We start from the raw sequence: 56450 nt of genomic DNA, 5'->3' as shown, positions 1-56450 counted from the left end.
GACATCCATGACGACCTCGCGTGCGCCGTGGATCCTGCGCGCGGTGGCCGCGCCGTATTGCACGAGTTCCTCGATCGACGAGAGGCGCGGCATGTACTCGCCCGACTGCGGCGCGGACGCCTCGACGCGTGTTCCCGCGCGTTTCTTGCGCGAAACCATGCCGAGTTCCTGGATGCGCGTCAGTGCAACGCGCACGGTGCCCCGGCTGACGCCGTACTTGTCTGCGAGTTCGAGCTCGCCGGGCAGGCTCGAACCGACCGGGTAGACGCCGCTGGTGATGTCCTGAATGAGCGCCTTGGTCAGCTCTGCGTGGCGTGGCTCCATAAATCGGAAAAGTCCTGTGAAAGGAGACGTTGAAGGGGCGGAACGCAAATCCTAACGATACCCGCCCCCGAAGCCAAGCGCCGCGGACGGCATGTGCGAACGGGGTACACTCGTGTTTTCCCCCAACTTCGACTCGACACCGAAGCCATCCATGAAGAAACTCTCGTTCCTTATCGCGGCTCTGGCCGTTGCCGGCGCGGCGCACGCTCAGCAATCCGCGCCCGAGACGCTGCCTTCCGGCATGACGATCCAGCATCTGACCAAGGGCACGGGCGCATCGCCGAAGGCCACGGATACCGTGAAGGTCCACTACCGCGGCACGCTTACCGACGGCACCGAATTCGACAGCTCGTACAAGCGCGGCCAGCCGATTTCGTTCCCGCTCAACCGCGTCATCCCGTGCTGGACCGAAGGCGTGCAGAAGATGCAGGTGGGCGGCAAGGCCAAGCTGACCTGCCCGGCCTCGACCGCTTACGGCGCACGCGGCGTGCCGGGCGCGATTCCGCCCAATGCGACGCTGAACTTCGAAGTGGAACTGCTGGGCATCGGCAGCTGAGACCGACAAGGTCTCCACGATCGAACGCCCTCTTCACGCGGGCGTTCTTTTTTGCAGGGCGACATTTGATTCGAAAGCGGCGGCTTCTATACTGGAATTGTGTTGCGGCGCAGCAATTTGTGCCGTACCAGGCAGTGGAGTGCAGTCATGCCCAAGAATCCGTGCGAACTTTGCATGCGGCTCATTGGCCGCCCCGGCCATGTTCCGCCCCATGCGCACCTTGTGAAATCGGCCACGCTGCCGACGGCATCGCAGGGAAGCGCCCACCTCTACCAATGCGAACGTTGCCGGCAGGCCATCGTACTGGTTGCCGACGAAGACGACGGTGCCGATCACTGGAAGCGCGTCTCGACGTAATCATTGACCGATGCCATGGACAATTTTCGCGCCGTGGCACGGGTAGAATTGACGCTCCATTCGCGAACCCAGAATTCGCGCCTGCCCTGCAGAACAACTGAATCGCTGCAGTGGTGGGATTTTGACAAGAGAGTGCAAGTTGAACAATTCGGCCAGCGATCGGACCGCGCAGCGTCCCCCAACGCCTGCGGTCGCCGACGCCCACGCCCGCGCCTCCGGTGTCGCCATCGCCGGGGCCATCGATGCCAATCGCGGTATCGCCCTCCTGACCTTCGCGTTCGTGCTGAGCCAGTTCTATCGCAGTTGTCTGGCGGTTATCGCGCCCGAACTGCAGCACGATTTTTCGCTGTCGCCGGCGGGATTCGGCGCGCTGTCGTCTTGCTTCTTCCTGGCGTTCGCCGCCGCGCAGATTCCTGTGGGGCTGGCATTCGACCGTTATGGCGTAGGCCGTCCCACCGCGCTGCTGCTGGGCGTCGGGGCCGTCTCGTCCATCATGTTCGTGGTGGCGCCGAGCGGCGGCGCGGCCATGGTCGCGCAGGCTGGGCTCGGCCTCGCGTGCGCGCCGGTGTTCATGGGCCTGATGCACTTCGCTTCCGAGCATCTCGACGAGAAGCGTTATATGCGCGAGGTCAGCCGCTCGAATGCCATGGGCATGATCGGCGCGCTGTGTGCCACGGCGCCGCTGGGCTGGATGTCCCAATGGATCGGCTGGCGTTACGCGATGGCGATCTCCGCGGTGTGCATGGTGCTGGCATGCTATGGCGTCTGGCGCCACGTGCGCGATACGGGCCACGCGGACGCCCGGCACGCGCCGATGGGCGGCATGCTGATCGACAGCGCGCGCCTGCTCGGCATGCGCGCGCTGTGGCTGCTGATTCCGCTATGCGTCGCGATGGCGGCCGGCACCGCGTTTCGCAATGCGTGGAGCGGGCCGTATCTGGCCAATGTGTACGGACTCGCCGCCGGCACGCGTGGTATCGCGCTGACGTTGCTGAGCCTGACCGGATTTGCCACCGCATTCCTGTTGCCTGTGCTCGTCCGGCGCACGACGCTCAAGCGGACGATTCTCGGCTGGGCGTGCTTCTCGACCTGCGGCGCGGTGGCGCTGGCGATCTGGCCCGGCCATGGTGTGGTGCAGAGCGTCGCGTGCATGGGTCTGCTGACGACGATCGGCATGCTCCATCCGCTCGTGATGGCGCAGGGCCGCAGCCTGCTGCCGCCGGCCAAGCGTGGGCGCGGGCTGGGCGTGCTCAACTCGTTCGTGTTTCTCGGTTCCGCGCTGACGTCGTGGGGCTTCGGCGTGATCGCCAATATCGGCCATGACCGCCTGTGGCCGAATGCGCTGACCTATGGCGTGATCTTCGGTACCGCCGCAGCCATTGTCGTGATCGCGCTCGTCCCGTACGTGTTCAGCGCGATGGGGCATTCCGTGGTGCCCGCGCGGGACGCGCAGGCAGTCGCCGACAGCTAGCCTCGGTCGCCTCGCATGTCGGCCCCGCACGCGTGCCCCCATCGGCGTGCTATGTTGGAAAGACTTGCTCGTTGCCGGAGTCCACGATGGCACGTCTCTTTCCTGCGTTGTTTCCCGCTTTGCTGTCACTGATGGCGCCCATGCCTGGCGCGGCGCAACCGTCGGTGACACCGGGCGAGTTACAGCGCCCGAACGTGGTCGTCATCGTGCGCCATGCGAGCGCGCCCGGGCTCAGCGATCCGCCGGGCTTCCGCCTCGGCGACTGCGCCACGCAGCGCAATCTCGACGCCGCCGGCCGGCAGCAGGCCATGGACCTCGGCGCTGCGTGGAAGACCGCCGGTTTCCGGCCCACGCGCGTGATGAGCAGCGCGTGGTGCCGGTGTCAGGAAACCGCCCGCCTGATGAACTTCGGTCCTGTGCGCGTCGAGCCGTTGCTCAACTCGTTCTTCGAGGCCGACGACGCGACCCGCACCGCGCAGACCGAAAGGCTTTCACGCCTGATCGATGGCCTCGACCCGAAAGGCGGCCCTTATCTGATGGTCACGCATCAGGTCGTGATCGGCGCGCTGACCGGCCATGGGGCTCGCACCGCGGGCGGCGTGGCCATCGAATTGCCCGCGCAGGGCGGACAGCGCCGCGTGCGGGTGCTGGATTAGGCATTCAAGAAAATCCTCTCCCCTGCCGATAGTTCGCCCAATGGCACTCATCAGGCAGACGAAATGAAAAACCTCGGTATTGGCGCCCGCCTTGGCATAGGCTTTGGCGTCGTGTTGTTTCTGTCCCTACTCATGACCGTTTATGGCATGTCGCGTCTGCAGGACGTGGCGAGCCACACGCACGCCATGATGCAGGAGCCGCTGGCCAAGGAACGTATCGTCAGCGACTGGTACCGGCTGATGTACGCGAGCGTGCGCCGCACGACGGCGACCGCCAAGAGTGCCGACCCGACGCTGGGTGCCTTCTTCGCGAAGGAGACCAAGTGGTCTGCCGACACGATCGCCGCGATGCGCGACAAGATCGAGCCGATGCTGGTCTCCGATGCCGAAAAGGCCGCGTTCCAGAAGATCCTGCAGGTGCGCAACCCGTACAACGAGTCGCGCGACAAGATCGCGCGCTTCAAGAAGGACGGCCAGACCGAAGAGGCGAACAAGGTGCTGGAGACCGAGTTCGTGCCGGCCGGCGATGCCTACCTTGCCGAGATCCAGAAGCTGCTCGATATCCAGCGTGCGTCGATCGACGATACCGCGAAGGAAATCAACGAGACCTATCTTGCTGCCCGCAATCGCATGATCGCGCTCGGCGCGGTAATGCTGGTCATCGGTGCCGGCTTCGCGTTCTGGCTCACCATCGGTATCACGCGTCCGCTGCACCGTGCGGTGCATATCGCGCGCACCGTGGCATCGGGCGACCTGACCAGCCGTATCGACGTAGACAGCACCGACGAGACCGGTCAGTTGCTCGAGGCGCTGCGCGAGATGAACGAGAACATCCTCGGCATCGTGCAGGAAGTGCGCCATGGCACCGAAGCGATCGCCACCGGCACGAGCCAGATTGCCGTGGGCAACACCGATCTGTCGCAGCGTACCGAGGAACAGGCGTCGTCGCTCGAGGAAACCGCATCGAGCATGGAAGAGCTCACGGGCATCGTCCGCCAGAACGCGGACAACGCGCGTCAGGCGAGCTCGCTGGCCGTCAATGCCTCGGACGTCGCGATCAAGGGCGGCGAGGTGGTGGGCCAGGTGGTCAACACGATGGAAGAGATCAGCGGCGCGTCGCGCAAGGTGGTCGATATCATCGCGGTGATCGAAGGCATTGCGTTCCAGACCAACATTCTCGCGCTGAACGCGGCCGTGGAAGCGGCGCGCGCCGGCGAGCAGGGCCGTGGGTTTGCCGTGGTGGCCGGCGAGGTGCGCAGTCTCGCGCAGCGCAGCGCGACGGCGGCCAAGGAGATCAAGTCGCTGATCGGTGATTCGGCCGAGCGCGTCGAGCGTGGCTCGGAGCTGGTCTCGGAAGCGGGTCAGACCATGGAGCAGATCGTCAGCGCCGTGAAGCGCGTGACGGACATCATGGGCGAGATCAGCGCGGCATCGGCCGAACAGAGCGCGGGTATCGAGCAGGTGAACCAGGCGGTGACGCAGATGGACACCGTGACGCAGCAGAACGCGGCGCTCGTCGAGCAGGCCGCGGCTGCCGCGGGCTCGCTCGAGGAGCAGGCCCAGCGGCTCAAGGAAGCCGTGGCGATCTTCCGCCTCGCAGCTTAGGGGGACTTGGGTGGCACGATCGTGCCACCCTCCGGCAGCTGGACGTTCTGCATATTGGGCATCATGTTCGTGTTCAGGTGGAACATGACCCAGAGCGTGCCCGACAGCGTGATGACCACGAGCACGAGCGTGAAGATCAGCGCGAGCAGCGTCCAGCCGTTTTCCGAGCGCGCGTTCATGTGCAGGAAGTAGATCATGTGAACGACGATCTGCACCGCGCCCAGGCCGAGCAGCACCAGCGCCGTCGTCGACGACTTGTCGAACACCTTCCCCATCACGAGCCAGAACGGAATCGCCGTCAGCACCACCGACAGCACGAAACCCGTCACATAGCCGCTCATCGTCGAATGCGCGGCGCCCGCCAGTTCGTCGTGGCCGTGATCGTCGTCATGGCCGTGGCCCATTGCCTCGTCATGCGCGCTCATGGCAGGACTCCCATCAGATAGACGAAGGTGAAGACGCCGATCCACACGACGTCCAGAAAGTGCCAGAACATCGACAGGCACAGCAACCGGCGGCGATTGGCCGTGATCAGGCCATGCTTGCCGAGCTGGAACATCAGTGTGATCAGCCAGATGATGCCGAACGTCACGTGCAGCCCGTGCGTGCTGACCAGCGCGAAGAACGAGGTCAGGAACGCGCTGCGCTGCGGGCCGGCGCCTTCGCTGATCAGATGCGCGAACTCGTAGAGCTCCACCGAGAGGAACGCCACGCCGAAGAGCCCGGTGATCGCGAGCCATATCTGCGTGCCGCGCAGGTTCTTCTTCTGCATCTCGAGCATCGCAAAGCCGTACGTGATGGACGAGAGCAGCAGGAACGTCGTATTGAGCGCGACCAGCGGCAGGTCGAACAGCTCGGCGCCCGTGGGCCCGCCCGCGTATTCGCGCCCGAGCACGCCATACGCGGCGAACAGGCAGGCAAAGATCAGGCAGTCGCTCATCAGGTAGAACCAGAACCCGAGCAGCGTGCCCTGCGCGGGATGGTGCTCCACCTTGATGTAGAACTGCAGCGGCTCCTGCCGCGAGCCATCTTCGGGCGCTGCCGCGCCGCCGGCGAGGGGGATCGTCGTATCAGCCATGGCTGCCTAGCAGTTGAGTGCGCGCGGCTTCGGTCCGGACCACGTCGTCGGCCGGAATGTAGTAGTCGCGCTTGTAGTTGAAGGTGTGATAAATCGCGCCGCCGATCGTGGCGACGAAGGAGACGATCACGAGCCACCAGATATGCCAGATCAGGCCGAACGCGCAGATGGAGCTCAGCGCGGCGAGGACGATGCCCGCGGCGGTGTTCTTCGGCATATGGATCGGAATAAAGCCTTCGAGTGGCCGCTTGTAGCCGTGCTGCTTCATCTGCCACCACGCATCGGCGTCATGCACGATGGGCGTGAACGCGAAGTTGTACTGCGGCGGCGGCGAGGACGTCGACCATTCGAGCGTGCGGCCATTCCACGGATCGCCCGTGGTGTCGCGCAGCGCTTCGCGGTTGCGGAAGCTCACGAACAGCTGGATCAGGAAGCTGCCGATGCCGAGCGCGATCAGGAACGCGCCGAACGCGGCCAGCTGGAACCAGATCTGCAGCGACGGATCGTCGAAATGGTTCATGCGGCGGGTCACGCCGAGCAGGCCCAGCCAGTACAGCGGCATGAACGCGAAGTAGAAGCCGACGAGCCAGAACCAGAACGAGCACTTGCCCCAGAACGGATCCAGGCGGTAGCCGAAGGCCTTCGGGAACCAGTACGTGATACCGGCCATGAGCCCGAACAGCACGCCGCCGATGATCACGTTGTGGAAGTGGGCGATCAGGAACAGGCTGTTGTGGAGCGAGAAGTCGGCGGGCGGCACCGCGAGCAGCACGCCGGTCATGCCGCCGATGACGAACGTGACCATGAAGCCGACGGTCCACAGCATCGGCACCTCGAAGCGGATGCGCCCGTGGTACATCGTGAACAGCCAGTTGAACACCTTCGCCCCGGTGGGGATCGAGATGATCATGGTCGTGATGCCAAAGAACGAGTTCACACTCGCGCCCGATCCCATCGTGAAGAAGTGGTGCAGCCAGACGAGGTACGAGAGCACCGTGATCACGACCGTCGCATAGACCATCGACGCATAGCCGAACAGGCGCTTGCGGCAGAACGTGGCGACGACTTCCGAGAACACACCGAATACGGGCAGCACGAGGATGTAGACCTCGGGGTGCCCCCAGATCCAGATCAGGTTCACGTACATCATCGCGCTGCCGCCGTTATCGACGGTGAAGAAGTTGGTACCGACGTACCGGTCGAGCGCCAGCAGCGTCAGGGCGGCGGTCAGCACCGGGAATGCCGCGATGATCAGCACGTTCGTGCACAGCGAGGTCCACGTGAAGATGGGCATGCGCATCAGGCTCATGCCAGGCGCGCGCATCTTGATGATCGTCACCAGCAGATTGATACCCGACAGCAATGTCCCGACCCCCGCGACCTGTAACGCCCATATGTAGTAATCGACGCCAACGTCGGGGCTATGAATGATGCCGGAGAGCGGTGGATAGGCCAGCCATCCCGTCTTGGCGAACTCGCCGACGAACAGCGACATCATCACGAGGATGGCGCCGCCCGTGGTCATCCAGAAGCTGAAGTTGTTGAGGAACGGAAAGGCGACGTCGCGCGCGCCGATCTGCAGCGGCACCACGAAGTTCATGAGCCCCGTGACGAGCGGCATCGCCACGAAGAAGATCATGATCACGCCGTGCGCGGTAAAGATCTGGTCGTAGTGGTGTGGCGGCAGGTAGCCAAGGTTGTCGCCGAACGCGATGGCCTGCTGAAGCCGCATCATCACGGCGTCGGCAAAGCCGCGCAACAGCATGATCACGCCGAGGATCACGTACATGATGCCGATCTTCTTGTGGTCGATGCTCGTGAACCACTCGTGCCAGAGATAGCCCCAGACGCGGAAGTACGTGAGCGCCCCGACGAGGGCGAGCCCGCCGAGCGCGACGACGATGAAGGTGATGAGCAGGATCGGCTCGTGATACGGAATGGCTTCCCACGAAAGCCGGCCGAAAATCTGCGTGGCGAGTTCGGAACGCTCGGGCATGTTGATCACCAAAGGCCGTGAGGGCCAACAGAAGTTGTCGAGAAGCGTGTCAGCGAACCAGGCGGCGATTGCCGATCGCGTCGGCCACGGCGTCACCGGAGACCGTGGGCGCATCGACCCCGATCGTGTTGCTCGCGGTGCAGACGTAGGCGGACGGATCGAACTTGCCGCGCGTGGCATCGAGCGCCATGACGTCGGCACGGCAGGTGCCGCCCTCCACGCAACGGTTCAGGATCGCGTCGTACAGCCCCGGCGCCACGCTGGCGAAGTGCTGCACGGGTTCGGCCTCGCTGGGTTTGGCCAGCTTGACGTAGGCATCGCGCGACAGCTGGTTTCCATCCGACTTGGCTTTGGCGACCCACTGCTGGAATTCCTCGTTCGTGAGTCCGTGGAACTTGAACCGCATCTGCGAGAAGCCGGCGCCGCTGTAGTTGGCCGAGAAGCCGTCATAGACGCCGGCGCGGTTGATCACGGCGTGGAGCTTGGTCTCCATGCCCGGCATGGCATAGACCTGCCCAGCCAGCGCCGGGATGAAGAACGAGTTCATGACCGCGCTGGAGGTGATCTTGAAGCGGATGGGCTGATCGACGGGCGCGGCGAGTTCGTTGACCGTCGCAATGCCTTGCTCGGGATACAGGAACAGCCATTTCCAGTCGAGCGCGACGACCTCGACCGTCAGCGGCTTGGTGCCGGCCGGAATCGGACGGCGATCGTCGAGGTGCGTGAGCGGACGATACGGATCGAGCTGGTGGGTACTCACCCACGTCACGGCGCCCAGCGCGATGATGATGAGCAGCGGCGCGGCCCAGATACCGAGTTCGAGGGTCGTGGAGTGATCCCAGTCGGGGTTGTACGTCGCCTCGCTATTGCCCTCCCGATAGCGGAAGGCGAAGACCAGCGTCATCGTGATCACCGGGATGATGATCAGCAGCATCAGGCACGTGGCGATGATGATCAGGTCGCGCTGTTTGACCGCCAGATCTCCAGATGGCGAAAGCAGCACTGCATTGCATCCTGCAAGGCCCATGAGCAGGCCGGACACGGTGACGAGTCTTGTTACCCCTCGCACCCCGAAATGTGATCGCACCGCCTGTTCTGAGCGTCCCATATTCGAAGAAGTGATGTGTTGAATACATCCGCCCGAATCTCATGCCGTAAAACGTTTCGGGTTTTCTTGGAGTTTAGGCGCTATTCTTGTGAATGCAGTACGCCGCATCTCACAAAAATTTGTTGACTAGGAGCCACGATGTCGAGTCTGACCCATCAGCATCGCGAGTCGCCGGCTGCACCTCCCGCGCCAGGGCACGCGCAGATCGCGCCGGCCGAGATCGCCACCGGCGTCGTGATCGGGCGCGCTTCCGAGTATTTCGACTTCTTTACGTACGGCATCGCGTCGGTGCTGGTCTTTCCGTCGGTCTACTTTCCGTTCGCGGGCGAACTCGAGGGGCTCCTGCTGGCGTTCACGGTGTTCTCGTTCGCGTTTATCGGACGCCCGTTTGGAACATCGCTGTTCATGCGTATCCAGCGGCGATGGGGGCGCGGCACCAAGCTGACGGCGTCGCTGTTCCTGCTTGGCACCGCCACGGTGGGCATCGCCTTCCTGCCGACGTACGCGACGCTGGGGACGACGTCGATTGTGCTGCTGTCCGTGTTTCGCTTCCTGCAGGGCGTGGCGTTCGGCGGGTCGTGGGATGGACTGCCGTCGCTGCTCGCGCTCAACACGCCGCCCGAGAAGCGCGGCTGGTACGCGATGCTGGGTCAGCTTGGCGCGCCGACCGGCTTTATCGTGGCGGGCGCGCTGTTCCTGTTCCTCCATGCGAGCCTGAGCCAGGCCGAGTTCCTGGACTGGGGCTGGCGCTATCCGTTCTATGTGGCCTTTGCCATCAACGTGGTGGCGCTGTTCGCGCGGCTGCGCCTGGTGGTCACGCACGAGTACACCCGTCTGCTGGACGAGGTGGAACTCGAGCCGATCACCACCGTGGAGATCATGCAGGCCCAGGCCGGCAATATCTTCCTGGGCGCGTTCGCGGCGCTGGCCAGCTACGCGCTGTTCCACCTCGTGACGGTGTTCCCATTGTCGTGGGTCCAGTTGCACAAGACGCAGGAGCTGTCGGACGTGCTGGCGATCCAGATCGTCGGCGCGGCGATCGCGATCGTCACGACCGTGTCGTCGGGGTGGATCGCCGACCGCGTGGGCCGGCGCTCGATGCTGGGCGCGATGGCGCTGCTGATCGGCGTCTTCAGCCTGTTCGCGCCATGGCTGCTCGATGGCGGCGCGACCGGGCAGGATCTGTTCATCCTGATCGGGTTCGCGCTGCTGGGCCTGTCCTACGGGCAGGCGGCGGGCGTCGTGACCTCGAACTTCGAACGGCGCTACCGCTATACGGGCGCGGCGCTGACGACGGACTTCGGCTGGCTGTTCGGGGCGGCCTTCGCGCCGCTGGTCGCGCTGGGACTGTCGGCGCGCTTCGGGCTGGTGGCCGTCAGCGTGTATCTGCTGTCGGGCGTGGTGTGCACGCTGCTGGCGCTGCGGATCAACCGGTCGCTTGGCACGCAGCAGCAATAGCCGACGCCCCTGGAACGCGACGAGAGCGCCTTCGGGCGCTCTTTTTGTTGGCTCATTTTCGGCTCATTGTCGCTACGTACGATAGGTTCATCGCAAACGCGCAATACAGCAAAGCGCAATCGAACAACGGAGCCGAACATGAACATCCTGCTGGGTTTTTCCCCCTTTCTTGCCTTCGCGATCGTCGAGCATCTGTTCGGCATCCTTGCCGGGCTGACCGCCGGCGCGGTCATGGCGCTGGCACTCGTGGTCCGCGACGCCGCGAGCGGCCGCTCGGTGAAGGTGCTCGAGATCGGTACCGTGATCCTCTTTGGCGCGCTCGCCCTCTACGCATGGCGCGACCAGCCGGCATGGAATATCGCGCAGGTGCGGCTCGTGGTCGATGCGGGCCTGCTCGGCGTCGTGCTGGCCTCGATGGCAATCGGCATCCCGTTCACGATGCAGTATGCGCGGGAACGTGTGGCGCCATCGCTGTGGAGCCACCCGGCTTTCGTGCGCACGAACTACGTGATCTCGGGTGCCTGGGCACTGGCCTTCGTGGCACTGATCGGTGCCGACCTGCTGATGCGGACGCGACCCGGTGCCGGTGCGCTGCTGACCGTGGCGGCCATCTGCGCGGCTGTCCGCTTCACGGAGCACTACCCGCGCCGCGTTTCTGCGTCGCAGCAGCAGACGGAAGCATCGTTCCAAGACCTTCCATCGCAAACGCGATAAACGCCCGTGCCGCCGCCGTCTGATAAGCGCCCTTGCGCTGCAGGACGGCGGCGCGCCGTGGTGCCAGCGGGACCTCCAGCTTCAGGATCTTGAGATCGTCGTGCACGTCGGCGATCGCCGAGGGCAGCACCGTGGCAAACCGGCCACTGCGCACCGCTTCGATGACGCCGGCCACCGAATTCACTTCGATCATGATCTTCGGCACGATGCCGAGCGGCGCGAAATATCGCTCGATATAGCCGCGTGTCGCAAATTCCCGCGTCAGCAGCGCCATCGACTCTTTCTCCAGATCCGCGGCAGTCAGCGCCGTGCGCCGGCGCGCATGCGGATGCTGGATGCCGACCATCAGCGACAGCGGCTCCTCGAACAGCGACAGCGCTTCCACCTCGGGCAGATGGATATCGTCGAACGCGATGCCGAGGTCGATTGCGTCGTCGGCAAGCAGCGGTTCCACGCGCTCCTGCGGCATCTCGCGGACGTTGAGCGCGATATTGGGATAGCGGGCGTTGAACGCCACGATCAGCTGGCTGAACAGGTAGGGCGTGAACGTCGGCGTCATGCCGAGCCGCAGGTTGCCACGCGTGAGTTCGCCCACGTCATGGATCGCGCGGCGGCCGGCCTCGAGGTCCTGGATGGCGCGGCGCGCGTGCACCAGATAGGCCTCGCCGGCGTCGGTCAGGCGCGTGGTCCGGCCGGTGCGATCGAACAGCTGGGCGCCGAGCGCGTCCTCGAGCTGCCGGATCTGCTGGGAAAGCGTCGGCTGGGACACGTGCACGATCTCCGCCGCACGCGTGAAGTTGCCCGTCTCGGCGACGGCCAGGAAGTAGCGGATATGTCGCAGCAGCATCGGACCATTCGTTATTGGTATTTCCAATCGAAAACATAATAAACTGGTCTTGGACGTTATGGCTCTGAAGCACGATGCTTGCATCAACGAATTAGCGACACGAATTAGCGACGTCCCGATGGAGCGAGCCATGCAAGACCTGATCGACGGTTTCCTGAAGTTTCAGCGCGAAGAGTTTCCGAAGCGGTCCGAACTGTTCAAGCGCCTGGCCACGACCCAGAAGCCGCCGACCCTGTTCATTGCCTGTTCGGACAGCCGCGTGGTGCCCGAACTCTTGACCCAGCGCGAGCCAGGCGACCTGTTCGTGATCCGCAATGCCGGCAATATCGTGCCGTCGTACGGCGTGCAGCCCGGCGGTGTCTCGGCGAGCGTCGAGTATGCGGTGGTCGGACTGGGCGTGAGCGATATCGTGATTTGCGGACACTCGGACTGCGGCGCGATGACCGCGGTGGCCAAGTGCACGTGTCTCGACCATATGCCGCAGGTAGCCGGCTGGCTGCGCCATGCCGATGCCGCCAAGGCCATCAATGCCTCGCGCGAGCATGCCGACGACAAGGCGCGCGTCGATGGCATGGTGCGCGAGAACGTGAAGGCACAGATCGCCAACCTGAGGACGCATCCGTCCGTGGCGAAGGCGCTTGGAGAAGGCCGCCTGACGATCCACGGCTGGGTCTACGACATCGGCACCGGATCGGTCGATGCGTTCGACGGCGTGACCGAGCAGTTTGTCTCCCTCGCCGACCACCGCACGGTGGCCGCGGCCCGTATCACCCCCCGTTAGTCCCTGCAACCCCGACCGGACTCGCCAACGCGGACCCACCGCCGGCGCGTCATTGTCTTCCTACCTGCCAAGGAGCCGTTCATGCCGCAATCGCCGCAATCGCAAGTCACCCAGACCACCCGCCAGAACCTGACGGACGTCATCATCGACGCCAAGGACCGCAAGGGCCTGACGTTCGAGCAGATCAACGAAGGCACGGGCCTGAGCCTCGCGTTCGTGACCGCCGCGCTGCTGGGCCAGCATCCGCTGCCGGCCGATGTCGCGAAGATCGTCGCCGCGCGGCTGGAACTCGATGACGACGCCATCCGCCTGCTACAGACCATCCCGGTCCGCGGCAGCATTCCGGGCGGCGTGCCGACCGATCCGACCATCTATCGCTTCTACGAGATGGTGCAGGTCTACGGCTCCACGCTGAAGGTGCTCGTGCACGAGAAGTTCGGCGACGGCATTATCAGCGCGATCAACTTCAAGCTCGATATCAAGAAAGTGGAAGACCCGGAAGGCGGCCACCGCGCGGTGATCACGCTCGACGGCAAGTACTTGCCGACCAAGCCGTTCTGATCTCCGCGCCGCGATCCAGCCGCAGCCGTCACGGCACCAGCAGCAACTTGCCCGTGGTGGTGCGGCTTTCCATGTCCGCGTGGGCCCTGCCGGCTTCCGCCAGCGGATATACGCCGCCGATGTTCACGCGCAACTGACCCTTGCGGATCCAGTCGAACAGGCGGTTCGTTCTCTCGCGCAGCAGTGCAGGCGTGTGGATGTGGTCGAAGAAGACCGCATAGCCGATCTTGATGCTGCGCGGCAGGCTCATGATGTCGATCGGGCCGGGGCCGCCGAGTACCGGACCGTACCAGCAGAACGTGCCCGAACGGCGCAGCGAGGCCACCGAGTCCTTGAAGGTCGTGGGACCCGAGCCGTCGAACACCGCGTGCACGCCCTCGCCGTCCGTGAGCCGGAGGACCTCGTCCGCGAACTGGCCGGTGGTATCGACGATCACGTGTGCCGCGCCTGCGGCTTTGGCCGCGCCGACTTTATCCGCCGACGAAACGCGGCCGATGACGCTGCCGCCGCGCAGGCGAATGATCTGCGAGAGCAGTTGGCCGACGCCGCCCGCCGCCGCGTGGACCAGTGCGACGTCGCCGGGCTGTACTGGATAGAAGTCGGTGGCAAAGTGGCTGGCGGTGATGCCCTGCATCATCAGGGCGGCCGCCGTGCGATCGTCGATATCGTCGGGAATCGGGACTAGCGCCGAAGCCGGCGCGACGATGCGGTCGGCGTAGCTCCCGGGCACGTAGACCCACGCCACGCGCTGCCCGACGGCGAGGTCCGTGACGCCGGGGCCGAGGGCGGCCACACGGCCTGCGCCTTCGACGCCGAGGCGCTTCGGGTACGCATACTCCTTCCAGAATTCGCCGCCGCGCACGCCGATATCCATGAAATTGACGCCGGCCGCAGCCACGTCGACGAGCACCTCGCCCTGGCCGGCCACCGGATCGGGCAGCGTATCGAGCTGGAGTACGTCCGCCCCGCCCGGGCGTTGCATTGCGATGACCTTCATCGGTTTCTCCTTTCTTGAATGATCATTCCAAAACTGGGCAAAAAAATCAGCGCAAGGCGCGCAGGGTCATCGACCCGATGACGTCGAGCTGCGCCGCGTCCGCACCGCCCCGTGCGGCGATGCGGATTGCCGCGAAGCTGGCCATGACATGCGTGGCCACGGCCTCGGGCGTCAGCGCCGCCGCGATCTCGCCGTCGGACTGGGCCTCGGCCGCGCGCGCGGCGATCGCCGACGTGAGCGCGTGGTGCGCGCGCGCATGGATCGCCGACAGATCCGGCTGGCTGTGTCCGAACTCGCAGATCGAGTGGACCCCGAGGCAGGCATGGTCCGCTTCCGCGATGACGCGGGCAATCATTGCGGCGATGCCATCGAAGGCCCGCGTCTTGCCGCGGAGTGCTGAAAGGTGAGCGCTCGCTTCGTTCGAGGCGTAACGTTCCACGGCAAGGCAATACAATTGCCACTTGTCGCCGTAGGTGTCGTACAGGCTCTGCCTGCCGATCCCCATGGCCTGGGTCAGCATCTCCGTAGAGGTGCCTTCGAAGCCATGTAGCCGGAATACGCCGATGGCGGCGTCCAGCGCGCGGTCCTTGTCGAATGCCTTGGGTCTAGCCATGTCGACGTTGTACTTATTTTGGAATGAATAGTCAAGAACATCGCCGGGACGGCCATCAGTGGCGGTACCTGCACCCCGATTACGTACGCCTCCCCGCGAGTTGGAGTATTCTTCGCGCCAGAGTCCGCCCGCTCGAGCCCTGTCTGAAGGGATACTTGTCAATCGCAGGTCGCGGGCGTACTGTTTGACGTTTTGCTCCCCAGCATCTCCCTAGCTTCCTGGACAGTTTCCGGATGAACAACAATTCGACAAATTTTCCAGACGAGCCGCCTCTGCCGCCGACCTGGGATGCACGCCTCGCGCGTCGCCTGGTCCGACCCCTCAAGCACACCCGCGTCACGCCCAACCACCTGACGACCGTCCGCCTGCTGATCGGCCTTGCCGGTGCGATCGCGCTGACACGTGGCGGGTATCTGTGGACGAATATCGGTGCGTTCCTGATCGTGCTGTCGAATTTCGTCGACCACACCGACGGCGAACTCGCCCGCATCAGCGGCAAAGGCAGCAAGTTTGGCCACTTCTACGATCTGGCCGCCGACGCGCTGGTCACGATCCTGCTGTTCGGCTGCATGGGTGTGGCGATCGCGAGCCCCGACGATAAGGGCCCGCTCGGATCCGCCGCGCTCGGCACGATCGCCGGCATTGCCGTCGCGCTGATCTTCTTCCTGCGCATGCGCATCGAGTCCATGGTCGGCAAGAGCGGCACCAAGCAGGCATCGGCCGCCGGTTTCGAGACCGAGGACGTGCTGTACCTGCTGCCGCTCGTCACGCTGACGAACGGCATCGCGCCATTCCTGAAGGCGGCCGCCATCGGCGCGCCGATCTTCGCGGCATGGTGCATCGTGGATTACTGGCGCGTAGTGCGCCGCACCCAGCCCGTGATGAATTCCAAGGACGCCTGAGGTACCCATGACTGACCAGGCCATGCGCGCGAGCGCACCGGATGTGACCCTGCCCGGCACATCATCATCGTCGTCGCCATCGCACGCGGCGCGCGCGGTATCCACGCCCGACGCCGACGTCGCGCGCGAAACCGCCACGTTCGACAATGCGGCACTGCGCGAAGACTTCGTGCGGCAGGGCGCGTTTCTGTATCTCGACAAGTTCCTCGCCCCCGATGCCACGGCGCAGCTGATCCGGCTCGCGCGGGAACTGCAGCCGCATATCAACCGCAACTACCTGCCCGGCCACAAGCAGGGCGGCAGCGTCAGCCGGCACACCATCGACGAGCATGCGCCGTTCATTGCCGAGCTGTATCGCTCGAAGGCGCTGATCGGCTGGCTCGAGCAGATGACCGGCGACCGCCTGCAGGTGTGCCCCGCGACCGATCCGCATGCCTACGCGCTGTACTACTACACGCGCGAAGGCGACCATATCGGCTGGCATTACGACACGTCTTACTACGACGGCCGCCGCTACACGGTGCTGCTTGGCGTCATCGACGAATCGTCGTGCCGGCTGGACTACGAGCTGCACACGCGTGACAAGGACCGCGCCGACGAGCCGGGCTCGGTCGCGATTCCGCCGGGCGGCCTCGTGCTGTTCGACGGCGACAAGCTGCGCCACCGCATCACGCCCGCGCGCGCCAACGAGTTCCGGGTCTCGCTCACGTTCGAGTACGTGACCGACCCCGGCATGCGCCCGTGGCTGCGTCTTATTTCGAATATGAAGGATGCGGTCGCGTACTTCGGTTTCCGTCAGGTGTTCCGGCGCCTGCTATCGGGTGGGAAGAATCGCGCGTGACTCGTGCTGCAGTACTTTTGTTTACGATTGGCGCGGCGCTGTTCGTCGCGCTGCTGGCATGGCGCGGTTTCGATGCGGTGGTCTCGACGCTGCTGGTCGCCAAATGGGGCCTCGCGCTCATCGCGGCCTTCCATCTGATTCCGCTGCTGCTCGATGCGGCATCGATCTGGGTGCTCATGCACCGCCACGGCGAAGGCAAGATCCGCGACGCGATCATGACGCGCTGGGTCGGCGAGTCGGTCAACAGCCTGTTGCCGGCCGGTCAACTGGGCGGTCCGGTGCTGATGGTGCGGTACCTGTCGCATCGCGGGGCGCGCATTCGCGACGCGGCCGCGGCGATCACGGTCAGCACGACCGCGCAGGCGCTGTCGCAGATCCTGTTCGCGCTGGGCGGCGTGCTGCTGTTCAGCGCCAACGGCGGCCTGGCGGGCGAGCGTACGCCGGTCATTGCCGCCACCGCGGTGCTGGCGCTGATGGTGGTGGGATTTGTCGTGCTGCAGCGCCGGGGGATGTTCGGCCGCGTGCTGCGGCTGCTGTCGAAGGTCTTCGGCAAGCGCGACTGGAAGGGCCTGACGGTAGGCGCCGACGCCGTGGACGAAGCGATTCGCGAGCTCTACGGCGAGAAGGGCCGTGTGGCGGCAAGCTTCTTCCTGAACCTGATCGGCTGGATCGTCGGCACCGCCGAGGTCTGGCTGATCATGCATTTCCTCGGTCATCCGGTGAGCTGGGTGGACGCGTTGTTACTGGAGTCGGTGGGCCAGGCCATTCGTGGCGCGGCCTTTGCGATTCCTGGTTCGCTCGGCGCGCAGGAAGGCGGGTACCTGCTGCTGGCCCCGCTGGTGGGTCTGCCGCCGGACATGGCGCTGGCGTTGTCGCTGGCCAAGCGCGTGCGCGAACTGATCCTGGGTTTGCCGGGCCTGTTGTATCTGCATTTGAGTGAACGGAAGTTCCAGCGCAGACGCGCGGCTTTGGAACCATCCGAATGACGGGCGGTTATCCGACCGATTTAATTTCTATCGCGAGTCACTGAATAATGCGAGCCATCATCCTTGCCGCGGGCCTTGGCCTGCGATTGCAGCAGCAGCCGGGGGCCCAGTTCCCCAAATGCCTGCTGCGCTTCGACGGAACCACGCTGCTGGAGCGTCACATACGCATGCTCAACGCGGCGGGCGTGCAGGACATCGTGCTCGCGCTGGGCTTCGAGCCCAGGCAGGTGGAAGCCGAGGTCGATCGTCTTAGCCTGGCCCGTCGCCCCGAGATCGTGATCAATGACCGCTACGACCTGGGTAGCGTGCTGACCGTGCATACCGTGGCCGATGCCATGACGCGCGGCGGCGACGTGCTGCTGATGGACGCGGATGTGCTCTACGACGAGCGCATCCTCAAGGCACTGGTCGCGGGCGAGAGCACCAACCGTCTGCTGATCGACCGCGACTTCGAGGCCGGCGACGAGCCCGTCAAGCTGTGCCTGAAGAACGGCGTGCCCGTGGAACTGCGCAAACAGCTGATGGCCGATCTCGAATACGACACCATCGGCGAGTCGGTAGGCTTCTTCCGCTTCGACGAGAAGACCGCGCGCCGCCTGGCCGAGATCGTGGCCGACTATGTGAACGGCGGACGCGCCAAGATGCCGCATGAAGAAGCGGTGCGCGACCTGCTGCTGGAAGGTGGTCATACCTTTGACACGGCCGACGTGACCGGCGCGCCGTGGATTGAAATCGATTTCCCTGGCGATGTGACACGCGCCGCCGAAGAAGTCCTGCCCCAACTGACGCGACCTGTAGGAGTTGCTCAATGAACGCCATCGACCCGAACCTGCTTTCGACCTCGCGCGCGGCCCGTCTGCGCCAGATGCTCCAGAGCAACGACCTCGAATTCATCATGGAAGCCCACAACGGCCTCTCCGCGCGCATCGTGCGCGAGGCGGGCTTCAAGGGCATCTGGGCCTCGGGCCTGGCGATCTCCGCCCAGTTCGGCGTGCGTGACAACAACGAGGCGAGCTGGACCCAGGTGGTCGACAACCTCGAGTTCATGGCCGACGCCAGCGACCTGCCCATCCTGCTGGATGGCGATACGGGCTACGGCAACTTCAACAACGTGCGCCGTCTGGTGCGCAAGCTCGAGCAGCGCGGCATCGCCGGCGTGTGTATCGAGGACAAGCAGTTCCCGAAGACCAACAGCTTTATCGGCGGCGAGCGCCAGCCGCTGGCCGACATGGACGAGTTCTGCGGCAAGATCAAGGCCGGCAAGGACTCGCAGGCCGACGACAATTTCTCGATCGTCGCACGTGTGGAAGCACTGATCGCGGGCTGGGGCATGGACGAGGCGCTGCGCCGCGCCGAGGCCTACCATCAGGCCGGTGCCGATGCGATCCTGATCCACAGCAAGCTCTCGAAGGCGGACGAGATCCTGACCTTCGCGCGCGAGTGGGCCGGCCGCTGCCCGATCGTGATCGTGCCGACCAAGTACTACAGCACGCCGACCGATGCGTACCGCAAGGCTGGCATCAGCCTCGTGATCTGGGCGAACCACCTGATTCGCGTTGCCGCATCGTCGATGCAGGCCGTGGCGAAGGACATCTACGAGAACGAAACGCTGGTCAATGTGGAAGACCGCATTGCCACCGTCAACGAGATCTTCCGCCTGCAGGATGCGGACGAATACTCGGAAGCGGAGAAGATCTACCTGTCGGGCGGCTCGGGCCCGGGCGCGGCCGTGGTGCTCGCGGCCGGACGCGGCAAGGGCCTCGAGGCGCTGACCGAGGACAAGCCGAAGGTCATGCTGCCGATCGCCGGCAAGCCGCTGCTGCGCCATCTCGTCGATGGCTTCAAGAAGCAGGGCATCAACGACATCACCGTGGTCGGCGGCTATCAGGCCAAGGCCATCGACGCTGCCGGCATCAAGCTCGCGGTGAACGAACGCCATGCGCAGACCGGCGAACTCGCCTCGCTCGCATGCGCGGCCGATGCGCTGCAGGGCGACACCGTGATCGCCTACGGCGATCTGCTGTTCCGCAGCTACATCCTGCGCGACCTCGTCGAGAGCGACGCGCCGTTCACGGTGGTCGTCGATTCCTCGGATTCGTCGGACAAGGCGGCATCGAACCAGAGCGTGCGCGACTTCGTGTGGACCTCGTCGGCCGATAACCGCGATCTGTTCGGCCAGAAGGTCACGCTGCGGAAGGTCTCCGACGACGAGAACGGCGGTGACGGCAAGTCGCATGGCCGCTGGATCGGCCTGCTGAACGTGCGCGGCGAAGGCGTGGCAAAGCTGCAGAAACTGCTCGGCGAACTGCGCGCGCGTCCGGACTTCGATTCGCTCGACGTACCCGACCTGCTCAACGCGCTCGTCGCGCAGGGCGAGGAGGTGGCGGTGACGTACGTGCATGGCCACTGGCGCGGCGTGAACGACCTGGAGGACTTCCGTCTGGCAGGCGACTTCGCGCACGGACAAACGCCGTTCGCCGCTGGCAGCGAGGGCGCCCGATGATCGAGGCGGTCGAGTTCGTCGAAGCCGCGCGTGCGCGCGGTTTCGAGTGGTACGCGGGCGTGCCGTGCTCGTACCTGACGCCGTTCATCAACTACGTCGTGCAGGACCCGACGCTGCATTACGTGTCGGCTGCGAATGAGGGCGACGCGGTGGCATTCATCGCGGGCGTCACGCAGGGGGCCCGCGAAGGGCGCCGCGGCGTGACGATGATGCAGAACTCGGGCCTCGGCAATGCCGTGAGCCCGCTCACGTCGCTGACGTGGACGTTCCGCCTGCCGCAGCTGCTGATCGTCACGTGGCGCGGCCAGCCCGGCGGCGCCTCCGACGAGCCCCAGCACGCGCTGATGGGCCCGATCACGCCGGCGATGCTCGACACCATGGACATTCCATGGGAGCTGTTCCCGACCGAGGCCGATGCCGTCGGTCCCGCGCTCGACCGCGCGATCGCCCACATGGACAGCACGGGCCGTCCGTACGCGCTGATCATGCAGAAGGGCAGCGTGGCGCCGTACGCGCTGAACGCCCAGCCGGCGCTGCCCGCACGTGCGCGCGCGACCGCGCAGGCCGACTGGCACGGCGTGGCCGAGGCGGACCTGCCGACCCGCCGCGATGCGCTGGAACGCGTGATCGCGCACACGCCGCTGGAAGGCACGGTCGTCGTGGCGTCCACGGGTTTCTGCGGCCGCGAGCTTTATGCGCTCGACGATCGTCCGAACCAGCTGTACATGGTCGGCTCGATGGGCTGCCTGACGCCGTTCGCGCTGGGCCTCGCGCTCGCGCGCCCCGACCTCAAGGTGGTGGCCGTCGACGGCGATGGTGCCGCGCTCATGCGCATGGGCGTGTTCGCGACGCTGGGCGCGTACGGTCCTTCGAACCTCACGCACGTGCTGCTCGACAACGGCGCGCACGATTCCACGGGCGGGCAGGCGACGGTGTCGCGCAACGTCTCGTTTGCCGGTATCGCCGCTTCGTGCGGCTACGCGTCGGCGATCGAAGGCGACCGGCTTGGCCTGATCGACGAGGTGCTGGGCGCTCCGCCCGCGGACGGTACGCGGTTCGTGCGGCTCGCCATTCGCGCGGGAACGCCCGACGGGCTGCCGCGTCCGACGGTGACGCCGGTGCAGGTGAAGACGCGGCTGGGCCGTCAGATCGGGGCCGATCAGGGCCGCGAGCTGGCGGACGCGAACTGAGCGGACGAACTGAGCGGACGAACTAAGCGGACGAACTAAGCGGAGAAACAAAGATGCTGTTGCTGAACCCGGGCCCCGTCACGCTGAGCGAGCGCGTGCGCAAGAGCCTGCTGCAGACCGACCTGTGCCATCGCGAAGGCGAGTTCTTCGATCTGCAGGATGAAGCGCGCGCGCGCCTGCTGGGCGTGTACGGGCTCAATCCCGCGCAATGGTCGGCCGTGTTGATGACCGGCTCCGGCACCGCCGCCGTGGAAAGCATGATCGCGTCGCTCGTCCCCGAACAGGGCAAGCTGCTGATCGTGCAGAACGGCGTATATGGCGAGCGCATCGCGCAGATCGCGACGCAATATCGCATCGCGCATACGCTGGTCACGCACGACTGGAAGAGCGCGCCCGACCTCGAGCGTGTGGCGGCGGCGATCGATGCCGATCCGTCGATCACACATGTCACGGTAATCCATCACGAGACGACGACGGGCCGCCTCAACGACCTGCCGGCGATCAATGCGCTATGCCAGTCGCGCAACGTGCGCCTGCTGGTCGACGCGGTGAGCAGCTTCGGTGCCGAGGCGATCGATTTCTCGGGGGCCATCGACGCCGTGGCGGCAACCGCGAACAAGTGCCTGCACGGTGTGCCGGGCGCGGCGTTCGTGGTCACGCGCCGCGATGCGCTGGCCAGGGCGGCGCAACGCGCGTACTACCTCGATCTTGGCCGCATGGCCAAGCTGCAGGATCAGCGCAATACGCCGTTCACGCCGTCCGTGCATGCGTTCTACGCGCTCGTGGAGGCGTTGCGCGAGTACGAGGACGAAGGCGGCTGGCAGGCGCGTCACCAGCGCTATGCGGCGCTGGCGGAGCAGGTGCGCGCGGGGCTGGCCGAACTCGGCATCGCGCCGCTGTGGGCGCCCGAGCAATCGTCCGTGGTGCTGCGCGCGTATCGTCTGCCCGCGGGCGTGACGTACGAGCAGCTGCATGACGGGCTGAAGACGCGCGGCTTCGTGATCTACGCGGGGCAGGGCGGCTTGTCCTCGGAGCTGTTCCGTATCTCCACGATGGGCGCGCTGACGGCCGACGACATGAACCGTCTGCTTCAGGGTTTCCGCGAACTCGTCAGCCGCTAGCACCACCCGGCGCAGTGCCTGACTCGCCAAAGTTTCGAGCGACGAAACTTTGATGCGGTGCAAAGTGACATCGATGCGCGAGGGCGCATATAAGCCCTCTGATCACGCTTTCGATGTCGTTTCACCCCGCAAAACCGCAGCGAGTCAGGAGAGCGCATGACCCCCCAACGCATGTTTTCGCTGCGGCCCCTCGTGGCCGCAGCCCTGTTGCCACTCTGGTCCCTGTCGATGGTGTCATCGGCGGCCGCGCAGGAGTGGCCGACCAAGCCGATCCGCATGATCGTGCCCTATCCGCCCGGCGGCCCCACGGACATCGTGGCGCGCGTGGTGGGACAGAAGCTCTCCGAACGCCTGGGCCAGACCATCGTCGTCGATAACCGTCCCGGTGCGGGCGGCAATATCGGCGCCGACACCGTGGCCAAGTCCGCGCCCGACGGCTACACGCTGCTGGTCGCCACGACCGCGCATGCCATCAACATGACGTTGTTCTCGAAGCCCGGCTACAGCACGAGCAAGGACTTCGCGCCGGTCTCGATGCTGACGAGCGGTCCGCTCGTGCTGGTCACGGCGCCCGCGACCCCCGCAAAGAATGTCGCGGAACTGATCGCGCTTGCCAAGGCCAGGCCCGGTGCTGTCACGTTCGCCAGCTCGGGCAACGGGCAGTCCACGCATCTGGCCGCCGAACTGTTCGACAGCATGGCCGGCGTAAAGATGACGCACGTGCCGTACAAGGGCAGCGCGCCGGCCCTCACCGATGTGATGGCGGGCCAGGCTACCGTGATGTTCGACACGATGCTGTCCTCCATGCCGTTCGTGCGCGACGGCAAGCTCAAGGCGCTTGCCGTGACCGGCAGCACGCGCTCGCCCGCGGCGCCCGATGTGCCCACGATGGCGGAAGCCGGTGTGCCCGGCTACGAGGCCACCGCGTGGAATGCACTGCTCGTGCCGGCCAACACGCCGCCCGCCGTGGTCGGCAAGCTCAGCGAGGCCCTCAAGGCGGTACTCACGCAGGAAGACGTCCGCGCGCGATTTGCCACGCAGGGCTTCGCCGCCGCGTGGACGTCGCCCGCCGACACGGGCAAGTTCATCACGCGCGAGATCGACAAGTGGGGCAAGGTGGTCAAGGCGTCGGGCGCGACCGTCGATTGATCGGCAACGGTGGTTTATTCCAACTAGCGATAAATCTATGAAAACCATTCGCTTGTGAGCATCAGTGCATCGCCCTTAGCATGTCTTCATATCCAAACCAGAACAGATACGGAGACATGCCATGAAGACGTCCTCGATCGCCGCCGCGCTCTTGCTGGCGGCGTCTTTTCATCCGGCACTCGCGCAGGGCGATGCTTACCCAAGCCGCCCCATCAAGCTCGTGGTGCCGTTCAGCGCGGGCAGTGCGTCCGATACGGCCGCGCGTATCGTTGCCGAGGAAGTGCGCGAGGCGCTGGGGACCATCGTTGTCGATAACCGGCCCGGCGCGAACGGGATCATCGGTTCGAGCTACGTGGCCAAGTCCGCGCCCGATGGCTATACGCTGCTGCTGACGAGCAGCGCCACCCATTCGGGCATTGGCGCCCTGTACAAGAAGCCGGGGTACGACCCGGTGAAGGACTTCGTGCATGTCTCGCGAATCGCCACGATTCCGCTGGTGCTCGTGACGCGTCCCGACACGCCGTACAAGTCGGCGAAGGAGTTGTCCGCGTTCGCGCAGAAGAACCGCCTGCGCTACGGCTACGGCAGCGGCTCCGCGCAGATTGCCGCGGCGACGTTCTCGATGGTGGCGCACGCGCCGTCCGACGCGATTCCGTACAAGAGCCAGCCGCCCGCGGTGACGGACCTGATGGGTAGCCAGATCGACTACATGCTGGCCGATACGTCGGTGGTCATGAGCTTCCTGCGCGCGGGCAAGCTCAATGGGCTGGCGATCACGACGCCGAAGCGCCTGCCCGAACTGCCGGAGGTGCCGACGATGGCCGAAGCCGGCTACAAGGACTTCGATCTGGTGGTATGGGTCGGCCTGGCCGCGCCGGCGGGCACGCCGCCAGCCATCGTCGACAAGTGGAACAAGGCCGTGAACGCCGCGCTCGCGCGACCGCAGGTGGTGGAGAAGCTGGCCACGCTCGGCATGGTCGCGAGCCCGAACTCGCCGAAGGAGCATGCGGCGTTCGCGGTGGCGCAGCGCGACATCTGGGTCTCGCGCGCCACCAGGGCCGGTGTGGAGCAGCAATGATGCATGGTGGTGACAAGCCGCGGCAGGGCCCGCTGGCCGGCGTGCGGGTGCTGGATCTCACGTCGGTGATCATGGGCCCCGTCTGCACGCAGATTCTTGCCGACTACGGTGCGGAGGTGGTCAAGGTCGAACCGCCTGAAGGCGACGTGATGCGCCATGCCGGGGCCAAGCGCGAGCCCGGCATGGGCGCGATGTTCCTGCATGCGAATCAGGGCAAGCAGTCGCTGGTGCTGGACCTCAAGCATGGCGACGATCAGGCGCGGCTGCGCGCGATGCTGCCGGCGTTCGATGTGCTCGTGCATAACGTGCGGCCGCAGGCCATGCGCCGGCTCGGGCTCGACGAAGCGGCGGTGCGTGCGCTCAACGCTTCCATCGTCTATGCGGAGCTCACGGGCTATGCCGAAGGTGGCCCGCTCCATGGGCGCGCCGCGTACGACGATGTCATCCAGGCGCAGACCGGCCTTGCCGAACTGTTCGCGCGCCAGACCGGCGGTGCGCCGCAGTATGTGCCGACACTGATCGCGGACCGCGTGACGGGCCTGACCGCCGCGCATGCCATTCTGGCCGCGCTGTACCGGCGGCAGCAGAGCGGCGAAGGCGACTTCGTGCGTGTGTCGATGTTCGAGACGATTGCGGCCTTCGTGCTGGGCGATCATCTCGGCGGCGCCTCGTTCGAACCGCCGGCGGGGCCGATGGGCTACAGCCGCCTGCTGACGCCGTATCGCCGTCCGTACCGCACGCGGGACGGATATATCGCCGCGGTGGTCTACAACGACAAGCACTGGCGTTCGTTCTTCGAGGCGATTGGCGAACTGCCGACGTTCGAGGCCGATGCGCGCTTCCAGACCGCGGCCGCGCGCGCGGACAACTACGATGCGATCTACGGCTATCTGGCCGAGACGCTGGCGACGCGCACCAGCGATGCGTGGCTCGCCTTGTTCGAAGCGTCCGATATCCCGTGCGCGCGCGTGAATCGTGTCGAGGACCTGATCGACGATCCGCAACTGCGCGCGGTGGGGTTCTTCGACGAAGGCGAGCCGCACCAGCGCCACCCGCGACACCAGCGACACATCGCCGCGCGCTTCCGCTCACCCGCCGCGACGACGGGCGCGCCCCCGGCCCCCGCATTGCCTTCGCGCACCGCTAACGAATGAGTCCCGACATGCAAGACCTCGAACATCTGACCCTCGATATCGACGCACGTGGCGTGGCCACGCTGCGGATTGCCAATGGCACGTCGCTGAATATCCTCGACTCGGACACCATCGTCGAGTTCACGCGCACGCTGCGCGCACTCGCGCGCGACCCGGACATCCGCGTGCTGGTGCTGCGCGGCACCGGCGAGAAGGCGTTTATCGGCGGTGCGAACATCAAGGAACTGGCCGCCCTGCAGCCCGACACCGCCGTGGCCTTTATCACGCGGCTGCACGATCTGTGCGAGGCGGTCCGCGATTTCCCCGTGCCGACGATCGTGCGGCTGGCGGGCTGGTGCATGGGGGGCGGACTGGAACTGGCCGCTGCGGCCGATATCCGCATCGCCGATACGGCCGCGAACTTCGCGATGCCGGAGGTGCGCATCGGTATTCCCTCGGTCATCCACGCGAACATCCTGGCGCGACTGATCGGCGAGGGCAATACGCGATGGCTGCTGCTGACGGGTGCGGCGATCGACGCGGCGCGCGCGCAGGCGTGGGGATTTCTCAACGAGGTGGTGGAGAATGCCGCGCTCGACGACGCCATCGAACACACGGTCGGGGAGATCCTCGAGGGCGGCCCGGTGGCAATCCGGACGCAGAAGGCGCTGCTGCGCGCCTGGGAGGATCCATCCATCGAGCGCGGACTCAAGACGAGCATCGCGATGTTCGGCGAGTCCTACGCCGGGCCGGAACCCGATGCGTATATGACGCGCTTTTTCGCGCGCAAGGCGGCGGAGAAGGCGAAGCGCTAGGGGACGGTGACCGGAGCGCTTCCGTTACCGGTCGCACATAACGGTGGAGCGGGGCGGTGGCCGCGTTGCTAAGATGGCACGGCAATTCGTTGACTGGTCATGCCATGCCCACCCTTGCAACTGCCGCTGCGCTTCGCCGGTGTCTGCCGGTCCTGCTGCTGATCGCCACGGCGTGGATGCATCCCGCGGCGGCGCAGGAATTGCTCGTGCTGGGTGGCCTGCAGCGTGCGGACACGGGTGGGGAGAGCAGCTATGGCTATGGCTACAGCTATCAGCACAACCTCGCGGAGAACTGGTTTGCCTCGTTCTCGTACCTGAACGAGGGCCATGTCACGAATCATCATCGAGACGGCTTTGGCGCCCAGCTCTGGTGGCGCTATCCGTTTGCCGATCGAGCGTTCAACGTTGCCGTCGGCGCCGGACCCTATCGATACTTCGACACGACGGACCGCAACGACGACGGGACGAGCGACAACCATCACGGCTGGGGGCTGCTCGCGAGCGTGGCGGCGACGTGGTACGTCGGGGGCGGACCGTGGATGGTGCAGGCACGCTACAACCGGACCCAGACGCCTTCGAGCATCAAGACCAATACGCTGCTGATCGGCGTGGGCTACCAGCTCGATCGTGGTGACCGGGGCGGCCCGGTCGTGCCGCCCCCATCGCGCGGGGATGCCGTCACGGGCAACGAGCTCACGGTGTTTCTGGGTCAGACCATCGTCAATACGTTCAATTCGGAAACGTCGTTCGCCAAGGCTGTCGAGTATCGGCGCGGGCTGATGCGCTACGCCTCGGGCACGATCAGCTACGTCGATGAAGGGGAGAGCTCGGCGTTGCGGCGCCATGGCGTGGCGGGCCAGCTGTGGCTGGAGCGCGCGTTCTTCCACGATACGTGGACGCTCGGGGTGGGCGCGGGGCCGTATTACGCGATCGATCTCAGCGAGCGGGGCCGCTCGGCGTCCGGGGCGCCGTCGCGATGGTCGGGGTTGCTGACGATGTCCGCCAGTTATCGCTTTGGCGAGCACTGGCTGGCGCGCGTGTCATGGAACCGGACGGTGACGGGGTATGACCGCGATACCGATGTGGTGCTGGCGGGGATCGGGTATCGGTTCTGATGGCCTGGTGTCGCGCGTCAACGGGAAACCGGCGGCCATGGGCCGCCGGTTTCTTCTTGCACCCCTCGTTTGCGGTGGGAGGGTCCGCTTGCGGGGGGACGGAGCAACCTGGCTACCGATCAGACGAGGGCGCCGTCGGTGTACACGTCGCGTTGGCCGTTACGGGCGCCATCGACGAACGGGTTGCGGGGGCGGTTGATGTCGCGGGCGCCGTCGGTGTACGGGTCAACCTTGCGGCTCGGTTCGGCGGAGACACCGACGCGGTCCAGACCAGCAACCGTCTGGGTACCCACCCGCGCTCCGTCGGTGAAGGGGTCGGCCTTGCCAACACGGGCACCATCCAGATACGGGTCGGCGGTACGAGCACCGTCGGTGAAGCCATCGCGATTGCTGATACGGGCGCCGTCGGTAAAGGTGCTGCGCGGCTCGCTGATGGTGCGGGCACCGTCGAGGTACGGGTCACGCGAACCCTGGGCGGCTTGGGCGGCACCACCGATGAAAGCAACGGCGAGGGCGGCGGCGGTAAGGATGGTCTTGGCGGTCATGATTGGCTCCTGGGTCTGTTCGGTTCCTGCATCTACTACTAGGTAGGTGCGTCGATGGAGTGAATATTATCTACTACTAGATAGATAAGCAAGGGCGAAGTTTAGAGCGTTTGTTCTAACCGCTGACGAGCGCCGATAGAAAAAGGGGAAGCGGTCGCCCACTTCCCCTCTATCGTCCAACTGCTGCGCAGATCAGAACTTGTGACGCATCCCCAGCAGCACGCCCGTCTGGTTCTTGCCGGCGACGGTGGTGCCGAACCCGCCCGTGCCAAGATCCGAACCGTCCTTGTTGCGCGTGTAGGCGACGCTCAGATAGACATCGGTACGCTTCGAGAACGCATAGTCCGCGGAGGCGATAAAGAGCCAGGGGTCCGCCCCGGCGTTACGGAAGTCCTGATAGTAGGCGGCACCCGTGAGCGACCATGCCGGCGTGACATCCCAGATCGCGCCCGCCCAGTACAGGTTGGTCGTCTGCGACGTGGGCGGCGTCATGATCCGGGCATAGCGATAGCCAAGGTAAGGCCTGACCGGGCCGATCTTGTAGTTCGCGGCGATCGCGGCCTTGCGCGTCTTGTTCTCGTCCGTGGCGACCGTATTGCCGTTCAGTTCGTCGTAGATGACGGCCACGGCGAGCGGGCCATTCTCGTAGGCAAGGCTGCCGCTGATCTCGCGGCCCACCTTGTAGTTGCCGGGTACCTCGACGTTGACGCCCGACGTGCCATCCGCGCCGAAGCTGTAGAACAGCTTGCCGGTGACCGGACCGAACTTGCCTTCGTATCGGATCGCGTTGTCCGCGCGCGACTGGAAGGTCGGGTCTTGTATCCCGATCGAATAGCGCGTGGAAATGGCCATCGGGTCGTACTGCACCCCGTACTCGTACATCGGCGTGTTGTGACGGCCCAGCGTGATCTGGCCATAGGTGTGGCGCAGGCCGACCCATGCCTGACGGCCGAACAGGCGGCTCTGCCCGCTCTTGCCATCGTCGATATTGAAGCCGCTCTCCAGCGCGAAGATCGCGCTCAGGCCGCCACCGAGATCCTCCGCGCCGCGCAGGCCCCAGCGCGAACCGGAGAGGTTGCCCGACTGCATCCGTACCGACGTGTTGTCGCCTGGACCCAGATGATTGACGTACTCGATACCGGCATCGACGACGCCGTACAGCGTGACGGACGTCTGAGCGAACGCTCCACCGGTAAACAGACCTGCTACAGCTGCCGCAATGCGTAATTCTCTCGCCTTCATGCTTTGACTTCCCTCGTGACAAAAAAACCGCCATCCGGCTCCGTGGAAAACGGCCGGATTTCATTCGTCAGTAAGGGCTGAGAATCACCACTTTGGGCATCGCGAGCGGGCTCGCGTGCAGCGGTTGGAAGGAATGGTTGTCCATGCAACCGGACAACATCCGAATATGGGATCGGATTGTGTACTGCCCGATGTTGCAGCGCAAATACGGGAGAACCCTAGCTCGTCATTTATCATCGCGCCATGAACCTGACCCTTCGCGAATTCCGCGTGTTCCGTGTGGTGTACGAACTGCGCAGCTTCAGTGCCGCGTCGCAGACCGTGCATATGACCCAGTCCGCGGTCAGCAAGATCTGCCAGGAGATGGAGGCCAAGGTCGGTCAGCGCCTGTTCGAGCGCACCACGCGCAAGGTCCTGCCGACCCAGTTGGCAGACCAGCTCTATGGCTATGTCTGCGAGGTGCTCGGCACCATGGACGCGGCCGAGCGCAGCCTGCAGACGCTGCTCGATCTGGAAAGCGGCGAGGTGCGCGTGGCCGCGTCGCCGATGATGTCCTACGGCTTGCTGCGGCAGCCCGTGGCGGCGTTCCACGCCGCGCATCCCGGTATCGAGATCGGGCTGCACGAACTGTCCACGGACGAAACCGTCGAGTATGTGGTGAACGGGCGGGTCGACTTCGGGCTCGTCTCGCTGGAGGCCGGGCATCCCAAGCTCGCGATCGAGCATCTCTACGACGAGACCCTGCACGCGATCTGCCTGGCCGACCATGCGCTCGCGCGCAAGCGTGCGTTGACGTGGGACGTGCTCGCGCGCTATCCGCATATCTCGATGCATCCGTCGTTCAGCACGCGCCGCACCGTCGATCGCGTGTACGCGCAGCACGGGCTGACGTATCGCTCGGCGATCGAGGTAGGCACGGTGCTGTCGGTGCTGGCGATGGTGAAATCGGGGGTGGGCGTGGCCGTGTTGCCAGGCTATGTGCTCGACTTCGTGAAGGACCTCGGGCTCGTGGCGCGGCGATTGCCCGCGACCGGGTATCGGCATCCGATCTCGCTGATCCGGCGCTGGAACGCGCGGCTCTCGAATGCGGCCGAGGCATTGATCGAGCGGGTCAAGCAGAGCGCGCCCGGTTGAGCGGGCGATGTCCCACATGTAACGGGCCTGTTTCAGTTTCTGCAGGAAATGGCCGTAATATTGCGCAGACTCTTTTCAGGTTTGTCTCACGATGCTCAAGGTTTTCTCTTTCGCTGGTTTTTGGATCTCCGCTGCCGTGGCCACGGGCGCGATGGCGCAGCCCGTACCCCCGGCGGCCGCGCCGCTGGGGCTCGAGCTCGGGGTAAGCAAGTGCGCGAAGCTCACGCATGCGCAGAACCACGTCAACGCGGGGAAGGCAGCCTGGGCGGGTGGGGATGCGATCGAGATCAAGCATCTCGAGCGGTTCAATCTGCCGGGGCTGACGCGCGTGATCGTGAATTGCGATGGGTCCGATGCGGTGGCGTTGATTACGCTGACGTTCGATCGGCCCGCGCTCGATGACGTGACGAAGAAGCTCGATGCGCGCTACGAATCGAAGCGCAAGACGGACCCGGGCGCCGAGAATGGCTATGCCGAGTGGGCGGCGGCCAATGGCAGCATCGAACTGCTCTATGGGCGCGACAGCAAGCAGTTCACCACCGCTTACTGGGCCAAGGGCGCCAAGGCGAAGTACTTCGCTTACGGCGGCGCGCAGCCGACTGGCCCGGCCCCCGCGCCGGCCGTGCCCGCGGCGAAGGTGCAGGCACCGCTATAAGCGCTGCCCAAGCACCGCGTGTAGCGCGCGCTCGAATCGCGGATCCAGCACGGCCCCCACGTTGAACCTCGACCACGGCGACGTGGCCTCGGCGTTCACGCGGAAGACGCGGCCCGGGGCGATCATGACTTTTTGCGCCAGCATGCGCTCGGCGACGACCAGCGAGTCGGTGACCCCCGGCATCGTGCCCCATAGATAGAGGCTCTGTTCGGTCCGCGCGAAGATATCGATGCCAAGGCGGTCGAACAGCGCATGGGCCCTGGCCGTCGCCGCCGTCATCCGAGCGCGCAGCCGCGCGATATAGCGCTGGTAATGCCCTTCGCTGAGAATCACGTCGATCGTGCGCTCGCAGTATTCCGAACTGCTCACGTGGATCAGCGCCTTCAGGTCCGCGAGATCGCTCGCCAGATCGGCGCTGCATGCAATGAACCCCACGCGTAACGCCGCCGAGAACGACTTGGAAAAGCTGCCCACGTAGATCGTGCGCGTCAGCTGGTCCAGCGCGGACAGACGTGGCAGCGTGGTCGGCTTGAAATCGGCCAGTGCATCGTCTTCGACCAGCATCACGTCATACTTCTGCGCGAGCTGCAGCACGCGGTAGGCCTTCGCGGCCGACAGGTCGGAGCCCGTGGGGTTGTGGCCGACCGATTGCGTGAAGAACAGCCGTGGCCGCCGCTGAACGAGCAACTGCTCGAGCGCATCGAGGTCGGGACCATCGGCCAGGCGCGGCACGCCGACGATGCGCGCGCCGGCGAGCTTGAGCTTGCCGAACAACGGGTAATAGCCCGGGTCATCGACGAACACCGTCGCGCCCGGCGGCACGAAGTAGCGGATGACCAGATCGAGTGCATCGTTGGCGCCGTGCGTAAGCACGATCTGGCGCGCATCGGCGCCCACCCCCACATCGCCGAGCTTGCGCACGAGATGGTCGCGCAGCGGCCCATAGCCAAAGCGATTGCCATACCGGAACAACGCACCCAGACCGGTGCGGGCGACCTTGTGGTGGTACTTGTCGAGCCGCGCTTCCGCGAGCCATTCCACCGGCGGAAAGCCATCGCCGACCGCGAGCACGTCGGGCCGGCTCTTGAGCTGCTCGCGCATGAGCCAGACGATATCCATCGCGCGCCGCAACGAACCGGGTTCCTCGTCGGGCCGCGCCTTCGCGTGCTGGTCCAGCACGAAATAGCCGGCCCCGCGGCGCGGCTCCACGAGGCCGCGGCTCACCAGCAATTCGAACGCCGCGACGATCGTGTTCTTGCTGTAGCCGTGCAGCGAAGCGAGTTCGCGCAGGGAGGGCAGCTTGTCGCCGGCACGGTAGGCGCCTTCGACGATCTGGCGCTCGAGCGAGTTGGCGAGCGTGGCGGAGAGGGTGGTCGATCGGGTCACGATGGCGGGCGGGTAGGCGAGTGTCCTGCCGAACTGTACCTTTTTTCATGGGTACAGTGGACCTAAAGTGTCACCATTCCATACCAACAAGGAGACACCGTGGGCCTCGACTCCCGGCTACCGAATTTTCGCGCCCTCACGCCCGCGCAACGCCTGCAGCATCTGGCCGGCGCCGCCGCCCTCTCCCCCGACGACATCCGCCTGCTGGCCGAGCCCGGCGCGCTGGGCAGCGCGCTGGCGGACGGGATGATCGAGAACGTGGTCGGCACGTTCGAGCTGCCATTCGGCGTGGCCGGCAACTTCCGCGTGAACGGCCGCGACGTGCTCGTGCCGATGGTCGTGGAAGAACCCTCGGTGGTCGCCGCCGCGTCGTTCATGGCCAAGCTTGCGCGCGACTGCGGCGGCTTCGAGACATCGAGCACCGTGCCGCTGATGCGGGCGCAGGTGCAGGTGCTCGGTGTGTCCGATCCGCACGGCGCGCGCCAGGCACTGCTGCGTCAGCGCGAAGACATTCTCGCCGTGGCCAACAGCCGCGACAAGGTGCTGATCGGCCTGGGCGGAGGCTGCAAGGATATTGCCGTGCACGTGTTCCAGGACACGCCGCGCGGACCGATGGTGGTCATGCACCTGATCGTCGATGTGCGTGATGCCATGGGCGCCAACACGGTCAACACGATGGCCGAGGCCGTGTCGCCGCTCGTGGAGAAAATCACGGGCGGATCGGTACGGCTGCGTATCCTGTCGAACCTCGCGGACCTGCGGCTCGCGCGCGCCCGCGTGAGGCTGCCCGCATCGGTGCTCGCCACGGCCGAGCGCAGCGGCGAAGAGATTGTCGAGGGCGTGATCGATGCCTACGTGTTCGCGGCGATCGATCCGTACCGCGCGGCCACGCACAACAAGGGCATCATGAACGGGATCGACCCCGTGGTCGTGGCCACCGGCAACGACTGGCGCGCGGTGGAGGCTGGCGCCCATGCCTACGCGTGCCGCAACGGCCAGTACACATCGCTGACGCACTGGGAGAAGGATGCCAGCGGCGCGCTGGTCGGGACGATCGAACTGCCGATGCCGGTCGGGCTGGTGGGCGGCGCGACGAAGACGCATCCGCTGGCACGCCTCGCGCTGAAGATTCTGGACGTGAAGTCCGCGCAGGAGCTCGGCGAGATTGCGGCGGCGGTCGGACTTGCCCAGAATCTCGGGGCGTTGCGGGCGCTGGCCACGGAAGGGATCCAGCGCGGCCATATGGCGCTGCACGCGCGCAATATCGCGCTCGTCGCGGGCGCGGTCGGCGACGAAGTCGATCGCATCGCGAAGCGGATGGCCGAGGAGAAGGACGTGCGGACCGACCGGGCCGTGGCGTTGCTCGCGGAACTGCGCGCCTGAAGCCTTTGCAGGAGAGAAAACCAGAGCATCGTCTGCCGCGCCACACCCGTGCGCGCGGCAAGACGGGCCATCAAGGAGACAAGTCGATGAAACCTCAAGCCGACGCATCGGCATGGGACCTGGTCGAGGTCTGGGGAGATACCGCGGATACGCGCCATCTCGCCTGGGCCATCGCGATCGGGGCCGTTGTCAGCATTGCCGCTTACCTTGCCGCGAGCCGCCTGCTCGCGACCCTCGTCGCCAATGCCGATCTTGCACGGGCTTACGCCATGCTCGCGGGGCTGGGCGGCTGCCTGCTCTCGGGCGTGCTGTGCGCACTGCTGTTCGCGCCCAAGCGCGAGGTCACGGAGGATGCAGCCGCGGATCCCGCATGGCGCGAGGAAGTGCTCGACAAGCTCGCGGCGGAGAACGGCGGCCTCGGTTCGATCGCCGACCTGCCCGCCGCCGCGGTGCGCGAGCTCGAGGCCCTGCAACTGCTCGAACTCTTCGCCGCACGCGAACGCGCGGCGCGTCCGGAGGCGGTGGCCGCCGCGGCGCGGCACGTGCCGGCGCCGGCGTCGCCGGTATCCGCATCGTCGTAAGACACGGAGATGAACGATGATGGAATCCACACTGCTGTCCCATATCCTCGTGGCCGCCGGCATGGGCCTGATCGGCGCGGTCGTGTTCGCGGCCATCGGCCTGGTCTCCGGCACCGACGAGACCACCACGCTGGCCCCGCTGACGCTGCTCGTCGTGCTGCTGGGCGTGCCCCCCGAAGGCGTGTTCACGTTCTTCCTCGCGGGCGCCGTGGCCAAGCATATGACCCACGCGATTCCCACCGCGCTGCTCGGCATCCCGGGCGACACGCTGGCCACCCCGCTGCTGCAGGATGCCAACCACCTGCGCAATCTCGGCGTGCCGCATATCGCGCTACGCAAGATGATCTCGGGCGCCATCATCGCGGCATTCGTCGCGGTGCCGCTCGCGGTCCTGTTCGCGGTGCTGCTTGCACCGTTCGGCGCGACGATCACCAAGGCGGCACCATGGATCTTCGTGATCGCCGCCGTGATCATCGCGTACAGTTCGGCCGGACGCTGGGCCTCGGTTGCCGCGCTGGTGCCGTTCGTCTTCGTGGTGGTGGCGCTGCAGACGCTGACGGCGAAGTTCGGCGTCAAGCTGAGCATCAGCTATTTCCTCGGGATTGCGATCGGCCCCCTGATCGCCGACCTGTACTCGGTGATCTCGCCCACCGATCGCCAGCGCATGCGGCGCGACAAGGTACGTACCTTTGCCATCGCGCCGGACGTCAAGGGCTGGGCCGGCTACTTCCCTAACCCGTTCCGCGTGCTCGATCGCGAGCAGACGCGATGGACGGTGGCCACGGCAGCCATCTCGAGCGCGACGTTCGTGTTCAGCCCCGTGGCGATGACGGTCGTGCTCGGCGAACTGGTCGGGTCGCGCATCCGGCATGCCTACCATCGCCTGACCACGGTCCTGAGCGCGCGCAATGGCGTGACCGAAGCCACCTATATCGCCGAGGCCCTGATTCCGCTTATCGCGTTCGGGCTGCCCCTGAGCCCGGTCGCGGCAGGTCCCGCCGCGCCGCTGTTCAATGCGCCGCCGGTCTTCACCGTGGACGCTGGCGGCGGGCAGACGCACAATCTGCACAACCTCCTCAATCACTGGGAGTTCCTCGGCTACGGGCTGCTCGCCGTCTGCCTGGCCGCACTGGTGTCGTATCCGTTCGCGATGAACTACGCGCGCCGCGCGGCGCTGTTCGTCTCGCGCCGCGTCTCGCACGAGGCGATCATCGCGACGTTCGTCGGACTGATTCTCGTGATCAGCGTGTGGGAAGGCGGACTCGTCGGGCTCCTGGTGATCCTGACGATGGGTTTGATGGGGGGCCTGCTGGCGCGCACGATCGGCTTCAACACCGGCGTGCAGTTCATGGGCTACTACACGGCGGTGCTCACGGTGCCCGCGCTGCTCAAGCTGTTCGGCTGACCGCGCCTGCCGATCAGGTCTTGCCGATCGACAGGATCTCGTTGGCGTTGATGATGGCGGCGGCGATGACCTCGGTGGTCACGCGCTTGCTCATGGCCTGGTCGCGGATCAGGTCGTAGGCGGCACCGTCGCTGATCTGACGCGTGCGCATGAGGATGTTCTTCGCTTCCTCGATCTGTCGCACGCCGACGAGCTTGGCCTCGAGCTTGCGGATCTTGCGGCCGGATGCGCCGGCTTGCCCATGCACCTGCCGCGCAACCACGAGCGACGACAGCAGGCCGAACGAGCGCACGGGCGAACCCAGTACCGCCTGCGCGCCGATATGCAGCACGGCCTCGACGATGGTCGGATTCTCGTAGGTCACCACTGCGATCAGCGTCGGCGCATTCTCGGCCTTGAACCAGTCGAAGCCGAGCTCGATGCAATCGGGCCGCACGGCGAGAAACACTGCGTCGATGCCTTCGGGCAGCGTCGGCAGCGGGGGCCAGAACGCCTGCACCTGGCAGCCGATGCGCTGCAGCTGGTCGGTCAGTTGCTTGCCGTCGGCATCGTCGGGATGAAAGACGAGCACGCGCAGCGAGCGCAGGTCCTTGAGAATCTGGGGAGTCGCCCGGATCGTGCGACGCTGGCCTTCCGCACCCACGTCAGAGCTCCAGCGTCGTGAGCGTCGTGGTCCAGTCCCCGAGCGAATGCGTGACGAGGTAGGGGTCGGGATGGACCGGACGCGTGGCCTCCCGCACGATGGTGAACTGGCCGCGGGAATTGGCGATACCGATGCGCGGATACAGGCAGGTGTGATGATTCGACGGATCGATGCGGATCCGTCCCTGCGGCGCATCGAACTCGCTGCCGAGGATATGGGGCATGATATGCAGGATCTCGTCCTCGCCGCATCGGCGGAACGCATTCGCGTAGACGTGCATCTGGAAGTAGGCGGCCTCCCAGCACAGGTTCGGCACCGAGTCGCCGAAGCGGCGGCGCAGACGTTCGAGGCACTTGAGGTTGTCGTCGCGCTGGATCGACTGGAAGTATGGGGCCGCCGTGACATGGCCCGTAGCCACGTCGGCGCCCATCTGGCTGATCTCCGCCTCCGAGGTCGTGAGGCTCGCGATGGGCATCGTGCGCGGATCGAGGCCCGCCTCCGCATAGGCGCGGTAGAACGCGGCCGTCGAATTGCCCACCACGGTCGAGAAGATGAAGTCCGGCCGCCGCTCGCGGATCTCCGCGATGATCGGTGCGAAGTCGCGTTCGCCGGCATCGAGCGGCACATAGCGCTCGCCGACCTTCTGGCTGTCCTGCCGCTGCAGCACGAGTTCGCCCATGATGCGGTTGGATTCGTACGGATAGATATAGTCCGAGCCGATCAGATACACGCGCGCGCCAAAGTTCGCCGTCATGAACTCGGCCAGCTGCACGCTGTTCTGGTTCGGGGCGGCACCTGTGTAGATGATGTTGTTCGAGAATTCGAAGCCTTCATAGAGCGTCGGGTAGAACAGCAGCTTGTTCCAGCGCTCGACCACAGGCAGCACGGCCTTGCGGCTGCTCGACATGTAGCAGCCGAAGATCGTGTTGACGCGGTCGTGCACGATCAGGCGCTCGGCCAGGCGCGCATAGACGGCGGGCGACGATTGCGCGTCGTAGACCACGGGCACGAGTTCGCGCCCGTCGAGGCCGCCTGCCGCGTTGATTTCCTCGATCGCCAGCAGCGATCCCTGAAGCTGCGAGTGACCGATCGTCGAAGTGGCGCCCGTCTCGGAGAACAGTACGCCGACGCGCACGGGGTCCTTGTTGGCCATGGTTCCGCGGTCTCGCTAGTTGGACACGAGTCGAGCATATATTGCCGACAGTTGCGCAGGCAAGGCCCGCGCCGTATCGGCAATGCAGAAGTTGCCATGCCCGAGGATGGTGCGGATGTACGGTGCCGCACCCGAGTCGATCGTGACACCGCAGACCGCCACGCCCGCGCGGCGTGCCGCCTGCACGGCCGCGCGCGCGTCCTCGACGAGATAGCGGCGGTCGAATACATCGACATCGGACGGTTCGCCATCCGTGATGACGACGATGGCGCGATGGGGGTTGGGTTCGTCCATCACGCACGTGGTGGCGTGGCGAAGCGCGGTACCGAGACGCGTGGAGAAGCGGCCCGCGAGTCCGCCCAGTCTCGCGCGCGCGTCGAGGTCTAGCGGCTTGCCGAAGTCGAGCAGCCGGAAGTAGTTGACCGCCTCGCGCGTGTCCGACGAAAACGCGTGGATGGCGACGCGATGGCCGCACTCCGCGGCCGCATGGGCGAGCATCGCGGTGGCGGTGCGTTCCACGTCGAGCACCGTGGCGCCGTTGCCGGTACCAATGCCGGTCACCACGTCGTTGGTGGACGCCGAGGCATCGACGAGCAGCAGGATGCTGAAGTGTGGCGTACCGCGGGCGGGACGCAGGAACAGCCGCGGCTCCGGCGCCAGGCCGAGCCGGCGATCGACCATGACCGTGACGGCCGCGTCGAGATCGAGCGACTCGCCTTCGAGCTGGCGCCGGAGGCGCCGTTCGCGGTTCAGGCGCTGGCGATGGGGCAGCGAGAGACGCGCGCCGATTCGCGACGGGTCCGGTGGCGTCACGTCACCATGCGGCAACGACTGCGCCATCGGCGAGCGCTCGATGACCGTGCACCAGTCCTGGCGAGCGAGGTCGAGCCGATAGTCCCACTCGGGGTACATCGTGCGCGACAGTTCGTCGGCCATCTCCGCGCGGGCAACCTCGCCGCTCGCTTCATCGCGTTCGTCGCGTTGATAAGTCGATGTGCCCGCGAGCGCGAGCGATTCCGCATCGGGCGGCGGCGCGGCATCGCCATGGTCCCACAGGAAGCTGTTGTCGTCGCGATAGGGGGCCGGCACGGCGTAGTCGTTCGCATCGAAGCGTACGCGCATCTGCCCGAGATCGTTGGCGAGGATCGACGCCATCTCGCGGAACGCCGCATGGTCGTGCAGGCGTGCGCGCAGTGCCGCGAAGCCCCGGCGCGCCTTGTCGATCCAGTAGTTGTCGTCCGGCCAGTCGTCGTCGAGCAGCGCCGCGCCCAGGCGGCTCATCATCGCGCGGAAGCTCAGACCATGCGGATCGACGGCATCGCGCAGCGTGGGTAGCCACCACGCGCGCAAGCCGGGGCAATCCTGCAGCATCAGGCTATCGACCCGCGCATCCTCGATGGCCGAGATCACGGCAATGCTCAGGGGCTTGAGACCGCGAGAGGACTGCGCGCGGGGCGAGAAGCGCAGATGCGCGGCGGCATGCGCGGCCGCCGCGCGTTGCATGGCGTAGGACGCCGTGTAGGCCTCGGCGGCCGGAATCAGCAGATGCGTGGGCGTCAGCACCGGGCGGCGCAGGCGTCCGGCGGTCGCCACGGTGAGACCGCATCCGGCTGGCCCGGACAATCCCGTCAGCAGCGGATCGAGCGATGCGGAGACGTCCGAAGCCGTCATGCGAACGTAGCCTCGATGAGCCCGCGCAGCGCGAGCGCCATATCGGGATCGTCGGTCAGCGCATGGGTCATCGTCATGTCGCAGCTGTCGCGCGGGGAGACGCCCGAGCGGATGAGCGTGCCCGCGTGGATCAGCATGCGGGTGGAGGCGCCTTCGTCGAGGCCGCGATGGCGCAGCGCGCGCGTGCGCGCGGCGATATCGACGAGCCGCGTGGCGAGTTGCGGGGCGATATCGGCTTCCGCCGCGACGATGCGCGCCTCCGCGGCGGCATCGGGATAGTCGAACTGCATCGCGACGAAGCGCTGCCGCGTGGACGGCTTCATGTCCTTCGCGCGGCTCTGGTAGCCAGGGTTGTACGACACGACGAGCTGGAAGTCCCGATGCGCGTGGATCAGTTCGCCCTTCTTGTCGAGCGGCAGGATGCGCCGCGCGTCCGTGAGCGGGTGAATGATCACGGTCGTGTCCTGCCGCGCCTCGACGATCTCGTCGAGGTAGCAGATCGCGCCCTCGCGCACGGCCGTGGTGAGCGGGCCATCATGCCAGGCGGTGCCCTGCGCGTCGAGCAGGTAGCGGCCGACGAGGTCGGACGCGGTCATATCCTCGTTGCATGCCACCGTGATGAGTGGCTTGCGCAGTTTCCACGCCATGTACTCGATGAACCGCGTCTTGCCACAGCCCGTCGGGCCCTTGAGTACGGTCGGCAGCCGGTGCGCATAGGCGTGCTCGAACCATGCGACTTCCTGTCCGACGGGTTGATAGAACGGTTCGGTCTCGATGCGATAGGCGGCGATGGCACTGGACATTGCGCGGTCTGGTGAGAGGGATCGTCGTGGAAAGGTGGCCCACCGCGGCGTGCGTCATCCGCGGTGGGTGCGGTCACCGCAATCGCGTCAGCGGTGCTCGGCCTGCTCGTGCGGAATCCCTTCGATCGGACACTCGGGCGTGCCGACGGTCGTGCGCGTGATGGACTCGACCATCTTTCGCGTGCCATCCGGATCGTTCACCCACTTGCCGTAGAACTCGAACGGACAGGCGGCCACGCCCTGCGCTCCCTCGCCAGAGTTGATCTTGCCCGTATAGCCGCGGTGCAGCAGCTTGAACAGGTGGTTGTTCGACTGCTGGTTCTTGCGCGCGTCGCGGATCAGGCTCAGCGAGAACTCGCCGTACTGGATGCCCATCTCCTCGGTGCCGCACTCGCCGAGCGTGCGGCCGTCGAAGCCGATCAGCGACGACCCGCCGAAGTACGAGTACACGCCGTCGAAGCCCGTGGCATTGGCCACCGCCACGTAGCTGTTGTTCATCCATGCCATGGTCTTGGCGACCATCATCTGCTGGTCGCGCGCGGGGTACATATAGCCCTGGCAGCGCACGATCAGCTCGGCGCCGCGCATCGCGCAGTCGCGCCAGATCTCGGGATAGTTGCCGTCGTCGCAGATGATCAGGCTGACCTTGAGCCCTTTCGGCCCTTCGGACACGTACGTGCAGTCGCCCGGATACCAGCCTTCGATCGGCGCCCACGGCATGATCTTGCGATACTTCTGCACGATCTCGCCCTGGTTGTTCATCAGGATGAGCGTGTTGTACGGCGCCTTGTTCGGGTGCTGCTCGTGCCGTTCCCCGGTCAGCGAGAACACGCCCCACACATTGGCCTTGCGGCAGGCGGCCGCGAAGATCTCGGTCTCTTCCCCGGGAATCTGCGATGCGGTTTCGTACATCTCCTTCGCGTCGTACATGATGCCGTGCGTCGAGTACTCGGGAAACACCACGAGATCCATGCCGGGCAGGCCCTGCTTCATGCCCACGAGCATCTCGGCGATCTTGCGCGCGTTGTCGAGTACCTCCGCCTTCGTATGCAGCCGCGGCATCTTGTAGTTCACCACCGCCACGCCAACCGTGTCCTTCGAGCTGCCGATATCGCCATGTCGCATGTTATTTCTCCTTGGAAAAAACGGGTAACACCTCAGACGGTCAGGAATGACCGCACTTTCTCCTGGTCGAGCGTCTCGCGCGCTTCCTCGTGCACGATGCGCCCGCCGTCGATGACCAGAAAGCGGTCAGCGAGGTCGAGCGCGAAGCTCAGCATCTGCTCGGACACCACGATCGCGAACCCACGCTCCTTGCGCAGCGTGTTGAGGGTGCGCGCGATGTCCTTGATGATCGAGGGCTGGATGCCTTCGGTCGGCTCGTCGAGAATCAGTACCTGCGGGTCGGAAACGAGCGCGCGCGCGATGGCGAGCATCTGCTGCTGACCGCCGCTGAGATTGCCGCCGCGCCGGTTGCGCATCTCCTTCAACACAGGAAAGCACTGGTAGATGTAGTCGGGCACCGCGCGATAGCGCGAATACTCGGTGCCGGTCAGGATGTTCTGTTCCACGGTCAGCGCCGGAAAGATCATGCGTCCCTGCGGCACGAACGCGAGCCCCTGCCGCACGCGCGCGTGGCCGCGCAGGCCATTGAGCTCCGTGCCGCGCAGGCGGATGCTGCCGCTGCGCGCGGGCAGCATGCCGATAAGCGATTTGAGCAGCGTGGTCTTGCCCATGCCGTTGCGGCCCATGATCGCGACCGACTCGCGCTCGGCGACCGAGAACGAGACATCCTTGATCACATGCGATTCGCGGTAGGCCACATTGAGTCGTTGCACGTCGAGCATGGCTGGGCTCCTAGTGGCCGAGGTAGACGTCGATGACACGGGGGTCCGCCTGTACCTCCGCGACGGTGCCCTCGCTGAGCACGCGGCCCTGATGCAGGACGGTCACCTTGCTCGCGATCTGGCGCACGAAGTCCATGTCATGCTCGATCACGATGACCGACTTGCCCTGCGCGATGCGGGCGAGTAGCGCAGCCGTGAGTTCGCGTTCGCGCGGGCTCATGCCTGCCACGGGTTCGTCGAGCAGCAGCAGGCGCGGCTCCTGGAGCAACAGCATGCCGATCTCGAGCCATTGCTTCTGCCCGTGGCTCAGCCGGCCGGCCTTGCCGTCCAGGCGGTCGCGCAGGAACACCATGTCCGCGACCGCTTCGATGCGCGCAATGACGTCGCTGCGGCGATGGAAGAACACCGAGCGCAGCACGCCGTGCGCATTGGGCAGCGAGATCTCGAAGTTCTCGAACACGGTCAGGTCTTCATAGACCGACGGCGTCTGGAACTTGCGGCCGACACCCGCGCGCACGATTTCGTGCTCGGGCATCTGGGCGAGGTCTTTTCCCTCGAACAGCACATGCCCGGAGGAGGGGCGCGTCTTGCCGCAGATCATGTCGAGTAGCGTGGTCTTGCCGGCGCCGTTCGGGCCGATGATCACGCGCAACTCGCACGGATCGACGCGCAGGCTCAGTCCGTCCACCGCGCGAAAGCCGTCGAACGACACCGTCAGTGCTTCGATCTCGAGGCAGCCGGCCACGGGTGCGGCAGGTTCGGCCTGCGTGGCGGCCATCGCCGGGGCGGGCATCATGTTGTCCATATCGAGTTCCGCGTTCATGGGCTCTCCTTCGCGCGGCGAGCGTCACCGACGTTGCTGAATAGCCCGGCGAGTCCATTGGGCATGGCCACGACCACGACGATAAAGATCGCACCGAGGAAGTAGAGCCAGATTTGCGGGAAGGTCTCCGACAGCCACGACTTGAGGAAACCGACGAGCAGCGCGCCGACCACGGCGCCCGGCACCGATAGCCGCCCGCCGACGGCCGCGAAGATGACCATCTCCACGGAGGTGACCACGCCGACCACACCCGGCGAGACCAGGCCGACCTGCAGCGTGTAGAACGCGCCGCCAATCGCGCTCAGGATGGCCGCGAGCATGAACACGAACGCCTTGAAGTGCGCGGTGTTGTAGCCGCTGAAGCGCACACGGTCCTCGCTGTCGCGGATGGCGATGAGCACCTTGCCGAAGCGGCTGCGCAGGAGGGCGACGGCGAGGGCCATCAGTACGAGGATCGTGCCGGCCTGCACAAAGTAGATGACCTGCCGCGCGGCGTCGCCGACCACGTCCATGCCCAGCAGCGTGCGGAAGTCGGTGATGCCGTTGGCGCCGCCGGTGTCGCCCTGCTGGCCGATGATCAGCACGGTAAGCGTGGTGGCAAGGCACAGCGTGACGATCGCGAAGTACACGCCGCTGAGACGGCGCTTGAACACGGCGTAGGACAGGCCGTAGGCGAGCAGTGCCGGCAGCACGAGGATCAGCACGACGGTGGCGGCGAAACTGTGGAACGGCTCCCACCATAGCGGCAGCTTCTCCACGCTGCTCCAGACCATGAAGTCGGGCAGTTCGGGCGCGGAAGCTTCCAGCTTCAGGAACATCGCCATCATGTAGCCGCCGAGGCCGAAGAAGATGCCCTGGCCCAGGCTCAGGATGCCGCCATACCCCCATGTGATGACGATGCCGATGGCGACGAACGAGAAGGCGAGGTATTTGCCGACGAGGTTGAGCCGGAACGCATCGAGCGCGAGCGGCAGCACCGCAAGCAGCAGCACGGCGACGGCGGCGAGCGCGGCGACGTCGGTCCTGCGGTAGACGAGCTTCGTGGAGCGTTTCATGGCATCACCTCCGTGCCTTGCGGGCGAACAGGCCGTTGGGCCGGAAGTACAGCGCGGTGATTACCAGCAGCAGGATCGCAACCTTCGCCATGGAGCCGCTCATCAGGTACTCGAGCGTCGTCTGCGACTGCGCGATGGTGAAGCCCGATAGCGCCGTGCCGATCAGGCTCTGGACGCCGCCGAACACGACCACGATGAACGAATCGACGATATACAGCTGCCCGGTACCGGGGTTGGTCGAGCCGATCATCGTGAACACGCAGCCGGCGATGCCCGCCAGGCCGGAGCCGAGCGCGAACGTGGCGGCATCCACGCGGTCCGTGTTGATGCCGACGGCATCGCTCATCGCGCGGTTCTGCGTCACGGCGCGCACGCGCAGTCCCCATCGCGTGCGATAGAGCAGCAGATACACCGCGAGCGCGACCACTGCGGTCAGCCCGATCACGAAGATGCGCGTGAGCGGCAGCTGGATGCCGCTCACGGGCTCCCATGCGCCGGACAGCCACGACGCGAGCGGTACGCTGACTTCCTGCGGGCCGAACACCGAGCGGTAGGTTTGCTGCAGGATCAGGCTCAGGCCCCACGTGGCCAGCAGCGTATCGAGCGGGCGGTCGTAGAAGAAGCGGATAAAGCCCCGCTCGAGCACATAGCCCGCGGCGAACGTGGTGGCGAACGCCACGGGGATGGCGGCAAACAGGTAGCCGTCCATCCACTGCGGCGCCCAATGCTCGAACGCGCGCGACGTCAGGTACGTCATGTACGCGCCGAGCGCCATGAGCTCGCCGTGCGCCATGTTGATGACGCCCATCAGCCCGAACACGATGGCGAGGCCAATCGCCATCAGGAACAGGATCGTGAACAGGCTGATGCCGTTGAACACCTGCATCGCGACGATATCGATATCCATGCGTCGTCTCCGTTACAGCTGCGGGAACGGATTCGGCTCGATCAGGTTCGCGGACTCCCACACGATGTCGAACTGGCCGTCGGGGCGCGCGCGCCCGACGCGCACCTTCTTCCATACGTGATGGTTGGTGGCATGCACGCGGACCGTGCCTTCGGGCGCGTCGAGCGTGACGCCGCCGGCCGCCGCCGCCACCTTCTCGGGGTCGAAGGTCTTGGCCTTCTCCACGGCGAGCTTCCACAGGTAGACGCTGTTGTAGGCCACTTCCATCGGATCGCCGATGACGCGCTCCTGTCCATAGCGCGTCTTGAAGGCCTTGACGAAACGCTCGTTGACGGGATTCTTCAGGCTCTGGAAGTAGCCCATGCACGCGTAGTAACCCGCCGCGTTGTCCTTGCCGATGCCCTCGATCTCGTTCTCCGACACCACGGTGGAGAGCAGCGTGATCTTGCTGCCGTCGAGTCCCGCGGCGCGCAGCTGCTTGTAGAACGCGACGTTGGAGCCGCCGACCACCGTGCTGTAGATGCAGTCGGGCTTCGCGGCCTTGATCTTGTTGATGATCGACGAGAACTCCGTATGGCCGAGCGGTGCGTATTCCTCCCCCGCGAGCTTGCCGCCGAGCTTCGTGATCGTGGCCTTGGCGATCTTGTTGCAGGTGCGCGGATAGATGTAGTCGGAGCCGACCAGGAAGATGGTCTTGCCTTTCTCGCGCGCCATCCAGTCGATGGCGGCGATGACGGACTGCGTGGCTTCCTGCGACGGGTAGATGACGTGCTTGTCCTGCTCCTGTCCCTCGTAGTACGTCGGGTAGAACAGCAGGCCGTTGGCGCGCGCAAGCGCGGGGAGTACGGCCTTGCGCGAGGCCGACGTGTAGCAGCCGATGATCGCCGCGCACTTGTCGCGCTCCAGCAGCTTGCGCGCCTTCTCGGCGAAGATCGGGTTCTCGCTCGCGCCATCCTCGACCACTACCTCGATCTTGCGGCCCATGATGCCGCCCGAGGCGTTGATCTCGTCCACGGCCATTTTCTCGGCATCCACGAGCGATGCCTCGGCAATGGCGATGGTGCCCGACAGCGAATGCAGCAGCCCCAGCTTGACGCTCTCCTGCGCATGCGCGGCAAGCGGGCGCAGCAGCGTGCCCGAGGTCGCGCCGAGCGCGAGCATGGATCCGGCGGTCTTGACGAAGCGGCGGCGATTGAACTGGCTCATCGTGTTCTCCTAGGCCATGTGATGCGGTGTTGTTTTCGAAGTCGAAGGCAAAGCTCCGCCCTGGTTGCCGTGGCATCCATTCGACTGGGGCACTACGAAAGGCGCAGAAATCTGAAAACGAAAAAGCCCGAACCGGTCTTCACCGGTTCGGGCTCTGTTGCCTTGCGCTCCGCTGGCAATATTGGCAGCTAGCGCGACATGTTGTGAGACGACATCTCGTCTTGCAGGGATTTATAGCATAAGGATTTGCGGCGGGTGTAGGGATTTTTACCAATCCTGCGAAGAACGTCTTGCGTTCCCCGTTGCGGCGCACGGGAATCTTTATTGCGGTGCGCCATGCGCGAGAACGGTGCCGGACTTTGATTTCTCTTATAGGCGCGCACCACTTGCTAATTGGACGGCGCCCATCGCGGCGCCGAAGATGGGTTCACGCAATCGTCATCGACGACATGCGGCACACACCGATCGACATCGGCTCCCCCATCGACATCGTCCATTCGCCATGCAAGACACTCTCGACTCCTCATATCCGGCCACCGCCGCGCCAGTGGGCCGGCACGACACGCGTGCATGGCTGGCGGCCGCCGCACGCTCGGCTTCCGCCGACACCATCGACGTCGCGCGCCGCCTTGTCGCGGTGCCCAGCGCCTGCCCGCCCGGCGACACGCACGCGATGGCGGAGACCATCGCCGCCTATGCGCGCGACATTCCCGGCGTGGAGGTGGAGCGGTACGGCACCTTGCCGCACGTGATGAATCTCGTGCTGCGGCTGAAGGGCAATGGCCCCGGGCGCACGCTGGTATTCAATGGGCATATGGATACGTTTCCGCTCGTCGATGCCGACGCGTGGACCGCCGACCCTGCCGGCGAAGTGCGCGGCACCGATCTATTCGGTCTCGGGGTGTCGGACATGAAAGGCGGCATCGCCGCCATTCTTGTTGCGATGCGGCAGCTTGCAGCGTGCCGGCATGCCTGGCCGGGCGAGGTGGTGGCGACATTCGTCGGCGACGAGGAGACCATGGGGGTGGAAGGCACGCAGTACCTGCTCGACCACGTCCCGCATGCGCGCGGCGACGCGATGATCAGCGCCGACACCGGATCGATGCGCGTGCTGCGCTTTGGCGAGAAGGGCATGGTGTGGCTGACGCTGCGTGCGCGGGGGACCTCCGCGCATGCCGCCCATGTGCACAAGGGCGATAGCGCGATTGAGAAGCTGCTGCGCGCGCTCGATGCGTTGACGGGGCTGCGCGACATGCCGGTGGCGGCGCCGCCGACGGTGCTGGCCGCGATCCGCGAGGCAAGCCATGTTTCCGAAGCGCTGTCCGGCGCGGGAGAGAGCGACGTGCTGCGCCGGATCACGATGACGATCGGCACGATTCGCGGGGGCCGGCTGCCGAACCTGGTGGCCGACACGGCCGAAGCGACGGTTGACCTCCGTCTTCCCGTGGGGACGAGCGTGTCCGATGTCGAGCACGAGCTGGCGCAGATCCTGCAGCAATGCCCAGGTGTGGAAGCGATCATCGACCGCCGCTACGAACCGAGCTGGACGTCGCCGGACCACGCGGTGGTCGCCACGCTGCGGCGCTGTTGCGAGGAGGTCTCGGGCATGCCGTCGGTGGTGAACATGCGCGTTGGCGCATCCGATGCGCGGCTGTACCGGCGCGCGGGCGTCCCGACCGTCGTCTGCGGTCTGACGCCGCGGAACATGGGCGCACCCGACGAGCACGTGTCGATTGCCGAGCTGCGCGTGCTGGCGGAAGCCTTTGCGTTGGCGGGCTTCGATTTCCTGAACGCTTGATGGCGGCCCCGCCACCCACACCGGAGTCCGTCATGCCGCAATCTCATGCACTCGATCAGGCCACCCGCGCCCGCTTTCGCCGCGTCATCGGCTCGGCGCTCGTCGGCAATATGCTGGAGTTCTACGATCTGTTCATCTACGGCTTTCTCGCCGTCTATATCGCCAGAGTCTTCTTTCCCACCGCCGATCCCTACACGTCGCTGCTGGTGACGCTGGCCACGTTCGGCGTGAGTTACTTCGTGCGCCCGCTCGGCGCGCTCGTCATCGGTGGCTACGCCGATCGTCATGGCCGCAAGGCCGGCATGATGCTCACCATCTGGGCGATGGGCGTCGGCACCGCGATGATCGCGTTTGCGCCGTCTTATGCGGCATGGGGCATCGCGGGCACCGTCGTGCTGGTCGCCGGCAAGTTCCTGCAGGGATTCTCGGCGGGCGGCGAGTTCGGGACGTCGGTGTCGTTCGTCACCGAGCACGCGCCCAGGCATCGGCGCGGCTATTTCGCGAGCTTTCAGGTGGTCGGTATCGGATTGGCGACGGGACTCGCCAGCGTGGTGACGTACGTGCTGACGGCCGCCGTGCCCAGCGAGCAGATTGTTGCATGGGCTTGGCGGTTGCCGTTCATCCTTGGGCTAGTCATCGTGCCGTTCGGCTACTGGCTGCGTCGTCGCGTCGACGAGACACCCGAGTTCACGCAGGGGCGGCACGAGGCGAATCCGGTGCGCACCACGCTGACCACCGCCAAGACACGCATCGCCTGTGCGATCGGCGTGTACTCGCTGGCGGCCTCGACCAACTATCTGCTTGGTGTCTACATCCCGCTGTATGCGCAGAAGGAGCTGGGCCTGTCGGTCGCGGACTCGATGTATGGCGCGATGGGCTACGCCATGGCGCAGATCATCCTGCCGCCGGTGTTCGGCGCGTTGTCCGATCGTCATGGCCGGCTGGCGATGATCACGCTCGGGACGTTGCTGACCGCGGTACTGACCGTGCCCGCGTTCCTGTGGATGGTGAATGTGCCGACCGTTCCGGTGTATGTCACCTGCGTGACCGGGCTTACCGCGTGCGTGATGGTGTTCCAGGGCGCGATGCCGGCGTTTCTCGCGGAGCTGTTTCCTCACGGTACGCGTACGACGGGGCTGGCACTGATCCATAACCTGAACTTCACGGTCGTGGGCGGGTTGTCGCTGCTGGCGTGCGCGTGGCTGTCGAAGGCTACCGGCAGCAAGATGATTCCCGCCTACTACGTGATGGCGACGGTCATGCTCGCGCTCGCTTGCCTCGTGTACTTCCGCAGGCAGCGGGTGGGCACGCCGGACGTGGGGACCGAGGGGGCCGAGGGGGCTGAGGGGGCATTGCCGCAGAAGGCGTAGGCGCGGCGGCGCATAATGGCCGCGGATGCCGCAACAGGGGGAAGTGCCGATGAGGCTGCGCCATATCGAGGTCATCAATGCCATTCGCGTCACGGGTACGCTCAGCGCGGCGGCCGAGCTGCTGAACCTGAGCCAGCCGGCCGTCACGCAGATCCTGCATAGTGCGGAGCGGCAGCTTGGCTACGTGTTGTTCCAGCGCGTGCGCGGGCGCCTGGTCGCCACGCGCGAGGCGCTGCAGCTGTATCCGGAGATGGAGAAGCTGGATGCGCAGCTTGGCGCGATTCGCAAGCTTGCCGAGAACCTGCGGGGGGAGCGGTCGGATACGTTGCGGATCATTGCGGCACCGGCGCTGGCCGAGACGCTGGTGGCGGAGGCCGTGGCCGAGATGACACTGCGCTATCCGAACGCGCGCATTACGGTGCGCGCGATCTACTCCGATCAGGCGGCGGCGGATCTCGCGCTGCTGGATGCGGATATCGGCATTCTGTTCCATAACGTGCCGCATCCGGCGGTGCGCGAGGAGTTGCTCGCGATGAGCCGGCTCATGTGCATTGGCCCGCCGAGCGTGGTGCCGCCGGTCAATGCGATCGATCTGGCGTTCCTGGGCGAGCATCCGCTGATCGGGCCGGACCCGGACGATCCCGTCGGGCGGCTGCTTGCGCAGACCTGCCGGGATCTCGGCATCGGCGTGAAGTCGAGCGTGCAGGCGTTGTCCTATCACTCGGTGATGGCGCTGGCCGCGCGCTGCAGGCGGGTGGGTATCGTCGAAGCGGCCACCGCGCTGGGGGCGGAGGCCATGGGATTGCGCGCGGTGCCGTTGGTGCCGGATGTGCGGCTGCCGATCATTGCGGCGACTGCGTTGCAGGCCGAGGGCAATATTCTGAGCCGCGATTTCCTCGACATCTGCCGGCGTGTCTTCGCCGCGCGGCTCGGGCCCGCGCCCGCCGTCAGCGCAGGAACTCCCGCAGCGCCTGCGTGAAGCGCGCCGGCTGTTCGAAGCTCGAGATATGGGCGGCAGGGAGTTCGAGATAGCGAGCGTTCGGGATCGCATCGGCCAGCGCGCGGCCTTCGGCGGCTGTTGTGGAAGGATCGTCGCTGCCCGCGATGACGAGCACGGGCACCGTGATCGAGGACGCGGTCGTGCGGAAATCCGCGTCGCGCACGGCGGCGCAGTTGGCTGCATAGCCTTGCGGGTCGAGCGCCGCCAGTACCTCACGCAGCGGCGCGATCGCCGCGTTCTCGCGCGCGACGAAGCCGGACGTGAACCAGCGCTGGACCGAAGGCTCCACCATGACGCCCATGCCATCCCTCAGCACCGTGGCGATACGCGTGTTCCAGCCGTCGGTGCCCCCGATCTTCGCCGCCGTGTTGGCCAGCACGATATGCGAGAAGCGCTCCGGCGCGTGAATGCCGAGCCACTGCCCCGTCGATCCGCCCATCGATAGCCCGCAGAACGCGGCCGTATCGATCTCCAATGCATCGAGAACAGCCAGGACGTCGCGGCCGAGCGTGTCGATGTCGAACGGCTTGCCGTCGAACGTCGAGCGGCCATGACCGCGCGTGTCATACCGGACTACCCGGTACTCGCCCGCCAGCGCGTCGGCCTGCGGCTGCCACATCGTGTGATCGGCGCCGAGAGAATTGGAGAAGACGATGGCGGACGCGCCATCGGGGCCATCGACGGTGTAGAACAGCCGGGCGCCGGCGTGATCGAGGTAGGGCACGCGAGTCTCCTGAAAGCGAGCGAGCAAAGCCGCGATGATAGCGCCGCCGCGCCAAGCCTGCCGCGATGTCCCTGCGTTCCGCGTGCCGTTGCGTGCCGGCCAGAGGCGGCGTTTAATAGCAGGCAGCCGTTCCTTCGCCGGAGCACCCATTGCCCGCCGCTCTTACCGCCGCGGCCGCCCTCGCCCAGCGGCTCTCCCAAAGGCTTTCCCAGTGGCTGGATCGCATCGACCCGGGTACGCATCGCCGTATCAAGGGACTGCGCCTCGTCACGGCCTATGGCATCGCGGCGGCGCTCGGCGCGCTGCGGGACGTATCGGTTGGATTGCCCGACGCGGCGCCCCTCGTGACGCTGGCGGCCGGGTTCGCGTTGTGGGCCAGTGTGTCGGAGGCACGTACGACACGGTATGCCTCGGCCCGCGATCTCGTCGCGCTCTGCATCGCGGCCGGGCTCGGCGCGGCCGTCTATGCGGTGGCGTCGCCCTGGCTGTCCGCGCATCTGCGCGCGGGCGGAGAGTGGGTGCTGATCAGTGGGGCGTTCGGTGTCGGGTTTCTGCGCCGTTACGGTGTGCTCGGCGCTGGCGTGGGATCGCAGCTTTATATCGGACAGCTGCTGGGCTATACGGCGGACCTCGGGCCGCGCGACCTGATGGCCATTGTCGCGGCCGTATTGATTGCGATCGTATCCGCCGTGGTGCCACGCATGCTGACCGGTCCCGCCGAGCAGCCGGTGCCGGCGCCACCGCTCGCGCCGATCGTGCGGCCGCGGTTCGGCTCGCCAGAGTTGGTCATGGGCCTGCAGGCGGCAACCGCCTCGCTGGTGGTCGTGGCGTTGAACAGCGCCTTCGGTCTGATCGAATCCGCCTGGGGCGTCACCGCATGCGTGTATGTGGTGACGGGCACCGCCGCAGCGACGCTGGAGCGCGGACGGCGCCGCATCGTCGGCACGCTCGTGGGCGTACCGCTGGGCCTCGTCTGCCTGCCGCTCGCGGCGCACGCGCCATTGCTGATCTGGTGTGCCGCGTCGCTGGCGATGATCGTCTACGCGATGGCGCTTCCCGAGCGGTACGACGTGGCCTGCGGCGCCTTTGCATTCACGCTCGTGGTCACGCTGGCCGTCTCCGGCGAGCATTCGCTGGCGGTGCTGGTCGCGCGCGCCTGGGAGACGCTGCTCGGTGGCGCGCTGGGCATTGCGGCAGCGATGCTGATGTTTCCGCTGCGCGAAGCCAGGGAGACATGAAAGCGCGTGTGAGGCTTATTTGCTCTTCAAGGGTGCCACGCCGGGCACGTCGCTCGCCTCTACGATCCGGATCATCATCAGCATGAAGAGGTCGCGCTCGGCTGGCGTCAGATGCTCGATCGTGCGCGCATGCGCGCGCTCCACGGCCTCCTGCATGCGCTGCACGAGCGTGCGGCCCTTGCGCGCCAGACGCACGAGCTTGACGCGGCCGTCGAGGGGCGACTGCCGGCGCTCGATCAATCCGCGTGCCTCGAGGCGCGGCAACACCTCGGCCACCGTGGTGCGTTCGAGGCCGATCGCCATCGCCAGTGAATTCTGATCGAGCTCGCCCTGCTCGAGCAGGGCCGACATCAGGCTGTACTGGACCGGCGTGATGTTGAACTCGCTGGTCTCTTCGAGAAACAGACCGCCATGGATCTGATGCAGCCGGCGAATCAGAAAGCCCGGGCGGGAATAAAGCACCGAGCGCTGCTGGACCGCCGCTAGCTCCGCCTCGAGCAGGGGAAGGCTGTCTTCGCGAATCATGGAAGGGGTACTGGATAGCCCGCAGGCGATTTGGGAAGTATGCCACGTATCGCCGCAGCCCATATGTCGGAGTATTTCGGGAAATTGCGACATGTAAGGCGGTTTCGCGCACCATGAAATATGTGGCATGCCCCATTTATGCGTCAGGGTGCGACTCAAGTTGGTGCGCGGACGTCGCGGCGGCCCTCGCATTTTAGCGAGATAGGGGGTATGGCACATATTTATTCAGTGGAATTTTATCAATCGGATCAATGGGTTGCGCGATGTGATGGCGCGCCAGGCGTGCGCGGTGGCACACGCGTTGCTTTATGCAGCGCACAGCCGGCGAAAGCCGGGACCACACAACAAGACGCCCCCGCGTATGAACGCTCCAACATCCAGGGATCACCTCGCGCCCGTTGTCCGTGCCCAGGGCATCGGCGAGCGCGTGCCGCGCAAGGAAGACCAGCGGCTGCTGCTTGGCCGCGGACAGTTCGTCGGCGATATCCGCATGCCGGACATGCTCGACGTCGCCTTCGTGCGCAGCCCGGTCGCCCACGCGCGCCTCGGCGCCATCCACAAGCCGGCGGGCCTCGAATCGCTGGTGTACACGATGGCCGATCTGCAGGGCGTGGCGCCAATCCTCGCCGCCGCGGGCCTGCCGGGCTTCAAGCGCTCGGTGCAGCATCCGCTGGCCAGCGACAAGGTGCGCCATGTGGGCGAACTGGTGGCCGCGTGTATCGCACCGACGCGGGCGCGTGCCGAGGATATCGCCGCGCAGGTGGAGGTCGACTACGACGAGCTGCCGGTGCTGGCCGACATGAACACGGCGGATACGTCCGAATCGCGCGTGCACGACGCGTGGAGCGACAACGTGTTCGTCGAGACGCGCATCGAGAAAGGCGAGAAGGGCGAGAAGGGCGAGAAGGGCGGCGACACGCCGTCGGCAACGAACACACGTCGCTATCACCGCAAGCTTCGTACCGCGCGCCAGTGCATGATGCCGATGGAGGGCCGCGCCGTGCTCTGCTGGTGGGACCACCGCCTCGACCAGCTCGTGATGTACTCCGCGGCGCAGGTGCCCCATATCAACCGTACCGGTCTGGCCGAGTGCCTGGGCCTCGACGAAGGCCAGGTACGCGTGATTTCGCCCGACGTCGGCGGCGGCTTCGGCTACAAGGGGCTGCTGCTGCCCGAGGAAGTCTGCTGCGCCTGGCTCGCGCGCCATCTGAACCGCCCCGTCCGCTGGCTCGAAGACCGCCGCGAGCAACTGAGCGCGAATGCCAACTGCCGCGAGCATGCGTATGACATCGCCATCGAGGTCGAGCCCGACGGCCGCCTCGTGAGCATCGAGTGCGAGGCGATGGTGGACTCCGGCGCGTACTCGCTATATCCGTTCAGCGCCTGCCTGGAAGCGTCGCAGGTGGCGTCGATCCTGCCCGGCCCGTACACGATGGATCGATATGTCTGCCGCTCGCGCGCGATGGCGACGAACAAGCCCGGCATCTTGCCCTACCGCGGTGTCGCGCGCACCGGTGTGTGCTTCGCCATCGAGCTGATGATGGACGCGGCCGCGCGCGACCTCGGCATGGAGCCTTACGACCTGCGCGCGCGCAGCCTCGTGCCGGCCAGCGCGATGCCGTTCGTCAATATCACCGGCAAGCTGTTCGACTCCGGCGACTACGCGGAAAGCATGACGCGCGCGGTGGCCGCGCTCGACTGGCAACGCTGGCGCGCGCGGCAGCGCGAGGTCAATGCGGCGGGCGGCACCACGCGTATCGGCCTGGGCCTGTCCGTGTATTGCGAGCAGGGCGCGCACGGCACCTCGGTCTATCACGGCTGGGGCATCCCGATGGTGCCCGGCCACGAACAATGCTCGGCCCGCATCACCCCCGACGGCGTGCTGGAACTGCGGCTCGGCGTGCATTCGCATGGGCAGGGCATGGAAACGTCGATGGCGCAGGTCGCGCACACGGTGCTCGGCATCGAGATCGAACGTGTGCGCGTGGTGCATGGCGACACGGCGGTCTCGCCGTACTCCACCGGCACATGGGGCTCGCGCTGCGCCGTGATGGCCGGCGGCGCCGTCGGCGCGGCGTGCGATGTGCTCGCCCAGCGCCTGATCGGCATTGCGGCCGGCGTGCTCGGCAAGCCCGCCGCGTCCCGGCAGTTGATCGACGGGGTTGTGCGGGAACCCGGTCAACCGACGGGCATGTCGCTCGCCGAGATCGCCCACACCTGGTATCGCGCGCCGCAGAAGGTGCCGGCCGGCGTCGATCCGGGCGGGCTCGAAGTGGTAACCGGATACAAGACCCAGCCCGATACGGGCACCTTCAGCTACGCCACGCACGCGTGCGCGGTGGAGGTCGATACCGCCACCGGCAAGGTGACGCTGCTCGACTACGCGATCTGCGAGGACGGCGGCGTGCTGCTGAACCCGCTGATCGTCGATGGCCAGATCATCGGCGGCCTTGCACAAGGTATCGGCACGGCGCTCTACGAAGAGATGCCGTTCGATACGGAAGGCCAGCCGCTGGCTTCGACCATGGCCGACTACCTGCTGCCCGGCGCCGGAGAAATGCCCGCGCTCAAGCTGCTGCATATGGAAACGCCGAGCCCGCACAGCAAGTATGGCCAGAAGGGGCTGGGCGAAGGCGGCGCCATCGCACCGCCAGCCGCCATCATCAACGCGGTCAACGATGCGCTGCATGCGCTGGGCGCGGAACTGACGCAATGCCCCGCAAGTCCGGAACGCGTGCTCGCCGCGCTGGCCGAGGCGCGGGTCGCCGCCCATCAGGGAGGTGCGCAATGAAAGCCGTTGCCTATCGCCTGGAGCGCGGCAGTTCGATCGACGCCGCGGCAAGCGCGCTGCGCGACGCCGGCTGGGGCGGCAAGCCCATCGCCGGCGGCCAGTCGCTCGGTGCGATGCTGAACCTGCGGCTCGCGCAGCCAGAGATGCTCGTCGATCTGGACGGCATCGAGGTACTGCGCGCGGTGAGGGAGGACGCCGATGCGATCGTGTTCGGCGCGATGTGTACTCACGCGGCGTTCGAGGACGGCAGGCTGCCGGACCCGAGCCGCGGTCTGATGCCCACCGTGGCGCGCGGTATTGCCTATCGCGCGGTGCGCAACCGCGGCACGATCGGCGGCAGCCTGTGCCATGCCGATCCGGCGGCTGACTGGGTCAGCACGATGCCGCTGCTTGGCGCGACGCTCCGGCTCGAAGGCCCCGATGGCGGGCGCACGGTCCCCGCGGCCGACTTCATGCTGGCCGCGTTCGAGACGCAGCTCGCCGAAGGCGAACTCCTGACCGCCGTCAGCGTGCCGCGGCTGTCCGCACAAGCCCAATGGTCGTATCGCAAGTTCTGCCGCAAGACCGGCGAGTTCGCGCATGCGCTGGTGTGCGCGCTGCGCGATCCCGC

At 66.0% G+C, this 56450-nt stretch carries 55 protein-coding genes (2 of these 55 running past the window's edge); 32 read left to right on the top strand and 23 right to left on the bottom strand.

All coding sequences use genetic code 11. The features are described 5' to 3' along the window. Window positions 1–324 carry the beginning of a GntR family transcriptional regulator gene (locus FOB72_RS26440; protein WP_150375809.1) on the bottom strand. 408 nt of this gene lie to the left of the window's left edge, so the window shows 324 of its 732 coding nt (coding positions 1–324); the start codon lies at window positions 322–324; its stop codon lies beyond the left edge, outside the window. Between the two features lie 151 nt (window positions 325–475). On the opposite strand from FOB72_RS26440, the gene FOB72_RS26435 reads away from it, so the two are divergent. The 5 genes from FOB72_RS26435 to FOB72_RS26415 all read left to right on the top strand — a co-directional run bounded on the left by FOB72_RS26435 (window position 476) and on the right by FOB72_RS26415 (window position 4969). Further along, complete coding sequence (locus FOB72_RS26435) at window positions 476–880, top strand: FKBP-type peptidyl-prolyl cis-trans isomerase (protein WP_150375807.1); 405 nt, start codon at window positions 476–478, stop codon at window positions 878–880. A gap of 147 nt (window positions 881–1027) precedes the next feature. Next, complete coding sequence (locus FOB72_RS26430) at window positions 1028–1237, top strand: hypothetical protein (protein ID WP_191002456.1); 210 nt, start codon at window positions 1028–1030, stop codon at window positions 1235–1237. 226 nt (window positions 1238–1463) lie between these two features. Next, on the top strand, window positions 1464–2708 hold the full coding sequence (locus tag FOB72_RS26425; protein ID WP_150377437.1) for an MFS transporter: 1245 nt from the start codon (window positions 1464–1466) through the stop codon (window positions 2706–2708). Window positions 2709–2794: 86 nt separating this feature from the next. Further along, window positions 2795–3364, top strand: a complete 570-nt coding sequence (locus FOB72_RS26420; RefSeq protein WP_150375805.1) for a histidine phosphatase family protein — start codon at window positions 2795–2797, stop codon at window positions 3362–3364. A 63-nt stretch (window positions 3365–3427) separates the two neighbouring features. Further along, entirely contained in the window at window positions 3428–4969 is a 1542-nt protein-coding gene (locus FOB72_RS26415) for a methyl-accepting chemotaxis protein (RefSeq protein WP_150375803.1), read from the top strand. Here FOB72_RS26415 and cyoD read toward each other — a convergent pair. Genes cyoD through cyoA form a run of 4 tightly spaced genes read right to left on the bottom strand, consistent with a single transcriptional unit; the run spans window position 4966 to window position 9070 of the window. Next, window positions 4966–5394 carry a cytochrome o ubiquinol oxidase subunit IV gene (cyoD, locus tag FOB72_RS26410; RefSeq protein ID WP_150375801.1) on the bottom strand — a complete coding sequence of 143 codons (429 nt, stop codon included), beginning with the start codon at window positions 5392–5394 and terminating at the stop codon, window positions 4966–4968. The genes FOB72_RS26415 and cyoD overlap by 4 nt on opposite strands. Further along, a complete protein-coding gene (gene cyoC / locus FOB72_RS26405; RefSeq protein WP_150375799.1) occupies window positions 5391–6047 on the bottom strand; it encodes a cytochrome o ubiquinol oxidase subunit III in 657 nt (218 codons plus the stop codon). The genes cyoD and cyoC overlap by 4 nt, the downstream gene beginning before the upstream one ends. Beyond that, window positions 6040–8043, bottom strand: coding sequence for a cytochrome o ubiquinol oxidase subunit I (cyoB, locus tag FOB72_RS26400; RefSeq protein ID WP_150375797.1), 2004 nt, complete (start codon window positions 8041–8043; stop codon window positions 6040–6042). The genes cyoC and cyoB overlap by 8 nt, the downstream gene beginning before the upstream one ends. Before the next feature lie 49 nt (window positions 8044–8092). After that, complete coding sequence (gene cyoA / locus FOB72_RS26395) at window positions 8093–9070, bottom strand: ubiquinol oxidase subunit II (protein WP_223851803.1); 978 nt, start codon at window positions 9068–9070, stop codon at window positions 8093–8095. A 219-nt stretch (window positions 9071–9289) separates the two neighbouring features. On the opposite strand from cyoA, the gene FOB72_RS26390 reads away from it, so the two are divergent. Further along, window positions 9290–10609, top strand: a complete 1320-nt coding sequence (locus FOB72_RS26390; protein ID WP_150375793.1) for an MFS transporter — start codon at window positions 9290–9292, stop codon at window positions 10607–10609. A gap of 138 nt (window positions 10610–10747) precedes the next feature. Then, the gene (locus FOB72_RS26385) at window positions 10748–11323 is read left to right on the top strand and encodes a hypothetical protein (protein WP_150375791.1); all 576 of its coding nucleotides are present in this window, start codon (window positions 10748–10750) and stop codon (window positions 11321–11323) included. Here the strand turns inward: FOB72_RS26385 and cynR are convergent. After that, window positions 11238–12170: a transcriptional regulator CynR gene (gene cynR / locus FOB72_RS26380; RefSeq protein WP_150375789.1), complete on the bottom strand. Its 933-nt coding sequence runs from the start codon at window positions 12168–12170 to the stop codon at window positions 11238–11240. The two genes, FOB72_RS26385 and cynR, sit on opposite strands and share 86 nt — an antisense overlap. 130 nt (window positions 12171–12300) lie before the next feature. Here cynR and FOB72_RS26375 point away from each other — a divergent pair, with 130 nt between their 5' ends. Together FOB72_RS26375 and cynS are read left to right on the top strand one after the other, a co-directional pair. Continuing rightward, window positions 12301–12951 carry a carbonic anhydrase gene (locus FOB72_RS26375; RefSeq protein WP_150375787.1) on the top strand — a complete coding sequence of 217 codons (651 nt, stop codon included), beginning with the start codon at window positions 12301–12303 and terminating at the stop codon, window positions 12949–12951. A gap of 81 nt (window positions 12952–13032) precedes the next feature. Then, the gene (cynS, locus tag FOB72_RS26370) at window positions 13033–13512 is read left to right on the top strand and encodes a cyanase (protein ID WP_150375785.1); all 480 of its coding nucleotides are present in this window, start codon (window positions 13033–13035) and stop codon (window positions 13510–13512) included. 28 nt (window positions 13513–13540) lie between these two features. Here cynS and FOB72_RS26365 read toward each other — a convergent pair whose 3' ends face one another. Both FOB72_RS26365 and FOB72_RS26360 read right to left on the bottom strand, forming a co-directional pair. Next, window positions 13541–14509, bottom strand: a complete 969-nt coding sequence (locus tag FOB72_RS26365) for a quinone oxidoreductase family protein (RefSeq protein ID WP_150375783.1) — start codon at window positions 14507–14509, stop codon at window positions 13541–13543. A 46-nt stretch (window positions 14510–14555) separates the two neighbouring features. Then, window positions 14556–15122, bottom strand: coding sequence for a TetR/AcrR family transcriptional regulator (locus FOB72_RS26360; RefSeq protein ID WP_150375781.1), 567 nt, complete (start codon window positions 15120–15122; stop codon window positions 14556–14558). Between the two features lie 233 nt (window positions 15123–15355). Here FOB72_RS26360 and FOB72_RS26355 point away from each other — a divergent pair, with 233 nt between their 5' ends. The 12 genes from FOB72_RS26355 to FOB72_RS26300 all read left to right on the top strand — a co-directional run bounded on the left by FOB72_RS26355 (window position 15356) and on the right by FOB72_RS26300 (window position 27955). Beyond that, window positions 15356–16024 carry a CDP-alcohol phosphatidyltransferase family protein gene (locus tag FOB72_RS26355; protein ID WP_150375779.1) on the top strand — a complete coding sequence of 223 codons (669 nt, stop codon included), beginning with the start codon at window positions 15356–15358 and terminating at the stop codon, window positions 16022–16024. Window positions 16025–16046: 22 nt separating this feature from the next. Beyond that, window positions 16047–16865, top strand: coding sequence for a 2OG-Fe(II) oxygenase (locus FOB72_RS26350; protein ID WP_191002431.1), 819 nt, complete (start codon window positions 16047–16049; stop codon window positions 16863–16865). Next, window positions 16862–17851, top strand: a complete 990-nt coding sequence (locus FOB72_RS26345; protein ID WP_150375775.1) for a flippase-like domain-containing protein — start codon at window positions 16862–16864, stop codon at window positions 17849–17851. The genes FOB72_RS26350 and FOB72_RS26345 overlap by 4 nt, the downstream gene beginning before the upstream one ends. 47 nt (window positions 17852–17898) lie before the next feature. Continuing rightward, window positions 17899–18663 carry an NTP transferase domain-containing protein gene (locus FOB72_RS26340; RefSeq protein ID WP_150375773.1) on the top strand — a complete coding sequence of 255 codons (765 nt, stop codon included), beginning with the start codon at window positions 17899–17901 and terminating at the stop codon, window positions 18661–18663. Then, window positions 18660–20354, top strand: coding sequence for a phosphoenolpyruvate mutase (gene aepX, locus FOB72_RS26335; protein ID WP_150375771.1), 1695 nt, complete (start codon window positions 18660–18662; stop codon window positions 20352–20354). Before FOB72_RS26340 ends, aepX begins: the two co-directional genes overlap by 4 nt. Further along, window positions 20351–21544, top strand: a complete 1194-nt coding sequence (gene aepY / locus FOB72_RS26330) for a phosphonopyruvate decarboxylase (RefSeq protein WP_150375769.1) — start codon at window positions 20351–20353, stop codon at window positions 21542–21544. Before aepX ends, aepY begins: the two co-directional genes overlap by 4 nt. A gap of 53 nt (window positions 21545–21597) precedes the next feature. Then, window positions 21598–22665, top strand: coding sequence for a 2-aminoethylphosphonate aminotransferase (locus FOB72_RS26325; RefSeq protein WP_150375767.1), 1068 nt, complete (start codon window positions 21598–21600; stop codon window positions 22663–22665). A gap of 228 nt (window positions 22666–22893) precedes the next feature. Then, the gene (locus tag FOB72_RS26320) at window positions 22894–23814 is read left to right on the top strand and encodes a tripartite tricarboxylate transporter substrate binding protein (RefSeq protein WP_223851802.1); all 921 of its coding nucleotides are present in this window, start codon (window positions 22894–22896) and stop codon (window positions 23812–23814) included. 121 nt (window positions 23815–23935) lie between these two features. Then, window positions 23936–24892 (top strand): Bug family tripartite tricarboxylate transporter substrate binding protein, encoded by a 957-nt coding sequence (locus FOB72_RS26315; RefSeq protein WP_150375765.1) that lies wholly within the window; start codon window positions 23936–23938, stop codon window positions 24890–24892. Next, complete coding sequence (locus FOB72_RS26310; protein ID WP_223851578.1) at window positions 24889–26046, top strand: CaiB/BaiF CoA transferase family protein; 1158 nt, start codon at window positions 24889–24891, stop codon at window positions 26044–26046. The genes FOB72_RS26315 and FOB72_RS26310 overlap by 4 nt, the downstream gene beginning before the upstream one ends. A gap of 8 nt (window positions 26047–26054) precedes the next feature. Next, entirely contained in the window at window positions 26055–26840 is a 786-nt protein-coding gene (locus FOB72_RS26305; RefSeq protein ID WP_150375763.1) for an enoyl-CoA hydratase, read from the top strand. A gap of 104 nt (window positions 26841–26944) precedes the next feature. Next, on the top strand, window positions 26945–27955 hold the full coding sequence (locus FOB72_RS26300) for an outer membrane beta-barrel protein (RefSeq protein ID WP_150375761.1): 1011 nt from the start codon (window positions 26945–26947) through the stop codon (window positions 27953–27955). Window positions 27956–28074: 119 nt separating this feature from the next. Here FOB72_RS26300 and FOB72_RS26295 read toward each other — a convergent pair whose 3' ends face one another. Both FOB72_RS26295 and FOB72_RS26290 read right to left on the bottom strand, forming a co-directional pair. After that, on the bottom strand, window positions 28075–28500 hold the full coding sequence (locus FOB72_RS26295) for a hypothetical protein (RefSeq protein ID WP_150375759.1): 426 nt from the start codon (window positions 28498–28500) through the stop codon (window positions 28075–28077). 192 nt (window positions 28501–28692) lie between these two features. Further along, window positions 28693–29742 carry a porin gene (locus FOB72_RS26290; RefSeq protein ID WP_150375757.1) on the bottom strand — a complete coding sequence of 350 codons (1050 nt, stop codon included), beginning with the start codon at window positions 29740–29742 and terminating at the stop codon, window positions 28693–28695. Between the two features lie 243 nt (window positions 29743–29985). Here FOB72_RS26290 and FOB72_RS26285 point away from each other — a divergent pair, with 243 nt between their 5' ends. After that, window positions 29986–30876 carry a LysR family transcriptional regulator gene (locus FOB72_RS26285; RefSeq protein ID WP_150375755.1) on the top strand — a complete coding sequence of 297 codons (891 nt, stop codon included), beginning with the start codon at window positions 29986–29988 and terminating at the stop codon, window positions 30874–30876. Window positions 30877–31027: 151 nt separating this feature from the next. Then, complete coding sequence (locus FOB72_RS26280; protein ID WP_191002275.1) at window positions 31028–31531, top strand: hypothetical protein; 504 nt, start codon at window positions 31028–31030, stop codon at window positions 31529–31531. On the opposite strand, the gene FOB72_RS26275 is transcribed toward FOB72_RS26280, so the two are convergent. Further along, window positions 31526–32917: a PLP-dependent aminotransferase family protein gene (locus FOB72_RS26275; protein ID WP_223851577.1), complete on the bottom strand. Its 1392-nt coding sequence runs from the start codon at window positions 32915–32917 to the stop codon at window positions 31526–31528. The genes FOB72_RS26280 and FOB72_RS26275 overlap by 6 nt on opposite strands. Window positions 32918–33016: 99 nt before the next feature. Here FOB72_RS26275 and FOB72_RS26270 point away from each other — a divergent pair, with 99 nt between their 5' ends. From FOB72_RS26270 to FOB72_RS26260, 3 genes are all read left to right on the top strand, one after another. Then, a complete protein-coding gene (locus tag FOB72_RS26270; protein ID WP_150375751.1) occupies window positions 33017–34300 on the top strand; it encodes a hydroxymethylglutaryl-CoA reductase, degradative in 1284 nt (427 codons plus the stop codon). Between the two features lie 86 nt (window positions 34301–34386). Next, window positions 34387–34881, top strand: coding sequence for a hypothetical protein (locus tag FOB72_RS26265; protein WP_150375749.1), 495 nt, complete (start codon window positions 34387–34389; stop codon window positions 34879–34881). Between the two features lie 16 nt (window positions 34882–34897). Continuing rightward, complete coding sequence (locus FOB72_RS26260) at window positions 34898–36286, top strand: tripartite tricarboxylate transporter permease (RefSeq protein ID WP_411859847.1); 1389 nt, start codon at window positions 34898–34900, stop codon at window positions 36284–36286. Window positions 36287–36299: 13 nt separating this feature from the next. Here FOB72_RS26260 and FOB72_RS26255 read toward each other — a convergent pair whose 3' ends face one another. From FOB72_RS26255 to urtA, 10 genes are all read right to left on the bottom strand, one after another. Further along, complete coding sequence (locus tag FOB72_RS26255) at window positions 36300–36929, bottom strand: ANTAR domain-containing response regulator (RefSeq protein ID WP_150375747.1); 630 nt, start codon at window positions 36927–36929, stop codon at window positions 36300–36302. 1 nt (window position 36930) lies between these two features. Then, on the bottom strand, window positions 36931–38082 hold the full coding sequence (locus FOB72_RS26250; protein WP_150375745.1) for a transporter substrate-binding domain-containing protein: 1152 nt from the start codon (window positions 38080–38082) through the stop codon (window positions 36931–36933). A gap of 15 nt (window positions 38083–38097) precedes the next feature. Then, a complete protein-coding gene (locus tag FOB72_RS26245; protein WP_150375743.1) occupies window positions 38098–39753 on the bottom strand; it encodes a nitric oxide reductase activation protein NorD in 1656 nt (551 codons plus the stop codon). Further along, window positions 39750–40556, bottom strand: a complete 807-nt coding sequence (locus tag FOB72_RS26240; protein ID WP_150375741.1) for a CbbQ/NirQ/NorQ/GpvN family protein — start codon at window positions 40554–40556, stop codon at window positions 39750–39752. The genes FOB72_RS26245 and FOB72_RS26240 overlap by 4 nt, the downstream gene beginning before the upstream one ends. Window positions 40557–40643: 87 nt before the next feature. Next, window positions 40644–41681, bottom strand: coding sequence for an aliphatic amidase (locus FOB72_RS26235; protein ID WP_150375739.1), 1038 nt, complete (start codon window positions 41679–41681; stop codon window positions 40644–40646). A 32-nt stretch (window positions 41682–41713) separates the two neighbouring features. Further along, window positions 41714–42403 (bottom strand): urea ABC transporter ATP-binding subunit UrtE, encoded by a 690-nt coding sequence (gene urtE, locus FOB72_RS26230; protein WP_150375737.1) that lies wholly within the window; start codon window positions 42401–42403, stop codon window positions 41714–41716. Window positions 42404–42413: 10 nt separating this feature from the next. Further along, the gene (gene urtD, locus FOB72_RS26225; protein ID WP_223851801.1) at window positions 42414–43181 is read right to left on the bottom strand and encodes an urea ABC transporter ATP-binding protein UrtD; all 768 of its coding nucleotides are present in this window, start codon (window positions 43179–43181) and stop codon (window positions 42414–42416) included. 41 nt (window positions 43182–43222) lie between these two features. Further along, complete coding sequence (urtC, locus tag FOB72_RS26220) at window positions 43223–44281, bottom strand: urea ABC transporter permease subunit UrtC (RefSeq protein WP_150375733.1); 1059 nt, start codon at window positions 44279–44281, stop codon at window positions 43223–43225. 4 nt (window positions 44282–44285) lie between these two features. Further along, a complete protein-coding gene (urtB, locus tag FOB72_RS26215) occupies window positions 44286–45188 on the bottom strand; it encodes an urea ABC transporter permease subunit UrtB (protein ID WP_150375731.1) in 903 nt (300 codons plus the stop codon). 12 nt (window positions 45189–45200) lie between these two features. Further along, a complete protein-coding gene (gene urtA / locus FOB72_RS26210) occupies window positions 45201–46394 on the bottom strand; it encodes an urea ABC transporter substrate-binding protein (protein ID WP_150375729.1) in 1194 nt (397 codons plus the stop codon). 502 nt (window positions 46395–46896) lie between these two features. Here urtA and FOB72_RS26205 point away from each other — a divergent pair. Genes FOB72_RS26205 through FOB72_RS26195 form a run of 3 tightly spaced genes read left to right on the top strand, consistent with a single transcriptional unit; the run spans window position 46897 to window position 50541 of the window. Continuing rightward, window positions 46897–48192: a M20/M25/M40 family metallo-hydrolase gene (locus tag FOB72_RS26205; protein WP_150375727.1), complete on the top strand. Its 1296-nt coding sequence runs from the start codon at window positions 46897–46899 to the stop codon at window positions 48190–48192. Between the two features lie 32 nt (window positions 48193–48224). Next, window positions 48225–49562 (top strand): MFS transporter, encoded by a 1338-nt coding sequence (locus tag FOB72_RS26200; RefSeq protein ID WP_191002274.1) that lies wholly within the window; start codon window positions 48225–48227, stop codon window positions 49560–49562. A gap of 49 nt (window positions 49563–49611) precedes the next feature. Beyond that, window positions 49612–50541 carry a LysR family transcriptional regulator gene (locus FOB72_RS26195; RefSeq protein ID WP_191002273.1) on the top strand — a complete coding sequence of 310 codons (930 nt, stop codon included), beginning with the start codon at window positions 49612–49614 and terminating at the stop codon, window positions 50539–50541. Here the strand turns inward: FOB72_RS26195 and pcaD are convergent. Further along, window positions 50510–51286 carry a 3-oxoadipate enol-lactonase gene (gene pcaD / locus FOB72_RS26190; RefSeq protein ID WP_150375721.1) on the bottom strand — a complete coding sequence of 259 codons (777 nt, stop codon included), beginning with the start codon at window positions 51284–51286 and terminating at the stop codon, window positions 50510–50512. The two genes, FOB72_RS26195 and pcaD, sit on opposite strands and share 32 nt — an antisense overlap. A gap of 149 nt (window positions 51287–51435) precedes the next feature. Between pcaD and FOB72_RS26185 the strand changes: the two genes are divergently transcribed. After that, entirely contained in the window at window positions 51436–52524 is a 1089-nt protein-coding gene (locus FOB72_RS26185) for an FUSC family protein (RefSeq protein WP_150375719.1), read from the top strand. A gap of 15 nt (window positions 52525–52539) precedes the next feature. On the opposite strand, the gene FOB72_RS26180 is transcribed toward FOB72_RS26185, so the two are convergent. Next, on the bottom strand, window positions 52540–53049 hold the full coding sequence (locus FOB72_RS26180) for a MarR family winged helix-turn-helix transcriptional regulator (protein ID WP_150375717.1): 510 nt from the start codon (window positions 53047–53049) through the stop codon (window positions 52540–52542). Window positions 53050–53410: 361 nt separating this feature from the next. On the opposite strand from FOB72_RS26180, the gene FOB72_RS26175 reads away from it, so the two are divergent. Together FOB72_RS26175 and FOB72_RS26170 are read left to right on the top strand one after the other, a co-directional pair. After that, a complete protein-coding gene (locus FOB72_RS26175; RefSeq protein WP_150375715.1) occupies window positions 53411–55840 on the top strand; it encodes a xanthine dehydrogenase family protein molybdopterin-binding subunit in 2430 nt (809 codons plus the stop codon). Next, window positions 55837–56450, top strand: partial view of an FAD binding domain-containing protein gene (locus tag FOB72_RS26170; protein WP_150375713.1) — the 5' portion only. It continues 205 nt past the right edge of the window; the window shows 614 of its 819 coding nt (coding positions 1–614); the start codon lies at window positions 55837–55839; the stop codon falls past the right edge of the window. Before FOB72_RS26175 ends, FOB72_RS26170 begins: the two co-directional genes overlap by 4 nt.

Origin of the sequence: Cupriavidus pauculus, from assembly GCF_008693385.1 — a bacterium.
In the GTDB taxonomy this organism is placed as follows: domain Bacteria; phylum Pseudomonadota; class Gammaproteobacteria; order Burkholderiales; family Burkholderiaceae; genus Cupriavidus; species Cupriavidus pauculus_D.
This window is presented reverse-complemented; position numbering and strand designations above follow the sequence as displayed.

Bases quoted from the DNA above. Each gene is read 5' to 3' on its own strand.
- FOB72_RS26200 (WP_191002274.1), top strand. From the start codon at position 48,225: ATGCCGCAATCTCATGCACTCGATCAGGCCACCCGCGCCCGCTTTCGC.
- cynS (WP_150375785.1), top strand. From the start codon at position 13,033: ATGCCGCAATCGCCGCAATCGCAAGTCACCCAGACCACCCGCCAGAAC.
- FOB72_RS26245 (WP_150375743.1), bottom strand. From the start codon at position 39,753: ATGACGGCTTCGGACGTCTCCGCATCGCTCGATCCGCTGCTGACGGGA.
- cyoB (WP_150375797.1), bottom strand. From the start codon at position 8,043: ATGCCCGAGCGTTCCGAACTCGCCACGCAGATTTTCGGCCGGCTTTCG.
- FOB72_RS26375 (WP_150375787.1), top strand. From the start codon at position 12,301: ATGCAAGACCTGATCGACGGTTTCCTGAAGTTTCAGCGCGAAGAGTTT.
- FOB72_RS26250 (WP_150375745.1), bottom strand. From the start codon at position 38,082: ATGGCCAACAAGGACCCCGTGCGCGTCGGCGTACTGTTCTCCGAGACG.
- FOB72_RS26280 (WP_191002275.1), top strand. From the start codon at position 31,028: ATGGCGCAGCCCGTACCCCCGGCGGCCGCGCCGCTGGGGCTCGAGCTC.
- FOB72_RS26290 (WP_150375757.1), bottom strand. From the start codon at position 29,742: ATGAAGGCGAGAGAATTACGCATTGCGGCAGCTGTAGCAGGTCTGTTT.
- FOB72_RS26340 (WP_150375773.1), top strand. From the start codon at position 17,899: ATGCGAGCCATCATCCTTGCCGCGGGCCTTGGCCTGCGATTGCAGCAG.
- FOB72_RS26295 (WP_150375759.1), bottom strand. From the start codon at position 28,500: ATGACCGCCAAGACCATCCTTACCGCCGCCGCCCTCGCCGTTGCTTTC.
- FOB72_RS26235 (WP_150375739.1), bottom strand. From the start codon at position 41,681: ATGCGACATGGCGATATCGGCAGCTCGAAGGACACGGTTGGCGTGGCG.
- FOB72_RS26260 (WP_411859847.1), top strand. From the start codon at position 34,898: ATGATGGAATCCACACTGCTGTCCCATATCCTCGTGGCCGCCGGCATG.
- FOB72_RS26240 (WP_150375741.1), bottom strand. From the start codon at position 40,556: ATGTCCAGTGCCATCGCCGCCTATCGCATCGAGACCGAACCGTTCTAT.
- cyoA (WP_223851803.1), bottom strand. From the start codon at position 9,070: ATGGGCCTTGCAGGATGCAATGCAGTGCTGCTTTCGCCATCTGGAGAT.
- urtC (WP_150375733.1), bottom strand. From the start codon at position 44,281: ATGAAACGCTCCACGAAGCTCGTCTACCGCAGGACCGACGTCGCCGCG.
- FOB72_RS26305 (WP_150375763.1), top strand. From the start codon at position 26,055: ATGCAAGACCTCGAACATCTGACCCTCGATATCGACGCACGTGGCGTG.
- FOB72_RS26180 (WP_150375717.1), bottom strand. From the start codon at position 53,049: ATGATTCGCGAAGACAGCCTTCCCCTGCTCGAGGCGGAGCTAGCGGCG.
- aepY (WP_150375769.1), top strand. From the start codon at position 20,351: ATGATCGAGGCGGTCGAGTTCGTCGAAGCCGCGCGTGCGCGCGGTTTC.
- FOB72_RS26415 (WP_150375803.1), top strand. From the start codon at position 3,428: ATGAAAAACCTCGGTATTGGCGCCCGCCTTGGCATAGGCTTTGGCGTC.
- FOB72_RS26420 (WP_150375805.1), top strand. From the start codon at position 2,795: ATGGCACGTCTCTTTCCTGCGTTGTTTCCCGCTTTGCTGTCACTGATG.
- FOB72_RS26195 (WP_191002273.1), top strand. From the start codon at position 49,612: ATGAGGCTGCGCCATATCGAGGTCATCAATGCCATTCGCGTCACGGGT.
- FOB72_RS26320 (WP_223851802.1), top strand. From the start codon at position 22,894: ATGGTGTCATCGGCGGCCGCGCAGGAGTGGCCGACCAAGCCGATCCGC.
- FOB72_RS26285 (WP_150375755.1), top strand. From the start codon at position 29,986: ATGAACCTGACCCTTCGCGAATTCCGCGTGTTCCGTGTGGTGTACGAA.
- FOB72_RS26360 (WP_150375781.1), bottom strand. From the start codon at position 15,122: ATGGCTAGACCCAAGGCATTCGACAAGGACCGCGCGCTGGACGCCGCC.
- cyoC (WP_150375799.1), bottom strand. From the start codon at position 6,047: ATGGCTGATACGACGATCCCCCTCGCCGGCGGCGCGGCAGCGCCCGAA.
- urtA (WP_150375729.1), bottom strand. From the start codon at position 46,394: ATGAGCCAGTTCAATCGCCGCCGCTTCGTCAAGACCGCCGGATCCATG.
- urtD (WP_223851801.1), bottom strand. From the start codon at position 43,181: ATGGCCGCCACGCAGGCCGAACCTGCCGCACCCGTGGCCGGCTGCCTC.
- FOB72_RS26205 (WP_150375727.1), top strand. From the start codon at position 46,897: ATGCAAGACACTCTCGACTCCTCATATCCGGCCACCGCCGCGCCAGTG.
- urtB (WP_150375731.1), bottom strand. From the start codon at position 45,188: ATGGATATCGATATCGTCGCGATGCAGGTGTTCAACGGCATCAGCCTG.
- FOB72_RS26310 (WP_223851578.1), top strand. From the start codon at position 24,889: ATGATGCATGGTGGTGACAAGCCGCGGCAGGGCCCGCTGGCCGGCGTG.
- FOB72_RS26175 (WP_150375715.1), top strand. From the start codon at position 53,411: ATGAACGCTCCAACATCCAGGGATCACCTCGCGCCCGTTGTCCGTGCC.
- urtE (WP_150375737.1), bottom strand. From the start codon at position 42,403: ATGCTCGACGTGCAACGACTCAATGTGGCCTACCGCGAATCGCATGTG.
- FOB72_RS26365 (WP_150375783.1), bottom strand. From the start codon at position 14,509: ATGAAGGTCATCGCAATGCAACGCCCGGGCGGGGCGGACGTACTCCAG.
- FOB72_RS26350 (WP_191002431.1), top strand. From the start codon at position 16,047: ATGCGCGCGAGCGCACCGGATGTGACCCTGCCCGGCACATCATCATCG.
- aepX (WP_150375771.1), top strand. From the start codon at position 18,660: ATGAACGCCATCGACCCGAACCTGCTTTCGACCTCGCGCGCGGCCCGT.
- FOB72_RS26390 (WP_150375793.1), top strand. From the start codon at position 9,290: ATGTCGAGTCTGACCCATCAGCATCGCGAGTCGCCGGCTGCACCTCCC.
- FOB72_RS26265 (WP_150375749.1), top strand. From the start codon at position 34,387: ATGAAACCTCAAGCCGACGCATCGGCATGGGACCTGGTCGAGGTCTGG.
- FOB72_RS26325 (WP_150375767.1), top strand. From the start codon at position 21,598: ATGCTGTTGCTGAACCCGGGCCCCGTCACGCTGAGCGAGCGCGTGCGC.
- FOB72_RS26315 (WP_150375765.1), top strand. From the start codon at position 23,936: ATGAAGACGTCCTCGATCGCCGCCGCGCTCTTGCTGGCGGCGTCTTTT.
- FOB72_RS26355 (WP_150375779.1), top strand. From the start codon at position 15,356: ATGAACAACAATTCGACAAATTTTCCAGACGAGCCGCCTCTGCCGCCG.
- FOB72_RS26435 (WP_150375807.1), top strand. From the start codon at position 476: ATGAAGAAACTCTCGTTCCTTATCGCGGCTCTGGCCGTTGCCGGCGCG.
- cynR (WP_150375789.1), bottom strand. From the start codon at position 12,170: ATGCTGCTGCGACATATCCGCTACTTCCTGGCCGTCGCCGAGACGGGC.
- FOB72_RS26300 (WP_150375761.1), top strand. From the start codon at position 26,945: ATGCCCACCCTTGCAACTGCCGCTGCGCTTCGCCGGTGTCTGCCGGTC.
- FOB72_RS26385 (WP_150375791.1), top strand. From the start codon at position 10,748: ATGAACATCCTGCTGGGTTTTTCCCCCTTTCTTGCCTTCGCGATCGTC.
- FOB72_RS26430 (WP_191002456.1), top strand. From the start codon at position 1,028: ATGCCCAAGAATCCGTGCGAACTTTGCATGCGGCTCATTGGCCGCCCC.
- cyoD (WP_150375801.1), bottom strand. From the start codon at position 5,394: ATGAGCGCGCATGACGAGGCAATGGGCCACGGCCATGACGACGATCAC.